Origin of the sequence: Kribbella qitaiheensis (assembly GCF_042657745.1) — a bacterium.
Lineage (GTDB): Bacteria > Actinomycetota > Actinomycetes > Propionibacteriales > Kribbellaceae > Kribbella > Kribbella qitaiheensis.
Genome location: NZ_JBHSKE010000048.1, coordinates 279,172 through 335,074 on the forward strand (window position 1 = coordinate 279,172; position 55,903 = coordinate 335,074).

Consider the following 55,903-nt stretch of genomic DNA (forward strand, 5'->3'; position numbering starts at 1 on the left):
AAGTCGACGCTGCTGCGCGACTCGACCCCCGCGAAGGCCGGTCTCGACCCGGCTCCGATCGACGCGGCGCTCGCCCAGGTTGCGGGCTGGACCCAGCCGAGCGGCACTGTCAAACCCCTGTACGCCGGGGCCGTGACGCTGCTCGGTCATGACGGCAAGGTCGTCACGAAGACGGCGACCGGGCTGGCGTTGAAGTATTCCGACGGCAGCGGCACCGAACTGCCCGCGGAGCAGCAGATCCCGATGCGCACGGACACCATCTTCGACATGGCGTCGGTGTCGAAGCTGTTCACCTCGATCGTGGTGATGCAGCAGGTGGAGAAGGGCAAGATCGGGCTGGACACGCCGATCGCGACCTACGTGCCGGAGTTCGCGGAGAACGGCAAGGGCGCGATCACGGTCCGGCAGGCGCTCACCCACACCACCGGCCTGCCCGCGTGGTTGCCGTTGTGGAGTGCGCAGCCCGATCCGGCCTCCCGGATGCACATGGCGCTGACCGCGAAACCGACCAGCACGCCTGGTACGACGTACCTGTACAGCGACCTGAACCTGATCTCCCTGGGCGAGGTCGCGGCCCGGGTGTCTGGCAAGTCGCTCGACAAACTGGTCGCGGACGGGATCACCAAGCCGCTGCAGATGCGCGACACCGGCTACAACCCGGATGAGAAGAAGAAGCCGCGGATCGCCGCCACGGAGTACCAGACGGCGCCGCCGCGCGGCATGGTCTGGGGTTCGGTGCACGACGAGAACGCGTGGTCCCTGGGCGGCGTGGCCGGCCACGCGGGCGTGTTCTCGACCGCGGACGACCTGGCCGTGCTGGCCCAGACGTTCCTGAACGGCGGCAGCTACCGCGGGGCGCGGATCCTCAAGGAGAACTCCGTCACCGCGATGATCACGAACTTCAACCAGGCCTTCCCGGGCAACGACCACGGGCTCGGCTTCGAGTTGAACCAGCGCTGGTACATGGGTGGCCTGTCCGCTCCCCGGACGGCCGGGCACACCGGGTACACGGGCACCTCGATCGTGATCGACTTCGACTCGCGCTCGTTCGCGATCCTGCTGACCAACCGGGTCCACCCGAGCCGCAACTGGGGCAGCAACAACCCGGCCCGGCGCGCCGTCGTACAGGGCCTGGCGCTCTCGCTGGGGGTCGGACCGCGGCACGGCAAGGACGCGTGGTTCTCCGGCACCACCGACGCCAGTACGACGACGCTCGCGGCGAAGGTCGCCGTACCGGCCGACGGCGCGAAGTTGTCGTTCGACCTGTTCGTGGACACCGAAGAAACCGATCTCCTGTACTTGGAGAGCTCCACGGACGGGACTACCTGGACCAAGGTGCCCTTCACCGTCATGGACAGGGGCACCGTGATCGACCGGGACGGCTCCATCAGCGGGTCCGGGGACCGGCACTGGCATCAGGTGTCGGCCGACCTCGGAGCAGGCGATCAGACGCTGCGCTGGCGCTACACCTCCGACCCGCTGTACCAGGGCCGGGGAGTCTATGTGGACGGCGTCAAGGTCTCATCGGGCGACCAGGTGCTGTTCGACGGAGAACGAACGCCTGAATCATTTATCGCCTCTGGTTGGAGACTTTCGCGTCGGTGACCCCGCTCGGTGCTTAATCGCCGTACGGTGGCGTCATGACTTCAGTTACCTCTCCAGGACCCACGGGGCCGCTGCTGGTCCGGGTCCGTGCGGTGATGCCCGCGCTGGCCCCGGCCGAGCAGCGGGTGGCGAACGCGGTCCTCGCGGACCCGGGCGGAGTGGCGGCGATGACGATCTCCGAACTGGCCGAGGTGGCGTCCACCTCGGAGACCACGGTCATCCGGTTCTGCAAGCAGATCGGCGTCCCCGGCTATCCGCAGCTCCGCCTGCAGTTGGCGGCCCAGTCGGCGCAGGAGAACATCCGGCCAGAGGTCGGCGGCGACATCGAGCCGGGGGACTCCCTGGCCGATGTCGTCGGCAAGGTCGCGTTCGCGGACGAAAGGGCGGTCCGCGAGACCGCTCAGCAGCTGGACGTCGACGCGCTGAGCAAGGTCGTCGCCGCGGTCGCGAAGGCGCCGCGGGTGGACCTGTACGGCGCCGCCGCGAGCTCGTTCGTGGCGCTCGACCTGCAGCAGAAGCTGCACCGGATCCGCCGGGTCGCGTTCGCCTGGTCGGACGTGCACGTGATGCTGACCAGCGCCGCCCTGCTCGGTGAGGAGGATGTGGCGATCGGCATCTCGCACACCGGGACCACGGTCGAGGTGGTCGAGGCGCTCGAGGAGGCCGCCAAGCACGGTGCCACCACGGTCGCGGTGACGAACTTCCCGCGCTCGCCGCTGGCCCGGACCGCGGATCTTGTGCTGACCACGGCCGCTCGCGAGACGACGTACCGGTCCGGCGCGATGTCCAGCCGGATCGCGCAGCTGATGGTGGTCGACTGTCTGTTCATCGGGGTCGCACAGTCCGTGCTGCCCGACGCCCGGAAGGCGCTCGAGGAGACGGCGACCGCGGTCCGGGGTCACCGGCTGAAGAGCTCTGTCAATGATCAACAGAATTGAAAAACCTTCAGTAGAAAACTAACATCGTCTCTGTGATCACACCCACGGAGCAGCGCAACCCCAGGACGCTCGCGATCGATGCGGTGGGCACCACCGAGATCCTCCAGATGGTGAACGCGGAGGACGCCAGAGTCGCCGGCGCGGTCGGTGCGGTGATTCCCGAACTCGCCCAGGCCGTCGATGCCGGGGTTGAGGCCGTCCGGAACGGCGGACGGGTGCACTACTTCGGCGCCGGCACCTCCGGTCGGCTGGCGGTGCTCGACGCGGCCGAACTGCTGCCGACCTTCCACGCCCCGGACGACCTGGTGGTCGCCCACCATGCCGGTGGCATGGAGGCATTGCTCCGCGCGGTCGAGAACGTCGAGGACTCCGAGGAGGGCGGCGCCGCCGACGCGGCCTCCGTGACCGGGCACGACCTCGTCATCGGACTGGCCGCCTCCGGCAGTACGCCGTACGTCGCGGGCGCGCTGCGGGCGGCTCGGGCGGTCGGCGCGACCACGGTCCTGGTGACCTCGAACCCGGCGGCGCCGCTGGCTCCGCTGGCCGACATCGTGATCGCCGCGGACACCGGGCCCGAGGTGATCGCCGGTTCCACCCGGCTGAAGGCCGGCACCGCGCAGAAACTGATCCTGAACAGCTTCTCCACCACGCTGATGATCAAGCTCGGCCGGACCTGGTCGAACCTGATGGTCGACATGGTCGCCACCAACCAGAAACTCCGCGGCCGGATGCTCCGGATCCTGGCCGAGGCCACCGGCGCCGACGAGGCCGCCTGCTCCGCGGCGCTGGCCCAGGCCGACGGTGAGCTCAAACCGGCCCTGGTCCACCTTCTGACGGGCTCTCCCGTCGCCCAGGCTCGCGAGGCCCTGGAAGAGGCCGGCGGCCGCGTAGCCATCGCCCTGGGCCGCCTCGGCGCCCCTGCCTGACCTGCCACACCCTCGCCGAGGGGGCCATCCCCGACCCCGGTCGGGGCGCTTTGCCGCGGCCGGCCCGCAGAAATTCAAAAAAATTCTGCCGGTATTTTCTGGAATAGCCCGCAAAACGCCGATTTGAGCTCCGCGCGGGGAACCCTGCGTGCCCCTCGGATGCTCCGAAATTCCTAACCGGTGGCAGCTCGCCGACTGGTTTGATGGGGCGGTGTTTGTTTGAGTGGCGGCCTTTGCGGAACGGAGCAGCATCGCTCATTTGCCGCCAAATGTTAAGCGATCCGGAGCACATTGCGAAGGGTAGTCGAGCCGTCACTTTCGGTCCGTAGCGGGACTGTCTGATCGTGTCGTATCGTCACGTCATCGCCACGCCTTGGTGGGGGTGCTGGTGCTCTGAATCCTTTGTGTTCAAGGCGAACTTCGGAGCTCGGATGACCATGGACGGTGCTGTCGTGGTGCCCGGAACCACTATGGGTGCCCAGTGGGTCGACGACGTTCTGCTGGCCGGACCGGCGAGCGACGTCTGCTTCCATCTCCCTACTCCCATTGATCGTGGAATGCTGCGCCGGCTGGTCCGGGACCGGCAATCCGAACTGGCGGAATCAGGCTTCCGGCCGGGCGGTGCCGCCGCATTGCGGTTACCTCCGTCAATGGCATTCATCACGCATTTGCTGGCGGTATGGCGCAGCGGTGGCCAGGCGATCCTGCTGGATCACCGGCTGACCGACTACGAGGTCCGCCGCGCGATCGAGCGGCTGGTTCCGCAGGTCGTGGTGTCGCCCGAGCGGCCGGTCGGTTCAGGGCTGCGCACGTTCGTCGAGATCGACACCGACGTGGCCAGCTACTCCGGCCACCCGGCGAACACCTCGCACGCGGTGGTCCAGCTCAGCTCGGGCTCGACCGGGCCGTCGAAGGTGATCGGCCGGACTGCCGAGGACCTGGTCGAGGAGGTACTGCGATACACCCGGATCGACGGGGTTCCGCAGCGCGGCGAGCGGGTCATCCTGCTGCCCTCGATGGTGCACGTGCTGGGTCTGGTCGGCGGTCTGCTGTACGGCCTGCACGCCGGCGTGACGCTGGTCCCGCCCGTGCGGTTGACCGGCGACGCGATCATCCAGGCGATCGCGAGCGACGACAGCCCCGCCACCGTGCTGGGCGTGCCGTTCCACATCGGGCTGCTTGCCTCGGTCAACGAGCCGCCGCCGCTGCCGCAGTTCAAGCGGATGACGACCGGTGGTGAACTCGTGCCCGCCGCGATCTCGCGGGCGTTCGAGGAGAAGTTCCAGGTCCCGCTCGGCAACATGTACGGGATGACCGAGGTCGGGGTCATCGGCACCGACCTGTTCGGCCGGCACCGCCCGGCGATCATGCCCGCGCCCGGCATCGAAGTACGGGCTGTCGACGGGGAACTGCACATCCGCCGGCCGGAGTCGCCGTACCTCGGGTTGTCGGATCCGGCGCGCTGGGCCGACGGGTGGCTGCGGACCAAGGACGCGGGGGTGGTCGACCCGGAGACCGGGCTCGTCAGTATCAAGGGGCGGCTCGACTCGCAGGTGTCCGTCGGCGGGCTGAAGGTGGACCTGACCGAGGTGGAGTACACGCTCGGCACGCTGCGCGGAGTGCAGGCGGCGGTCGTCGTCTTCGACGGCGGAATCACCGCCTACCTGCAGCTCAACGAGCCGCGCACCGTCGCCTGGATCGAGGCCGACCTGGCCCAGCAGCTCGCGTCGTACAAGCGGCCGCGGAGCGTGCGGCTGGTCGATCAGTTGCCGCGGACAACCACCGGGAAGCTGGTCCGCGACGTCACCGTACTGCGCAAGGCAGCGCCGTGATGCTCGCAGACCTCCACCGACCGGACACCAGCCGGTACTGCGAGCGCGAGCACGGCGTTCGCCCGCAGGGACAGGTGGAGCAGCGCCAGGGTGGGCTCGGACGGCACCAGCCCACCGGTCAGCGGGCCGCCGGTCAGGGTGCCACCGGTCAGCGAGCCACCGGTCCGGGGGCCGGTATCGGGGGGCGGCGAGTCGAGGTGTTCCTGTGGGTGGAGGGGTTCCGGCGGGGGCAGGGGACCCGGCGGGGCGAGGAGTTCTGGCGGGAGGGGCATCAGCCGGCGAAGACCCGAGCCGCGCAGACCGCGGCCGAGTGCCTTGCCGACGGCCTCCTTCGCCGTCCACAACCACAGGAACGCCTCGACTTCGTCGGGTTGAGCGGCCATCCAGGCCAGCTCGGCCGGGTCGAACCAGCGCTTGGCCAGCCCGGTGACCTCGAAGGACCGGCGGTTCTCGACGTCGATGCCGACCCGTCCGGCGGCGCTCGCGGCGACCGCGACGAGATCGTGCCCGTGGCTGACGCTCACCCACAGACCGTCCACGTGCGGGCGGCCGGCTTCGTCGTGCCGCAACACCGGCTCGCCGCCCACGACGGTGGCAGCCAGCGCGAGCAGCAGAGCGTGTGCGGCCGACCGCTGGTCACTGTCGACAGGTTTCACCCAGACGTGCACGGGCTCCGGACCGGATCCCGGACGTTCTTCCACAGAAAGAAGGTATCCCGATGAGGGAAGAGGTTCGCGAGTTCGTCCTCGCGCAGTTGCAGGACATGAACTACGACACCGAGGGCATCGACGACGCCACCACCCTCGGCCCCGCCGGGGTGGATCTGGAGTCGCTGGCGCTGGCGGACCTGTCGGTGCGGGTGGAGGACCGGTTCGGGGTGCGCTTCTCCGACGACGAGTCCGAGGAGCTGGCCCTGATGACGGTCGGCGAGTTCACCACCGCGGTGGCCGGCCGGGTCGCGCAGCAGGTCTGATGAACTCGTCCGCCCCGCCCCCCGTCACCCCGCCGCCCGCGGTTCCCGCGCCGCCTGGACGGGCGGAGATCGTGGGCTGGCTGGCGGCGTTGGGAGACCGGCCCGCGGGGGAGATCCGGGAACGGATCGACTCGATGGAGCTGGCCTGGTTGGTACATCAGGTCGAGCAGCGCTACGCGGTCGAGCTCGACGACGACCAACTGGACCGGATCAGGACCATCGGCGACGCCGTGGCCGTGCTCGCGGAGGTGATCCCTGGCCATGACTGACCCGCGACCGGTGTCGATCACCGGGCTCTCGGTACTGAGCGCTCTCGGCCGGGGTGCCGAGGCCCAACTGGCGGCGGCGCTGCCCGGTGCGGCCGCCTTCACCGAGGTCCAGCGCTTCGACACCACAAACCGCCGGGTGCACCGCGCAGCGACGGCGGCGGACGTCCGTTCGCTGGAGGAGGAGATGCTCGACGCGATCACTGGCGCCTGCGCGGAGGCCGGCCTGAACGCGGTTCAACGAGCCACAACCCCCTTGTTCCTCGCGGTTCACGGCCGCGCAGGCGTTCGCGGCCTGGCGTCGAGAGCCACCCGCATCTACACCAGCGCCTGCGTCTCAGCCAGTACTGCGGTCGCCGACGCGGCCGCGCTGATCCGCAAGGGTTACGCGAACCGGATCGTGGTCGCGGCCGGCTATCTGGTCGAGTCGGACCAGTACGCCTTGTTCGACGCGGGCCGGGCGCTCTCGGACGACGGGGTGGTCCGCCCGTTCAGCCTTGACCGCAAGGGTTTGCTCCTCGGCGACGGTGTGGCCGCAGTGGTTCTCCAAGCGGGCGAGGGCCAGGCGGAGATCGTCGGTTGGGGCCGTGCGGGCGACGCTTATCACCCGTGTCAGCCGGCTCCCGACGGCCGTGGGCTGGCGGCCGCGATGACCGCCGCACTCCGCAAGGCGGATCTCCCGCCCGAGGTTGTCGGCTACATCAACGCCAACGCCACCGGAACCAGCTTCAGCGATGCCTCGGAGGCGGCCGCGATCCGCCGGGTGTTCGAGGCGGAGGTCCCCGTCAGCTCGACGAAGGCCGTGCACGGTCACGCCCTGGAAGCCTCCGGACTGCTCGAACTCGTGCTGACCGTGCTGGCTCTGCGCGCCGGCAAGTTGCCGGTGAACGCCGGCTTCACCACGGCGGATCCGGACTGCCCGTTGGATCTGATCCTGGATGCCCCCAGGCCGGCCACAGCGCAGTACGGGATGACTTTGAACGCCGCGTTCGGCGGCGCCGACACGGCCCTGCTGGTGCGTGCTGGATGAACCGCCTCGCCGGAATTCCCGAACCCCGTCTGGTCACGGACAGTCACTGGCCGCAGTCGGCTGACGACGCGCTGGCAGGTCCTCCGTCACTGCCCGGTTTCGTGGGGTCATCATTCAGCCCGCTCGTTGCCACCGTCGCCGATAGTTGCCTGCGGCCCATGTATGGCGAACCGCCTTTGCGGCAAGGCGAACGGACCGGGATCGTGCTCGTCAGCCGGAGCGGCGATCGGGCCAGCGCGGAGCACGTCCATGCTGCGGTTGCCGACGGCAAACGAGTCGGCCCGCTCTACTTCTTCCAGTCCGTGCCGAACAGCGTGGCCGGCTATGTCGCCGCCCGCTGGGGGTTGCGCGGACCGGTCGTCTGCCTGAGTCCGACCACCGATGCCCGGCGTACCGGGCTCGACCAGGCAGCACTCCTGATCGCGGACGGCGACGCGGACCAGGTCCTCGTCGTCCTCGTCGAACAAGCGACCGCCGGCGACACCGCTGTGGCCCTGTTGGTAAGTGAGGGAGATCCGTCATGAAAAGTCTCAGAGCCCAACTGGCCGCGGACCCGGCGATCGGTGCAGGCAACGTGCTGGCGACCGTGATCGCCCACGGTGCCGACCTGCAGGGACCGGGGTTGACCTTCGACACCGCAGTCGACCACTTCCCAGCCGGGCACCCGCTCACCCTGGGTGAGCTCGACGAACGCGTCCAGGCCCGGACGGCGTGGTTGCGGGCCCACGACATCGGTCGCCGGGACGTCGTGGCGATCTGGGCGACGGAGGCCGCCGACATCGTGCTGAGCTTCCTCGCGCTCACCCGGGTCGGCGCGATCCCCGCGCTGATGAACGGCAAGATGGCCCCGAACATCGCGGAGGAGTACATCCGCCGCCTGCGCGTCACCGGCGTACTGGCTGATGCCGCGCATCGCGAGAAGCTCAGCGAGGCACCGATCCTGGCCGAGCCGAAGGAGCTCGGCACCGGCGATCCAGCCGAGGCCCCCGAGCACTATCGGCACCACCGGGACGACCCGGTCGTCATCACCCACACCTCGGGGACGACCGGCGTACCGAAGGCTGTCCTGCACACGCACACCACTTTGTACGCCGCGCTGAAGCACCTGCTCACGATGCCGCAAGCCCAGGGCACCGACAGGATCCTCAACGCGCTGCCGATCCCGCACACCGCGACGATCCTGATGGTCAACCAGGTGCTCGGCAACCGCGCCGAGATGCTGCTGCTGTCCAGCCAGGACGCGCCGAACGTGCTGCGGCAGATCGAGCGGTGGAAGCCGCGCGGGGTCTACGGGTTCGCGGTCACCTGGGCCGGTCTGGCTCGCGAGGACCTGAGCAAGCACGACCTCGCCTCGGTCCGGATGTGGTTCAACACCGGCGACTGCGCGCACGAGCCGCACATCCGCAAGCTGGTCGCGGTCGGCTCCCGCGAAACCGTCACCAGACAAGGCCGTACGACGGTGCCGGGTTCGCACTTCATCGACGGGCTCGGCTCTAGCGAGATGGGGCACAACGGGTTCCACGTCACCCATACGAGCGACAGCGAGCACTACGGCCGGTGCATCGGCAAGCCGTACCAGTTCGCCGAGGCGACCGTGCTCGACAGCCGCGGCGGGGAACTCTCGCCGGGCAAGCCGGGCCTGCTGGGCTTCCGGTCGCCCTCGGTGTCGCCGGGCTACTGGAACGACTCGGTCAACACCTACAGGTTCCGGCTGAACGGCTGGTTCCTCACCGGTGATCTGGTCTACCGCGACGAGACCGGCCACTACTTCCATCTAGACCGGGTGCCCGACGCGGTCGCTGGGTTCGAGGGTCCCCAGCTCTACACGTCGATGTCGGAGGAGCGCATCCTCGCGGCCCTGCCGGAGGTGCTCGACTGCACGGTGATCATCGTCCAGGAGGACGGCCGCTTCCTCACCGACGTCCTGCTCGAACTCTCGCCCGACGTCGACCCCGCCACAGACCGCACCGAGCCGGTACGACGGGCGGTGGGCGAGGAGGTCGCGGCGACGATCCGGCGGATCGCGGTCATCGGCGAGGACGACGTACCGGTGACGGTGACGGGCAAGGTCCGCAAGGTCGCGCTCCGCCAAGAACGCCTGGATGGCGTGGCGGCCGGAGCCGGGGTGGGTCGATGACCGCGGCAACCGTCACCGGGATGGGTCTGCTCACCCCGGTCGGCCGAGGTGTGGAGAACGTCTTCGACGCGTTGTTGCACGGCAAGTCCGGCATCAGCCGCCCGCCGGAAGGCCATCCCGTCGCGAACTCGGTCGAGCTGGCCGGCTTCCTGCCGCCGTTCGACGCGGGCACGATCGCGAGTGGGCCGGACGGCAAGGTGATGGACCGCACGGTGATCCTCGCCCAACTCACCGCCGAGGACGCGCTGGCCGACGCCGGACTGGTCGTCGGCGCGAACGTCGACCCCGCACGCATCGGTGTGATCGTCGGTGGGGTCGGCGGCATGGCCACGCTCGAGAACCAGGTCCTGGCCCGAGCCGAACGCGGTCGCGCGGCCGTCAGCCCGTACCTACTGACCGGGATCCTGCCGAACATGCCCGCGGCAAGGATCGCGATCCGCTTCGGCCTCCGCGGCTACACCTCGTCAGTCGGTACGGCGTGTGCGTCCGGCGCGCAGGCGATCGCCGACGGCGTACGGCTGATCCGCACCGGCGAGGTGGATGTGGTGATCTGCGGCGCGAGCGAGGCGCCGCTCTTCCCGACCTTCGCGGAGACCTTCTCCAACGCACGGGCGCTCGCGCGGAACTGGGACGACCCGACCCAGGCGAGCAGGCCGTTCGACCTGCGCAGGAACGGGTTCGTGCTGTCGGAAGGAGCCGCGCTGCTGGTTCTGGAGAGCGCCGAGCACGCCACCGCCCGGGGCGCGGCTGGGTACGCCGATGTCGCGGGCTACGGGGTGAACGCCGACGCGCATCACCCGACCGCGCCACGACCGGACGGGACCGGCGCCGCCGACTGCATGCGCAGGGCGTTCGCCAGTGCCCGGGTGAGGCCCGAACAGGTCGGTTACGTCAACGCGCACGGCACCAGCACGAAGCTCGGCGATGTCGCGGAGTCCGTCGCGATCGGTCTGGCCTTCGACGGATCCAGCCCGGCGGTGAGCTCCACCAAGGCCCTGACGGGTCACATGCTCGGCACCTCCGGCGTGGTCGAGGCGGCCGCCAGTGCCCTGGCGGTGAACGCCGGCCTGCTGCCGCCGACGTACAACCTCGAGGACCCGGATCCGGCCTGCCCGCTGGACCACGTCCGCAAGGAGCCGCGTGAGGTGCGCGTGGACTACGCGCTGTCGAACTCGTTCGGGTTCGGCGGCCAGAACGTCAGCCTGCTGTTCGGACCACCGAGCACAGAGATCAAGAGTGAGGGGAAGGCCCGGTGAAGTCATCGTGATGGAGATCTACGGGATCGACCACGTGGAGATGTACGTGGGCGACGCGAAGCAGGCGGCGTTCTACCTGGGACACGCCTTCGGCCTGCAGGTCCACGGCCAGGGCGGTCCGGAAACGGGCCTGGCCGACCAGCGATCGCTGCTGCTGCGGGAGAGCGCCGTACAGATCGTGCTGACCTCAGGGCTGGCCGCTGACCACCCCGCGGCGGAGTACGTACAGCGGCACGGTGACGGGGTCGCCGTGGTGGGCCTGGAGGTGGACAACGCGTCCGTGGCCTACACCGAGTTGCTGGCCCGGGGCGCCGAGTCCGTGGCCGAGCCGGTGACGTACACGGACGAGCAGGAGACCACCGTGGTGATCGCGGAGGTGGCCGGCTTCGGCGACGTGGTCCACCGGCTGGTCGAGCGGCACGGGCCGCGGCGGGAGTTCCTGCCAGGCGCGTTCCAGATCACCGAGCCGGCGGGTGGTCCGGACGAGAAGCTGTTCAGCGAGATCGACCACCTGGCCATCTGCGTCCCGTCGGGTCAGCTGAAGCCGACGGTCGAGTTCTATCAGAACGTCTTCGGGTTCCTGCCGATCTTCGACGAGTACATCGAGGTGGCCGGGCAGGGGATGGAGTCGACGGTGGTGCAGAGCCCGTCGAAGCACGTCACCTTCACCCTGATCGAACCGGACCCGAACCGCCGGCCGGGCCAGATCAACGACTTCCTCACCTGGCACGCGGGGGCCGGAGTACAGCACATCGCCTTGCGTACCAGCGACATCGTCGAGGCGGTCAGCACGCTGTCCGAGCGCGGCGTGAACTTCCTCGCCTCGCCGTCGGCGTACTACAAGGCGCTGCCCGACCGCGTCGGCGAGGTGGAGACGCCGCTGGAGTCCCTGGAGGAGCTGGGCATTCTCGTCGACAAGGACCACTGGGGTCAGCTGCTGCAGATCTTCACCGAGTCGATGCACGTCCGCCGAACGCTGTTCCTCGAGATCATCGAGCGGCGCGGCGCGATGACGTTCGGCAGCGGCAACATCAAGGCGCTGTACGAGGCGAAGGAGCGCGAGCTGCAGGGGGTCGAGGTATGACGGCCCTGGAGTTCACGCTGTCCGAGGACGAGATCGCGCTGCTGCCGTCGGACGAGGACGTCGCGTTCTACCAGCAGCACGGCTGGTACCTGTCGAAGAAGCTCCTCACCGACGACGAGACCGACGAACTCGTCAACGCCAGCGAGCGGTACTACGCCGGAGAGCGGGACCGCACGCTGCCGGCCAGGCCGCCGAAGCTCGCCTACTGGGACCCCTCCAAGGGCGATGTGCAGCGGCACAACGACTACGTGCACTACGAGCACGACGGACTGGCGAAGATCCTGCGCAAGCCGTTGATCGGCGCGGTCGCGGCCCGGCTGGCCCAGGCCGAGGAGATCCGGATCTTCCAGTCCACCCTGATCTACAAGCCGCCGGTGCCGGGGGAGCCGTCGAACATCGTGCCCTGGCACTTCGACAAGCACTACTGGTCGTCCTCCTCGTCGGACCGGATGCTGACCGCGTTCATCCCGTTCCACGACTGCCCGCCGGAGATGGGCACCATCACGATGGTCGACGGCAGCCACCGGTGGCAGGAGATCGGCTCGGACGACACCGTGGTCCGGCACTTCGCCGAACGGGACCGGTCCCAGCTCGACCAGATGCTGACCGAGAACGCGCAGTACAACGGCGTCGAGGTGGTCAAGGTGCCGATCACCATCCCCCGCGGGCACCTGAACTTCCACCACTGCCGGACGTACCACGGGTCCGGCGCGAACGTGAGCGACCGGCCGCGCCGGGCGATCTCGCTGCACCTGCAGGACGGCGGCAACTCCTACCGCGAGTTCCCGCTCTCCGACGGCACCCTCGCGGCGTACAACCACGACGCCGTGGTCCGTCGGACCCCGGACGGCCGACCCGACTACGCCGACCCGGACTTCTGCCCCACTCTCTGGGCCGATCGCTAACAAGGAGAACGACATGTCACGTTACGACTGGGGTCAGACCCACCCGGGCATCGAGCAGCTCGAGAAGGCGGTCGGCGACGCCCGCGACAAGGTCGTCCAGCACCCGCTCTACGCCAACCTGGACACGCACGAGTCCCTCGTCACCTTCATGGAGCACCACGTCTTCGCGGTCTGGGACTTCATGTCCCTGCTGAAGTCGCTGCAGCGCGAGCTCACCTGCGTCACGGTGCCGTGGATCCCGACCGCGCACACCGGCAGCCGCCGGCTGATCAACGACATCGTGATGGTCGAGGAGAGCGACGAGCTGGGGGACGGCTTCATCAGCCACTTCGAGCTCTACGTGAACGGCATGAAGGAGGCCGGCGCCGACACGACCGCGATCGAGAAGCTGGTCCACCTGCTGCGCGACGGCGGCTCGGTCGTCGACTCGTTGAAGGAGTCCGGCGTCCCGCAGGCCTCGATCGACTTCGCCGCCACCACCTGGGACATCATCGAGAACCAGCCGGTGCACTGCCAGGCGGCCGCCTTCGCCTTCGGGCGCGAGGACCTGATCCCGGACATGTTCACCCAGGTGGTCGCGGTGAACGAGCGGTCGAACAGGCTGAACACCTTCGTCGACTACCTGGAACGCCACATCGAGGTGGACGGCGAGCAGCACACCCCGATGGCGATGCAGATGGTCACCGACCTGTGCGGTGACGACGACGCCAAGTGGGAGGCGTGCGCGGACACCATCAACACCGCGCTTGCCGCCCGGGCTCGGCTCTGGGACTCGATCCTTGCCGCCGTGAAGGGCTGAGGGGCACGACCATGACGACCGTCGATCTCTACCGGACCGTGCGGCTGATCCGCCGCTTCGAGGAGCGTGCGATCGAGTTCGTCCGGTCCGGTGAGATCGTCGGCGGCATCCACCCGTACGTCGGTCAGGAGGCCGTGGCCGCGGGGGTCTGCGCGGCGCTCCGGCCGGACGACCTGATCACCAGCACGCACCGGGGACACGGCCATGTGCTGGCCAAGGGGGTGAACCCGGCCCGGATGTTCGCCGAGCTGATGGGCCGAGAGTCCGGCCTGAACAAGGGGCGCGGCGGCTCCATGCACGCGGCCGACTTCAGCCTGGGCATCCTCGGCGCCAACGCCATCGTCGGCGCCGCCGGTGCGATCGCCACCGGCGCCGCCTGGGCACAGCGCCGGCGGGGCCGGTCGACCGTCGCGGTCAGCTTCTTCGGCGACGGCGCGGTCAACGAGGGGATGTTGCTGGAGGCGTTCAACCTGGCGGCGCTCTGGCACGTCCCGGTGCTGTTCGTCTGCGAGAACAACGGCTACGCCACCACGATGCCGGTGCACTCCGCGGTGGCGGGCAGCATCACCGGCCGGGCCAAGGCGTTCGGCATCCCGGCCTTCAGCATCGACGGGCAGGACCCGGAGAAGGTGCTCGCGGCAACCACTGCCGCGGTGGACCGGGCTCGGGCAGGCAAGGGGCCGACGTTCCTGGAGTGCCGGACCTATCGCTTCGACGCGCACCACACGTTCGAGCACCGGGCGCGTCTGAACTATCGCTCGACCGAGGAACTCTCCACTGGGCGGTCGCGGGACCCAGTGGAGATACAGGGCGCACGGCTGGCTGCCGAGGATCGGACAGCCGTCGATGCCGAGGTCGAGGCCCTGCTGGACGCGGCGGCCAGGATCGCGCTGGGCAGTGCCCATCCCGATCCGGCCGCCGCGCTCGAGTACCTCTACGCCACGCCGATGCCGGGACGACGGAAGTGATGCGCTGATGCCCAAACTGTCCTATCTGAAGGCGTTGAACCGGGCACTGGGCGATGAGCTGGACCGGGACCCGGACGTCTTCCTGCTCGGCGAGGACATCCGGGCGGCCGCTTCGAACCTGACCGCCGGTCTGTTCACCCGGTTCGGCCCGGACCGGGTGCTGGACACCCCGCTGTCCGAGCAGGCGTTCACCAACTTCGCCACCGGCGCGGCACTTGCCGGGCTGCGGCCGGTGATCGAGTTCCAGATCCCGTCGCTGCTGTTCCTGGTGTTCGAGCAGATCGCGAACCAGGCGCACAAGTTCTCGCTGATGACCGGCGGTCAGTGCAAGGTGCCTGTCACGTACGTCGTACCGGGGTCGGGGTCGCGGACCGGGTGGGCCGGGCAGCACTCGGACCACCCGTACAACCTCTTCGCGCATGTGGGGGTGAAGACGGTCGTACCGGCCACTCCGGCCGACGCGTACGGCCTGCTGCTGTCGGCGATCCGGGACGACGATCCGGTGGTGGTCTTCGCTCCGTCCGGCGCGCTCGGGGTCAGGGACGATATCGACTTCGCGACATTGCAGCCGGTGCCGTTGGGGGTCGGCCGCATCGCCCGGACCGGCAGCGACGTGACGGTCGTTGCTCTGGGCCACCTGGTGCAGGACGCCCTGGCCGTGGCCGACGAGCTCGCGGGCGAAGCCTCGGTGGAGGTGTTCGACCCGCGCACGGTCTATCCGCTGGACGTCGACGGCCTGGCTGCGTCGGTGGCCCGGACCCGGCGGCTGGTGGTGATCGACGACTCCAACCGGACCAGCGGATTCGGCGCGGAAGTCCTTGCGGTGGCAGCTGAGCGGTTCGACCTGGACGCCCCGCCCCGGCGGGTTACCAGGCCCGACGGTGCGGTGCTGCCCTTCGCGCTCGCGTTGGACCGGGCCGTCCAGCCGGGCCGGGATGACCTGCTCAAGGCGATCCGCGGAGTACTGACCGAAGGGGGACGGTAGTGACCGAACGACCATCCGCGGCCGAGCTGTGGCCGGTGCTGTCGGAAGGCGTCCGCGACAAGTTGCTTGCCTACGGCCACAAGCATTGGCAGCAGGTCTACGAGGACGTCGCGCTGCAGAACCAGAACTGGATCCCGCTCCGCTCACCGGTCGCGACGCGGGCCGGGTACGACGAGATGAGCCGCATCACCCAGCGGGTCTCGCAGCTCGTCCTGGACGCCTGCCGCCGCCGGGCCCGGACCGCCGGTGAGTTGCGGCAGGTCCTGCAGGTGCCGGCCGACCGGATCCAACTGCTGGACGACACCGAGCCGTTGACCGGCCGGCTGATCAACGCGATCCGCTCGGATCTCCTGCTGGAGCAGGGCGTTCCGCGGATGGTCGAGTGCAACGTGGAGAGCGCGCTGGGCGGCGTACTGGATGCCGACGGCGTGATCAAGCGGTGGATGGACGTGTACGCCGGGGAGCCGCTGTTCCGGGCGATCGGCGCGGCGGCGCCACCGTCGGCCGTCGACGCCCGCTACGACGCGATCCGGTCCGACGTCGGGCCGGGCAAGGTGACGGCGATGCTGTTCACCGCGGGCGGCGGCTACCCGGGCGCGGATCGGCCGAACTACATGATCAACCGGCTGAAGCCGTTCGCCGACCGCGGTCGCGAGCTAGGCGTCGACCTGGTCGTCTACCCGGTCGAGTGGGTCGAGCAGGACGCCGACGGCCGGCTGAAGGCGGGGGAGCAGACGATCGACGCCGTCTGGCGGATGTTCGTGCCGCCGTTCGTGAACGACAGCCCCGGCCTGCAGGCGCTGCGGCTGGCGAACCAGGCGGGCACCTTCCGGATGTACCTGCCGACCGCGGTCTGGCTGCTCAGCAACAAGACGATCTTCGCCTGGCTCTGGGACGACCTGCACGAGCTGCCCGAGGAGGACGCCGAGATCGTCCGGGCGCAGATCCCGCGCACCTGGATCTACGGACCGGAGCTGCGGCAGCGGACGATCAACGAGCGCGAGCACCTCGTCTTCAAGCCGACCGACGACTACGGCGGCCACGGCGTCTTCATCGGCCCGCAGACCAGCCCGGAGGCCTGGGCCGAGGCGCTCGACGCCGCCGAAGGCCCGCACATCATCCAGGAGCTGATCGAGGCCGACCCGCTGACGATGCAGTTCCTCAAGCCGGAGACCGGGGAGGTGGTCGAGGCCGACGTCTCGTACTGCGTGTCCACCTACCTCTTCGACCGGATCCCGGCGGGGGTCTTCACCCGCTTCTCACCACCCGGCGCGGGCGGCGTCGTCAACCTGACCCAGGGCGCCCTGACCGGCGGCCTGCTGCTCGTGAACGGAGAGCTGACATGACCTTCGACTGGCAGCGGACCTCGTCAACGGCCCGCTGCTGGTCGGAAGTGCCTGATCAGGGCCGGGGGTACTGCTGATGCATCAGGGTGATGTCCTTCAGTTCCGCATCGCGCGGGGTGTCCAGCACGGAGCGGATGGTCCGGGCCATGGTCTCGGGCTGTACCCACTCGTCCGGCACGTACTCCTTGCCCTCCTGGGCGTGCACCTTGGCCTGCAGCGGCGTCGCCACCCGGCTCGCGTAGATGCTGGTCACCCGGACGCCGCGGTCGAACTCCTCCAGCCGGAGCGTCTCGGCGAACGCGCGGAGGCCGTACTTGCTCATCGCGTAGCCGATCCAGCCGGGCCACGGGTAGAGACCGACCAGCGAGTTCACCAGGACGACGCTGCCGCGGGCGGCCCGGAGCGCGGGGAGCGCCAGGCGGGTCAGCTCGGACGGGCCGACCAGGTTCACCTCGAGGTGCTCGCGGATCAGCGCCGGGTCGCTCTCGCTGAACGGTCTGCCCTCGCAGATGCCGGCCGCGTGCACCACCGCGCCGAGCCGCTCGGGGAACGTCACGCTGTCCGCGAGGGTGTCCGCCCGGCCGATGTCTCCGACCAGCACCTGAGCGCCGGGCAGTTCCACGGCGAGCTTGTCCAGGCTCTCGGCGTTGCGCCCGAACAGCACCAGCGGCTGTCCGTCGGCGTGCAGGGACCGGGCCAGCGTGCTGCCGATGCAGCCGGTGGCGCCGGAGATCAGGATCGCGTCGTTGTCGGCCATGCCGGGACTGTAGACGAAGTGATGCCATTTCGGCAGTGTTCGGAAATCACCATCCGAGGATCACCACGATGAAGGAGCAGCCGGTGTCGAGTGCGCCCAACCCAAATGTCATCTACCCGTTCAGTGACCGTCGGCGCACTGTTTTCTTGAAACCCCTCATTACGGTCCCCTACGTCCAAATAGGGGAATTCACCTATTACGACGATCCGGACGATGCGGCGGGTTTCGAGCGGAACAATGTGCTGTATCCGTTCGGGCCGGAGAAGCTGATCATCGGCCGGTACTGCCCGATCGCGGCCAAGGCCACCTTCCTGCTGTCCTCGGCGAACCACCCGCTGGTCGGCGTCTCGGCGTACCCGTTCTTCATCTTCGGCGGGGACTGGGCGGAGCGGACGCTGGAGCCTGCGCTGGGGGCGCCGCGCAAGGGGGACACGGTGGTCGGCAACGACGTCTGGATCGGGTACGGCGTGACCGTGATGCCCGGGGTGACGATCGGCGACGGGTCGATCATCGCGACCGGGGCGGTGGTGACGTCCGACGTGCCGCCCTACTCGGTCGTCGGCGGCAATCCGGGCCGGGTGCTCAAGCGCCGGTACGACGAGGAGGACGTGGACCGCCTGCTCCGCGCGGCCTGGTGGAACTGGCCCGTCGACCTGGTCACCGAACACGCCCACACGATCTTCACCGGCACTCCGAAGGACGTCGAGGAGATCGCCCTCGAGCATGGGCTAGTGGCCGAGGAAGACGCCTAGGCGGCGGAGGGTTTCGGCGGTGGCGACGGCGTCGCTGCGGGCGTTGCCGTGGCGGCCGTCGGCACTGTAGAGGCCGGGGTCGGTGGAGAGGGGGTGGTCGGTCAGGTGGACGTGGATGGTGCCCAGGCGCTCGGCCATCGCCCGGGTGCGCTCGGCCAGGGTCCTCATCCGGGTGCGGAGGCCAGGGCGGAGCCACTCGACGACGGCAGGCGAGTAGGAGACGTCGAACATCCCGAGGGTGATCACGTCCGCCCCGGCGGTCTGCAGCGCCGTCACCATCGCGCCCAGTTCGGCGTCCACCTGGTCGGCGTCGTACCGGGCGCTGAAGGCGTCGTTCCCGCCTCCGACCACGAGCGCGAGATCCGGCTCGAGGGCCAGTGCGGGGGCCAGTTGGCGAGCGCGGATCTCGTGCGCCCGGAGTCCGCTCATGCCGAGGTTCAGATACGCCAGAGCAGGTGCGGAGGCCCGCAGTTCGGCCGCCAACCGGTCGGCCCACTGCAGCTCGGAGTACCCCTCGACCGGCTCGCACAAGCCCTCGGCCACGCTGTCACCCAGTACTGCGAACCGCCGCCAGGGGTGGCCCGCCAGCAGCTTGGCGGACTCGCCGTCGGCCAGGCAGTACTCGTCGGTGGCCTCGGTGATCATGCCGCCTCCTCGGACGCCGGGTAGCGGGCGAGCTCGACCGGGTGCCGCCACCAGCGGTAGACCGGCACCAGGGTGACCACCAGCAGGATCACCCCGGACGCGATGAGGGCGGGCCGCAGGCCGAACGTGGCGGCCGACCAGCCGGCCAGGACACCGCCGATCGGGATGCCGATGAAGGCGATCGCGCCGGTCACGCCGAAGACCCGGGTCTGCAGCGCGGCGGGCACCCGTTCGTACAGGGTCACGCCCATCACCGGGTTCACGGCGGCGTTCGCGATGCCGCAGCAGAAGCTGACCGAGACGACCACCCAGAGCTGATGGGACAGGCCCAGCGCGAACAGCCGCGGAGCACCACCGATCGCCGCGCCGATCACGAACGACGCGTACTGCGGCAGGCGCGGGCCGAGCACGATGAAGATCACGTTGCCCAGCAGCGCGCCCGCGGCGAACGCGCCGAACAGCAACCCGAGGGCGGCCGGCGACTGGAGCACCTCCTCGACCCAGAGCGGTACGAAGACCGCAGTACCGGCCTGGTTGAAGACGTTCAGGAAGAAGACCATCACGATCATGCCGAGCAGCAACTGGTCCTTGCGCAGGTAGCTGAAGCCGCCCCGCAGCGCCTGGAAGTAGGGCTCCTTCGGCGGCGCGGGCGCGTCCGCCACGGCGGGCGGCAGCCGGACCAGGCAGGCGACCAGCGCGGCGCAGACCAGGAACGAGATCGCGTCCACCCAGATCGCCTTGTTCGGCCCGATCCAGCTGATCAGCAGGCCACCGATCGGTGCGCCGACGAGCGTCGCGGTCCGGGTGAACCCCTCGTAGGACGAGGTGACCCGGATCATCTTCACCCCGGCGGCGTCGGCCATCGGCTTCAGCATCACGTGCTTGACCCGGTCGCCGAGCCCGCGCAGCGTCCCCGCGATCGCGACCAGCAGGCAGAGCCAGGCGAACGACGAGCCCGGTGTCATCACGATCGCCGCCATCGCGACCGCGCTGCCGAGGTCCGTCACGATCGACGTCCGACGCAGCCCGAACCGGTCTGCCAGCGGAGCCGCCAGCACGCCGGACACGACGTACGGGAGCATCTCGGCGCCGGCGATCAGGCCCATCTTGGCGGGGCTGCCGGTGGTGGTCAGGACCAGCCAGGGGATCGCCACCATCGACACGCGGTTGCCGAGGACGGATACCACGTCCGCGGTGAAGAGGGCGATCAGGCCCGACCGGCGGCTCATCGCGACGCGTACCCGGACCGCAGGGCGACCTTGTCCACCTTGTGCGCCGAGGTCAGCGGCAGCTCGGCGAGGAACTCGATCCCGCGCGGCATCCACATCTCGTTGAACTCGTCGCGGACCAGGTCCTGCAGCTCCGCCGCGGTCACCTCGGCGTCGTCGTACCGGACCACGTAGGCGTGTGGGACCTCGCCGTACGCCTCGTCCGGTACGCCGATCACGGCGGCCGCCCGGACCCCGGGATGCGCCTGGAGCAGGTCCTCGATCGGGCGGCAGTAGACGTTCCAGTTGCTCGAGCCGGTGACGATCGTGTCCTGCACCCGGTCCACCACGTACAGGTAGCCGTCGGCGTCGAGGTAGCCCAGGTCGCCGGTCAGGACCCAGCCGTCGACGATCGCGCGCTCGGTCAGGTCGGGTCGGCCCCAGTACCCGGCGAAGCGGAGCTTGCTGGTCGCGTAGATCTCCCCGGTCTCACCCGGCGGGAGCGAGTTCCCCTCGCCGTCGCGGATCTCCACCCGCACGTCGCCGTACGGCGTACCGGAGGAGCGGAGGCGCTCGGGATGGCCCGGGTCCTCGGTCAGCCCCGGCTGGGCGGTGACCACGATGACCTCGCTCAGGCCGTACACGATCCGCAGTACCGGGCCGAACCGCTGGATCGCCTGCCGCAGCCGCGACGGGGCGGCGGGTCCGGCGCCGACGTTGAGCATGAACAGGCTGCTCACGTCGGTGGCCGGCAGGTCGGGGTGGTCCAGCAGTTGGTAGAGCAGCGGCGGCGAGACGTAGGTGGAGTTGATCCGCTCGCGCTCGATCGTCGCCAGCGCGCGGCCGGCGTCCCACTCGTCCTCGAGGAACAGCACTCCGCCCATGAACAGGTTGAAGAAGCTGGTGATCTGCCCGCTCGCGAAGGCCATCGGCGAGTGCGACAGGTGCCGCAGCACGGGCAGCCCGGCGGCCAGGTAGTCGGCGGCCAGCGTCAGGATCTGCTCGTAGAACGCCTGCCGGTGATGCACCAGCTTCGGCTCGCCCGTCGTGCCGCTGGTCTGGAGGCAGGTGGCCGGCTCGACGTCTTGCAGTTCCGGCTCGAACTGGGTTGTCGCCGGGACCAGTAGGTTCCGTCCGAGACCGCCCTCGCCGAGGCAGTGCACCGGTACGCCGAGGCCGACCGCGAGGCGCTCGCCGAGCACGGCCTTGGTGGTCGCGTCGTAGACGAAGACGTCCGCGTCCGACAGCCGGGCGAACGCCTCGATCTCCCGGCGGCCCGCGATCGGCGCGATCCACATCGTCCGGGCCCCGACCAGGTGCAGGGCGAGCTGGAGCGCGGGCAGTTCGAGGGTGTTGCCGGCCAGCACGAGCACGCCGGTGCCCGGGCCGATGCCCCGGTCCTGCAGGGTGGCGGCCAGGTCGAGCACCTGCGCCCGCAACCCGGCGAAGCTGATCCGGCGGTCGCCGGCCACGATCGCCTCGGCGTCGCCGTAGCGCTCGAACAAACGCAGCGCGGCCACCACATAAGAACCGGACTGCGCCAGGTTCTTGTCCAGCACGACATCGACCGACATGGCTGCCTCACCCTTCGGAGATCCGGAAGGACTGTACTTCGAGAATTACTCCGCGGCCAGGTTCCGGAAGAATTCAATCGGCCAATTCAAAACCGCCGTTGACGTGTCAGGAATCCGGAACTAGGTTTCCGTCACCGCCACTCGCGCCGGGTATTTCTTGCCCGTCGCGCGCCAACCCATTTGGGGGGTTGCTCCATGCGCATTCCCAGTACCGTCAGATCCGCCGCTCTCGCGGCCGCCGTGTCGCTGGCCGGGTCCGCTCTGGTCTTCACCGGCTCCGTCGCCGACCAGTCCTCGAACCAGTCGTCCGGCCGGTCGGAGTGGGTCGGCAGCTGGTCGGCCGGCACCTCGAAGGCCGAGGCGACCGGCTTCACCGCCACCGGGCTCAACAACCAGAGCGCCCGCTACGTGGTCCGGCCGTCCGTGGGGGGCGACAAGGTCCGGATCCGGTTCTCGAACGTCTACGGCGACCGGCCGATCCAGATCGGCGCCGCGACCGTGGCCAAGGCCAACACCGCGACGCCGGCGCAGTCCGACCTCGACCCGGCCTCCCAGCGCACGCTGACCTTCGGCGGATCGCCGACGGCCGTGATGAACAAGGGCGCCGAGCTGCTCAGCGACCCGGTGAACCTGCGGGTCGCCGATCTGACCACGCTGGTGATCAGCGTCTACTACCCGACCGCGACCGGGCCGACCACCTGGCACGCCTCGTCGACGCAGGAGAACTTCTTCGGCCCCGGCGACCTGACCGGCGCGACCGACGGCACGCCGTACATCACCACGCGGGCCTGCTGCTGGACGTTCCTGTCCGGCGTCGACGTGCAGACCGACGAGACCGACGGTGCGATCGTCGTCCTCGGTGACTCCATCGCCGACGGCCTGCTCAGCACCCTGAACGGCAACAACCGCTGGCCCGACCAGCTCGCCGAGCGGCTGGCCGCCGACCGGCGCAACGACGTACCGGGCGTGCTGAACGTCGGCATGGCCGGCAACCGGCTGCTGCACGACAGCCCGGACCCGATCCTCGGAGCCCCCAACGGCATCGAGCAGCTCGGCGTGAACGCGCTGGCCCGACTGAACGAGGACGTCTTCAGCCAGACCCGGCCGAGTGTCGTGATCACTCATCTGGGCGTGAACGACATCTGGATGGACAACGCCGGCACAGACCAGGTCGTCGCGGCGCTGAAGCAGCTCAACGCGCAGCTGCACGAACGGGGCATCCGCAGCGTGGGCGCCACCATCACGCCGTTCGAGGGCCTGTCCAACCCGGGCGGCTGGACGCCGGAGAAGGAGGCGACCCGGCAGGCGGTCAACTCCTGGATCCGCAGTAATCACGAGTTCGACGGGATGATCGACTTCGACAAGGCGGTCCGCGACCCGCAGGCGCCGAGCAAGCTGCGGGCCGACTTCGACGGTGGCGACCACATCCACCTGAACGACGCCGGCTACCAGGCGATGGCCAACGCGGTCCCGCTGCAGTTGGTCCGGTGAGGTCGAAGTGACCACCGCCGCCGATCAGGTGCTCGAGGGACTCTTCAGCCAAGCCGGCCTGGACGATCCGTACCGGTACTACGCGGAGCTCCACCGGTTGGGTCCTGTGTCGCTCCTCGCCGGCACCGGCTCCTACGCGGCGGTGGTCACTGGTTATGAGGCCGCGGACCAGGTCCTGCGCGACCCGCGGTTCCGCGTCACCGACGACGTATATACCGACGAGCGGAGTGGGCCGGCCTGGCGGGACCACCCGCTGCTGACGGTGCTCAACAACTCGATGATGTACAGCAACGGCAGCCGCCACGCGCAGGCCCGGCGGCTCTTCCACCAGGTGTTCACGCCGCGCCGGGTGGCGCAGCTCGAACCGGATGTCAGCCGGCTGGTCGACGGCCTGATGGACGGCCTGGCGGACCGGCTCGCGACCGACGGGCAGGCGGACTTCATGACGGAGTTCGCCTACCCGCTGCCGAGCAGCGTGGTCGCCGCGCTGCTCGGCATCCCGCAGGCGGATCTGGCCTGGTTCCGGCCCAGGGTCGAACGGATCAACGACTTCCTCGACGTGACCGGCAAGTCCGGCGAGATCCTCGCGGCCGCGGACCAGGCGACCGTCGAGTTGTCGGAGTACTACCAGTCGCTGATCGCCGAGCGGCGGACCATACCGCGGGACGACCTGATCAGCCAACTGGTCGAGGCCATCGACGCGGGCGAGCACGCCGTCTCCGACCACGACCTGATCTGCAACCTGCTGGTGCTCTTCAACGCCAGCTTCGTGACCACGATCCACCTGATCGGCAACGGCATGCGGCTGCTGCTCGGCGACCCCACGCTGCGCCAGACGGACACGGACAACTTCGTCGAAGAGGTACTGCGGTACGAGGCGCCCGTGCAGTTCGTCGCGCGCTTCGCCGCCGAGGAGGCCGAGGTGGCCGGCACGGTGATCCCGCCGAAGCAACTGGTGCTGGTGATGCTCGGCGCCGCCAACCGGGACCCGCGCCGCTACGAGGAGCCGCAGGTATTCGATGCCGGGCGACCGGAGATCAGGCCGTTGAGCTTCGGCGCCGGACCGCACTTCTGCCTCGGCGCCGCGCTGGCCCGGGCCGAGGGACGGCTCGCCTTTCCGCAACTGCTCGAGCGGTTCCCGTCGCTACACGCCGCGGGTGAACCCGTGCGCAACCCGCAGCAGTTCCTGCGCGGCTACAAGTCGATGCCGGTGGCAACATGACGGCCGACGAGGTCCTCGCCGAACTGCAGACCGACGACGGCCGCCGAGCGCCATATCCCTTGTATGCAAGGCTGCATGAGCTCGGGCCGGTCAACCTGACACCCGCGAGCCCGGCGTACGCCGCGGTGGCGAACGGGTATGCGGCGGTCGATCAGATCCTGCGGGACCCGCGCTTCGTGAAGGGTGGTCCACCGCCCGCGGCCGACGCCGACCCGATCACGACCGCGCTGAGCAACTCGATGATGTTCCGGACCGAGCCGGACCACGGGCGGATGCGCAAGGCCTTCCACCAAGCCTTCACCCCGCGTCGCGTCGCCGCGCTCGAACCGCAGATCACCGCCTTGACCGACTCGTTGCTGGACCGGCTCGCGTCGCTCGGCGCGGATGGTCCGGTCGACTTCATCGCCGAGTTCGGCTACCTGCTGCCGGCTGGGGTGATGAGTGCGTTGCTCGGCATCCCCTCGCCCGATCTCGACTGGTTCCGGACCCGGGTGCAACGGGTCGAGGACTACCTGGACTTCGGCGGCCGAACCCCCGAGAAGGTTGCCGCCGCCAACGAAGCGGCCACCGAGATGAGCGCGTACTACGCGGCGCTGATCGCCGAGCGGCGGGTGTCACCGGGGGACGACCTGATCAGCGGACTGGTCCAGGTGATCGATGCCGGTGAAGGGCAACTGACCGACGAGGAGCTGATCGGGAACCTGCTGGTGCTGTTCAACGCCAGCTTCGTCACCACCATCAACCTGCTCGGCAACGCGCTGCCCCCACTGCTCGAACGCCCTGAGCTGGTGAAGTCGCTGGCCACCGACCCCGCCGTCGCCGAGGCTTGTGTGGAAGAGGTCCTCCGGTACGACGGGACCGCGCAACTGGTGGTCCGGACGGCGTCGGAGGATCTCGAGGTCGGTGGCGTGGTGATCCCGCGCGGCGGCCTGGTGCTGGTCATCCTCGGCGCGGCGAACCGCGATCCGGCCCGCTTCCCGTCGCCCGAAGTGTTCGATCCCGAGAGGCCCGACAAGCGGCACATCACCTTCGGCGCCGGCGCCTACTTCTGCATCGGGGCAGTGCTGGCCCGGGCGGAGGGTCGCCTCGCGCTGCCGCGGTTGTTCCAGCGGTTCCCGGATCTCGCTCTCGCCGAGCCGCCCGTGCAGAGTGCCGGACTCGCGCTGCGCGGCTTCGCCACCATGCCTGTTTCACTGGGCCTTTGACCGTCGCTGGATGAGGGGGACTCGTCGTGCCGTTGGATCCAGAGGTCGAGGCGATGCGCGCGAAGCGTGAGGCCGATGACGTGCCGCAGTTGTACACCCAGACACTTGCCGAGGCCCGGGCAGCTGATCTGGCATCTATCCGTGCCGCGGGCGGTGAGGTCGAGCACGTTCACCACGTCGAGGACGTCGTGCTGGCCGAATCAGGGCTGCCGCTCCGGATCTATCGGCCCGAGGGCGAGGGGCCGCTGCCGACGTTGGTCTACTTCTTCGGTGGGGGCTGGACTCTGGGCAGCATCGACACGGCTGACGGGATCTGTCGTCAGCTGGCGAACTCCGTGCCCTGTCAGGTGATCACCGTCGGCTATCGCCTGGCGCCGGAGAACCCGTTCCCCGCCGCTGTCCACGACTGCCACCAGGCGACCCAGTCCATCGCGGCCCGTGCTGCGGAGTTCCAGGTCGACGCAGAGCGGATCGCGGTCGGCGGAGACAGTGCCGGAGGCAACCTTGCGGCTGCTATCACCTTGCTGGCCAGGGAGTCCGGGCCATCGCTGGTCGGGCAGTTGCTGGTCTACCCGAACACCTTGTACGGCTCGGACACCGCCTCGATGCGTGCGGGCGATGACCCGTTCCTCTTCAACAAGACCTCGGTCGGCTGGTACTGGGAGCACTACCTCTCCGACTCGGCCGACGGCCTCAACCCGCTCGCCTCGCCACTGCTGGCCACGTCGCACGCCGGGTTGCCGCCTGCGCTGGTGATCACGGCTGAGTACGACCCCCTGCGCGACGAGGGCGAGTTCTACGCCGAGAAGTTGTACGCCGCGGACGTCCCGACCGAGCTCTCCCGGTACGACGGAATGGTGCACGGGTTCTTCGCCATGTCCGGCGTCCTCGACGGCGGTCGCAAAGCCATCACCGAAGCCGCCACCTGGCTCCGCAGGACCTTCGATGGCTGACTCTTTCACCGAGTATGAGGAGATGGCTGCCGCAGTACTCCCGTCGGCTGTTCGGGATTTTGTTGCCGGGGGCAGCGGGTCCGAGACGACCCTCCAGATGAACCGCGCAGCATTCGACTCCGTGACCCTGACGCCGCGCGTGCTGGGCGGCATCTCATCCGTCAACACCACCTGGCCGTACTTCGGTGGGGCGTCGATGCCCGTGGTGGTGGCTCCGATGGCTTACCAGCGGTTGTTGCATCCCGAGGGGGAGTTGCTGCTGGCAAAAGCAGCCGCCGACGCCGGCATCCCCTACACGATCAGCACGTTGAGCAGCTATCCGCTGGAGAAGATCGCCGGGACAGAACCGTCGTGGTTCCAGCTGTACTGGTTGAGAGATCGCACCCTGGTGGAGTCGCTGATCGACCGCGCCGAGGCGTCCGGCTGTACGGCGCTGATGGTGACCGTCGACGTTCCGGTGATGGGCAGACGGCTGCGCGACGTGCGCAACGCGTTCGCCCTGCCTCCGCACGTCGTCGCCGCCAACCTTGTCGATGCCGTCACCGAGGCCCACGTCGGAGTACCAGGACTGTCCGCCGTCGCAGCCCACACCGCCTCCGCCTTCGAGCCGGCCGTGTCGTGGCAAGACCTGGAGTGGCTGCGATCCAGGATCCAGTTACCGCTTCTGATCAAGGGGATTCTCGATCCACGCGACGCCGTACGAGCTGTCGAGGTCGGTGCCGCGGGCATCGTCGTGTCGAATCACGGTGGCCGGCAGCTCGACGGAGCCGTTGCCTCGATCGACGCTTTGCCCGCTGTGGTGGATGCCGTAGGCAAGCATTGCAAGGTGCTCCTGGACAGCGGCGTGCGCAGTGGCACCGATGTACTGCGAGCACTCGCGCTCGGAGCGTCCGCAGTACTGGTCGGGCGGCCGTTGCTCTGGGCGCTGGCGGTTGATGCGTGTGCGGAGGCTTTGGGGTTGCTCCGCAAGGAGTTGGAAGACGCGATGCTGCTGGCCGGGTGTGCGGATCTCGCCGCCGCCGGTCGGCTGACAACCGGGAGGACCTGATGGCCGACCTGCGGTTGGCGGACCTGCACGGCTCGCTCACCGACCGGGCGCTGAACTCGATGAACTTCCTCAACGAGGTGGCGAACCACTACCCCAACGCGATCTCGCTCGCGGCCGGCCGGCCGTACGAGGAGTTCTACGCGCTGGAGGACCTGCACTCCTACGTGGACACCTTCAGCCGGTACCTCCGCGAAGAACTCGGGTACGACGAGGCCGCCGTCCGGCGGACCGTCTTCCAGTACGGGCGGACCAAGGGCATCGTGCACCGCCTGGTGGCGCGCAATCTCACGATCGACGAGGGGATCGAGGTCGACCCCGAGGCGATCGTGGTGACGGTGGGCTGCCAGGAGGCGATGGTCCTGGTGCTTCGCGCCCTCCGGGCCGATCCGTCGGACGTGCTGCTCGTCGTCTCGCCCGCGTACGTCGGGATCACGGGTGCGGCGCGGCTGCTCGATCTCCCGGTGCTGCCTGTCGCCGGCGGCAGCGACGGGGTGGACCTGGAGGATCTGGCCGCGGTGGTGAAGTCCGCCCGGGCTGATGGGCTGCGGCCGCGGGCTTGTTACGTGATGCCGGACTTCGCCAACCCGTCCGGGCTCAGCCTGGACCTGGAGACCCGGCGGCGACTGCTCGAGGTGGCCGCGGAACAGGACCTCCTGCTGCTCGAGGACAACCCGTACGGGCTGTTCCCGGCGGCTGGCGTGGACCGCGTGCCCACCCTGAAGGCTCTGGACACCGACAGGCGGGTCATCTACCTGGGCTCCTTCGCCAAGACCGCACTGCCCGGAGCCAGGGTCGGCTACGTGGTGGCCGATCAGACCGTGGCATCTCCGGACGGAACCACGGGCCTGCTGGCCGATGAGTTGTCGAAGATCAAGAGCATGGTGACGGTGAACACCTCGGCCGTCGCGCAGGCGGTGATCGGCGGCAAACTGCTGGAGAACGGGTGCAGCCTGGTCTCCGCGAACGAGCGCGAGCGGGCTGTCTACGCGGCCAACCTGCGCGCTATCACCGACGGCCTGGCCGCGCGGTTCCCCGGGGGTGAGGTGACCTGGACCGTGCCGTCCGGCGGGTTCTTCGTCGTCGTCACCGTGCCGTTTGCGGTCGACGACGCGCTGCTGGAGAAGTCCGCCCAGGAGCACGGCGTGCTCTGGACCCCGATGAGCCACTTCTACGACGGCGACGCCCCGGTGAACGCCCTCCGGCTGTCCTGCAGCGTGGTCACCCCGGCCCAGATCGACGCCGGCCTGAACCGCCTGGCCGCGCTGATCCACGACCAGCTCTGAAATTGGTCCTCTCGCGGGGCTCAGAACTGGATCTGTAGGGAAGACCGGTCTGTTCCTACGGTGAAGTCATGACTGACATCGCCTGTGAGATCCAGACCCTCGGTACCCCGGTCCGCCGTACCGCCGACCGGCTTGTCACGCCGCAGTTCGCGCGGCTGCTGGTGATGGTGTTCGGCTCCGGGCTGAGCATGTACCTGCTGACCTCGGTGGTTCCGCTCTACCTGGCGGCCAGTGGGTCCGGCGGGATCGGCGCGGGCCTGTCCACCGGCGCGATGATGCTCTCGGCCGTGGCGATGGAACTGCTGGTCCCGGCGATGCTGGTCCGCTTCGGATACCGCGGCACTCTCGGCCTCGGGCTGGTCCTGCTCGGCGCACCTTCGCTGGTCCTGGTGGCCACCTCGTCGCTGCCGCTGGTCCTCGCGGTCTGCGTGGTGCGAGGAGCCGGCCTGGCGATCCTGGTCGTCGGCGCGGTCGCCCTGGTCGCCGAGATCACCCCGGCTCATCGTCGCGGCGAGGGCCTCGGCGTCTACGGCATCGTGGTCGGGCTGCCGGCAGGGATCGGCCTGCCGCTCGGGGTCTACCTGACCAACGTGGTCGGCTTCGAGGTTCTGTTCGTGCTGGCCGCGGTCGCGTCGCTGGCGGGACTGGCCGCGCTGCCGGGGATGCCTCAGCGGAGTACCGGAGCTGGCGAGGAGCAGCACGTGAAGGTGCTGGGCGGATTGCGGGGGAGCGGGCTGTTGATGCCGACCTTCGTGTTCGCGGCCGTGACCGTTGCCGCGGGCATCAGTGTCACCTTCCTGCCGCTGGCCGCGCACAGTCACGCCGTGGTCGCCGTCGCGCTGCTGATCCAGTCCGTCACCGCCCCTGCCACTCGTTGGCTGGCGGGCCGGTTGGGCGACCGGATCGGCCCGGTGAAGCTGCTGGCGCCGGCTCTGGTGCTCGCCGCTCTGGGTGCCGCTTCGCTGATCTTCATCGGCAGCCCGGTGGCCGTCATCGCCGGCTCGGCCTTCTTCGGCATCGGCTTCGGCGCCGCCCAGAATCTGACGCTGGCGACGATGTACGACCGCTCGCCCAAGTCGCGGTACGGCCAGGTGAGCGCGCTGTGGAATCTCGCGTACGACGGTGGCTGGGGCATCGGCGCCATCCTCTTCGGCCTGGTGGTCGCCGGCATCGGCTACCCCGTGGCCTTCGCCATCACCGCCGCCATCGTGGCCGTCGCGATCGTCCCGGCCGTGAAGGCGTCCCTCTCCGCCTGAAGGCAGCCCTGCGGCGAGACTTCAGCCCGGACTCAGAGCTTGCGCAGCCGGACCCAGCGGACGGCGTGGTCGGCGCCCTTGCGGAGGACCAGGGTGGCCCGGGAGCGGGTGGGGAGGATGTTCTCCCGCAGGTTCGGGCCGTTGATGCCGTCCCAGAGGGACTCGGCCTTGGCGATCGCCTGTTGCCGGCTGAGCTCGCCGTACCGGACGAAGTACGACTCGGGGTTGCGGAAGGCCGTCTCCCAGAGCTTGAGGAAGCGGTGCACGTACCAGGACCGGATGTCGTCGGCGGCGGCATCGACGTACACGGAGAAGTCGAAGAAGTCGCTGACCGCCAGGCCGCTCTTGCCGTCCGCGTGCCGGGGCGCGGGCTGGAGCACGTTCAGGCCTTCGAGCAGCAGGATGTCGGGTTGCTCGACGGTGGTCCGGACGCCCGGCATCCGGTCGTAGTGCAGGTGCGAGTAGACCGGCGCCTCGACGTTGTCCATCCCGGACTTCACCTCGACCACGAAGCGCAGCAGCGACTTGCGGTCATAGGACTCCGGGAATCCCTTGCGCAGCATCAGGCCGCGGCGTTCCAGCTCGGCGTTCGGCCAGAGGAACCCGTCGGTGGTGACGAGCGCGACCCGGGGGTGCTCCGGCCAGCGGGCCAGCAGTTCGCGCAGCAAACGGGCGGTGGTGGACTTGCCGACGGCAACGGACCCGCCGATGCCGATCACGAACGGAGTGCGGGCGACGGTCGGCTTGCCCAGGAACGCCTCGGTGTCGGAGTGCAGCGCGCGGGCGTGCCTCACATAGAGTGACAGGATCCGTGACAGCGGCAGATAGACCTCGCGGACCTCGTCGATGTCGATCTCGTCGCCGAGACCGCGCAGCCGCTCGATCTCCTCGGCCGTCAGCGGTGACTCGGTCGTCTCCGCGAGCTGTGCCCAGGCGGCGCGATCGAGCTCGGTGTACGGGGTCACCTCCCGCGACGGCTGCAGCATGGCACCCATTCTTCCCACAGATGCCCCGGCTACGCTGACCGGCATGTGCGACTACCAGACTGCGGGTGTGTCAGTTGTCACATCAGGTACCCCATGATCGTCGGCGTCGGAATCGATGTGGTGGACGTCGAGCGGTTCATCAAGACCCTCGAGCGGACCCCGGGGCTGCGGGACCGGGTCTTCACCGAGACCGAAGCCAGGAAGCCACCGGCCTCGCTGGCGGCGCGGTTCGCCGCGAAGGAGGCGCTCGCCAAGGCACTCGGCGCTCCCGCCGGGATGCAGTGGCACGACGCTGAGGTCCGCACCGACGACACCGGCCGGCCCTGGCTGGAGATCACCGGCACGGTCGCATCGCGGGCATCCCAGCTGGGTGTCCAGAGCCTGCACCTGTCCCTGAGCCATGACGCCGGCATCGCGTCGGCGGTCGTCGTCCTGGAGGGCTGAGATGCGCCACGCCCACACCGTCGAACAGGTCCGCGCGGCCGAGGCCGACCTGATGGCGCGGCTCCCCGAAGGCACCCTGATGCAACGTGCCGCCACCGGTCTGGCCGTTGCCATCGGCAACTTCATCGGCCACGTGTACGGCGCTCGCGTGGTGCTGCTGGTCGGTTCGGGCGACAACGGCGGCGACGCTCTCTACGCGGGCGAGAAGCTGGCTCGTCGCGGCGCCGGCGTGACCGCTGTACTCCTGTCCGACAAGGCCCACCCGGCAGGGCTCGCGGCACTTCTCGTCGCGGGCGGCCGCGTCGGGTCCACCGAGGACATCGCCACGGCGGACGTGGTCGTCGACGGGATCGTGGGCATCGGCGGCCGCCCCGGTCTCAAGCCCGAAGCCCTCGCCGCTGTGCAGGCCGCCGAGGAGCACGGGGTGCCGATCGTCGCCGTCGACATGCCGTCCGGCGTCGATGTCGACACCGGCGAGACACCGGCCGAGCATGTGAAGGCCGCGCTCACCGTCACCTTCGGCACCCACAAGATCTGCCACTTCGTCGATCCCGCGGCAGCAGCCTGCGGCCCGGTCCACCTGGTCGAGATCGGCCTCGACCTGCCACCGGCCGAGGTCCAGTCGCTCCAGACCGCCGACGTCCGCGCCCTCTACCCGGTACCGCGTGGCGAGTCCGACAAGTACTCCCGCGGACTCCTCGGCCTGATCGCCGGCTCCGCCCAGTACCCCGGCGCCGCGGTGATCGCCGCCACCGGAGCCCTCGCCGGCCCGATCGGCATGCTCCGCTACGTCGGCCCCGACCCCGTCGCAGAAGCAGTCCGCACCGCCCACCCGGAAGTAGTAGCCGGCGAAGGCAGAGTTCAGGCCTGGGCGGTCGGATCCGGACTCGGCGACGAGTTGGACGTCGCGAAGGTGCGCGAGCTGCTCGACGCCGACGAGCCCGTCCTGCTCGATGCGGACGGGCTGAAAGCCCTCGACGAGTCTGGCGACCACGACGACGTCCTGATCACGCCGCATGCGGGCGAGCTCGCGCGTCTGCTGGGCGTAGAGCGGGCGGTCGTCGAGGCGAAGCGGCTGAAGCATGCACGGCTGGCGGCGGAGCAGTTCGACGTGACGGTCCTGCTGAAGGGCTCCACCACGGTGATCGCCCGGCCCGACGGCGAGGTCCGTGTCAACACGAACGCGACCGCCTGGCTCGCCACCGCCGGAGCCGGCGACGTACTGGCAGGCCTCTGCGGCTCCCTCCTTGCCGGCGGGCTGAATCCCCTGGACGCGGCGAGTGTCGGTGCCTATCTGCATGCGGCCGCAGCCAACCTCGCGTCGGGTGGCGGACCGGCGACGGCGATGCAGGTTGCGGGGAAGGTTGCGGAAGCCACGCGGCTGGTGGTGCTTGAAAAGGATTCGGGCGGGTAGGACGGATGAGGGCGGGTCTGCGCGGGACGAGCAGCCACGCCCGGCCAGTGCCTCCACCGCCCGAGGAGTCCGCACATGAAGCGTCTGCTCAGTCTGCTTGCCGCGACGATCCTGCTCAGTGGTCTGGCGGTCAGTGTTCCCGCCAAGGCCGGCCCACCACCGCAGTACGGGTCCGGTGGCAACTATGTCGCCGATCGGGACACCAAGATCGACGTGATGGGGGAGTGGGCCCACCCCGATGACGACACCAGCATCATCGGGCCATGCGGCGTCTGGCATCAGCTGTACGGCGTGAAGTGCGGCGTGATCATGGTGACCCGCGGCGAGGGCGGCGGGAACGCCGTCGGCACCGAGCTTGGCCCCGACCTCGGTTTGCGCCGGGAGAACGAGGACCGGGTGGCGCACTACCGGTCCGGCACGCTCGACATCTTCAACCTGGACCGAGTGGACTTCTTCTACAACCAGAGCGCGCCGCTGACGCAGTACTTCTGGGACGAGGAGGAGACGCTGCGCCGCGTCACCCGGGTGATCCGGACGACGCAGCCGGAGATCTACATCGGATTCACCCCGACCCTGGCGGCCGGGCACGGCAACCACCAGCAGGCGGGCCGGCTGATCTGGGAAGGCGTGCTGGCCGCGGCCGACCCGACGAAGTTCCCCGAGCAATTGCGCGGACCGGATGCGTTGAGCACCTGGCAGGTCAAGAAGGTGTTCTCCGGCGGCACCACCGCCGGGACCGGCGGAACGACCACGGCCGCCAACTGCACCACCGGGTTCGTCCCGACGCCCGGCACCAACCTGGACACGGTGGCAGGCGTCTGGACCGGTTACGACTCGCCGTACAAGTGGCCGGCGGGCAACCTGCAGGGGAAGCCGGTGGGGTCGGCGAAGAGCTGGCAGCAGGTCGCGGACGAGGGGCGCGCGGCGTACCCGACGCAGAGCCGGGTGATGTTCAAGGGCGCCTCGGAGCCGGCCTGTTCGCGGTTCGGCATGACCCAGTCGTTCGTCCCGTTCCAGCCGAACACCGCAGCAGACGGTACGGCGAACCCGGCGGCCGGGCGCGATGACGCGATCCTGTTCGGGGCGACCAAAGCGGATCCGGGTGGGCTGCCGAACGGGACGCTGGAGTATCTGACGTTCTCGCGGTTCCTCAACGTGGCTGGTGAACCCTTCCAGGCAACGCTGCACCTCAAGTCCGGCTCCGGGCAGTTGAAGCCCGGCAAGGTCGCGCTGACGGTTCCGGCCGGCTGGACGGTCGACGGGCCGAAGGAGGTCGGCATCGTCTCGGACCGCCAGGAGGCCACGGTGACCTTCACCGTCACCCCGAGCGCGACGGCGCAGGTCAACCAGAATGCGAGGATCTCGGCGCTCTACATGAGCCAGGCGAAGAAGGGGTACACGGACAATGTGGTCCGAATCGTCTCGCCCACGGAGGGCCGGTTCGAGCGCTGGGGCAACTGGGCGGAGTACGACGAGTGGCTCGCCGACACGGCCCCGCAGGCGATCCGGCTCGGCCGGTCGGCGGCGATCCAGTCGATGAGCATCGGCAGCGCGCTCGCCGTGCCGGTGGTCGTGCACAACTGGTCCAACCAGCCGCAGAGCGGCACAGTCGGCCTCACCCTGCCCGCGAACTTCACCGCCGACGCAACCTCGAAGCCGTACTCCGCGTTGGCGCCGGGCGCCGAAACCACGGTGACCTTCCAGGTCACGAACACCGATACGGCCTTGCCTGCAACGCAGAACGTGTCGATTCCGATCACCACGACGTACAGCGCACCGGCGGGGACGGGCAACGAATCGCTCACCCTGACGCTGGTCCCGTCGACTGCGATCGCCCAGTCCACGACCACGCCGGTCGTCGACGGCACAGCAGCGCCCGGTGAGTACTCCGGTCCGACGCTCGACCTCGGGCGGATCTGGCAGGGCGCCGCGACGTGCACCGGTGTCGACGACTGTGGTGTCTCGCCGACCGGTGAAGGCAGCACGGCCAAGGTCAGCTGGTCCGAGGACGCGCTGTACTTCTTCATCCACATCCGCGACGACTACCAGTCGTACGCCGTCACCCCGCAGGAGTGCGTCGGCCACTGGCAGGCCGACTCCGTCGAGATCCTGCTCGACCCGCGCGGTACCGCGTCGCAGGTGCTCAAAGACACCGCGAACACCTTCAAGCTCGGCATCTTCCCGTTCACGAACGACCCGAGCGCGAGCAACGGGAACGGCGCGAACGGGCCGTGCTGGTCGCGCGATGCCGACAACCACCAGGGGTACTCGACGGGTCCGTTGGCCGGCACCGTCAGCGATGCGCCGAACGCCCCCGGAGTACAGGTGGCGTCGACGGCGACGTGGGTCGGCACCAACGAGACCACGACTCCGCACGCGTATGCCGGTGGCGGGTACGACCTCGAGGTGAAGATCCCGTTGGCCGACCTACCCGCGGCGGTGGACCCGGCGAAGCTGGGGCTGAACATCACGCCGTACGACAACGACGACACCTCGGCGGCCGGGACGACGACGCTGCGGCACATCGACATGAGCACGCGGCTCGGGTGGTCCGCGCTCGGCTCCGTCCAGTCGGATCCGTATCGCTGGGGACGGGCGACGATGCCCGGCTACACCCCGCCGGCGGATCGGCCGACCACGCCGTCCGCGCCGAACGTGTCGAGTCCGAACCTGAACGGTGCTCTCTCGCCGCAGACGATCGCGCAGTCGGCGAGGAACGACGTACCGATCTCGGGGCGCGTCCCGACCTCGGGACTCAAGGTGCTGTCGGGCCGGTTGGGGAGCAGTTCGGTGGAACTCCTTACGTTGTCAAGAGTTTCCGGAACTGCTCGGATGTTCCTGACCAGTGGTGAGCTCGGTGCGATTCCCGTCTACACGACGAGTTGCTCACCGGCGGCGGATCCGGCGCCGGACTACGGGCTGACGCCGTGTGCTGTCACCGATGGTGGGATTCCTGCCTGGTCGCCGGACATGAGCGGTCACCTGGTGAAGCAGGACAGCAAGCAGATCACCCAGGGAGTGCAGCGGTTCTCGATCCCGTTGACCGCGGCCCAGCGCGCGAAACTGGCGGCGGACGGGCACCTGCTCATCTCGTTCGAGACACCCCAGAACGAGGTCCAGGCGTTCGACCTGAAGCTCAGCCGCTGACCTCAGCCTGCAGCCGACGGCCTTCCGTCGGCTGCAGGCCTGAATCAGCCGCTGGTGAGGTCGATGCCGTTGCCGTCGGGGGTGCGGAGTTCGAGGCGGTTCGCTTCGATGCTGTAGGTCACTTCGCCTTTCAATGCGGCAAGCATCGCCTTCTCCAAGGCGTCGACGTTTCCTGTGCACGCCTTGAGGGTGACGCTCAGTTCGCCGAAGGTCAGTTTGTTGCCGGTCCGCGCCACGATGCCCTGCAGGTCGTTGCACCCGGTCGATCCGGTCACGCGTTCGCCGCTGATGGTGAGGTGCGCCCTCTCCGAACCCACCGTGTGCGAGGCCATCTCCCCGGCGATGACCGTTTCAAGCGTCCACCTGGTGCCGTCCAGCGGTTTGTCGGGCTCCGCGGTCTCCCGGTCCTGGAGGACCAGTTCGGTACCGCCCTTGGTCACGCTGAGCTTGTCCGCCTCGAGCTTCCAGGCCGGGTCGTCCTGCAGGAGCTTGGCCAGCCAGTCGTCCTGGGCATGCCGTGGCGCGTCGCACCCCATATCGGTGATCGCGAGATCCTGGACCGACAACTTCCCGCCGTCGGTCGAGACCTTGCCGCCCATGGAGTTGCACCCGGCGTCGGCCATCAGCCGCCCGTAGTCCATGAACTGCAGCCGGATCCGGGTATTCGGCGCCAGTTGCCTGGCCTTGCCGTCCTCGGTCACCGTCACGGACAGGTACGACCTTCCGTCCAGCGACCCGCCCGCGCTCGACTCGTCCCCGCATCCGGCCAGCGTCAGCAGCAACCCGGCCCCAGCGACGGCGATCATCCGCATCCTCACACCCTACGGACGCTCCGGCCCCTCCAGACGTTGCAGCCGACCGACGGCGGGGTGAGCGTGCTCCTGCGCTTCGAGAATGCGTTCGGATCCGGCCGTCGCGGCTGCGATTGACGGGTTGGACGTCGGTACAGCGCCAGGCCCGAGACGGCCCGGATACGCTGCGTGAAAGGGGTACCCCAGGTTGCCTTTTCGGATCACGGTTGGATAACGTCGGCCGCCGTACGCGCGAGAGCAAACGAGAACGACATGGCCGGCAAGCCTTCATCGCCGGTCTGCCGGGACCGGATCGGCGCTTCGGGGGCGTCGACTGACCTGGCCATTCTGGGGATCCAACAGAAGAGTTTTTGTGGGCCATCGCTGGAGTGCTGGGGCAGTCAGTGGTGGCCCGTCGAGCAGAGGAATGTTTCGCATGCCCCCCATCCGAACTGCCCGAAGCCGCGTCGTCATCCCAGCGGTGTTCCTTGCCCTCGGTGCGCTGGTAGCCGCACCGATCGCCGTTCAGGCGGCCAAGGATTCTCCCGTCGCTGCGACCGCGACCGCCGCGGACAGCACGGTTTCGACCCTCCCGAGCGTCGGCCGCGTGGAGACCTGCGTCCTGGACGCGTCCTCCAGCTGTACCGTCGTGCACGGCTTCGGCGTGAAGCCGGCCGCGATCACGGCGACCGCGGCCGGACCGGCGATCATCTCGATCGACCCGAACCAAACCAACGACAAGACCTACCGCCTCCGGGCGTTGAGCCGCAACGGTGAGAACTACCGCGCCGGGGCCAAGGTGCGCTACACCGCGCACTACGACTTCGCCGCGGCTCCAGCGCAGCCGACCACCCCGACGCCGACGACCACGACGACCCCGACCCAGCCGCCGGCGAGCACCCCGACCCCGACCACCACCACGACGACGCCGACCAAGCCGCCGACGTCGACCCCGACGACTCCGACCGCCAGCCCCACCACGTCGACCCCCACGACGACGACCAGCCCGGTGGGGAACTGCACCAACCCGGTGTGGACCACCACCTCGAGCAACAACTCGGGCGAGGGCCGGACGTTCGGCGCGTACTACGTCCACAACAACATGTGGAACAACGACAACGGCACCTACTCGCTGGGCGCCTGCAACTACAACAACTGGTACGTCGACGTCACTCAGCCGCTGCCGGGTGACAAGGGCGTCCAGGCGTACCCGAACGTGCACAAGGACTACAACGACGTCGCGCTGTCCAAGATCCAGTCGGCCAAGTTCGCCGCGACGACCCCCGCCAACTGCGCGGCCTGCATCTACAACGTCGCGTTCGACGCGTGGATCGGCGATGGTCTGAACAACGAGCTGATGATCTGGACCGACAACAAGGGCCAGGTCCCGGCTGGCCGGAAGGTCGGCACCGTGGCGTTCGGTGGCTTCACCTACGACGTCTGGCACCAGAACGGCTACACCGCCTACGTGTCCCAGGTGACGCAGAAGTCCGGCACGATGCCGCTGGCCAGCTTCTTCAACGACATGGTCTCCCGGGGCTGGGCCCCGAAGGCCACGACCTGGCAGGTCGACTTCGGCGTCGAGGTCGTGTCCACCGGCAACACCAAGCAGCGCTTCAACTTCAACGACTTCTCCATCCAGGAGAACTGACCCCCCACGCTCTCGCGCACCCCGCGGCCGCCGTGACGCTCGACGTCACGGCGGTCGCGTTGCATAGGGTGCAGCTGTGACCGAACTGGTGATCTTCGACAACGACGGCGTGCTGGTGGACTCGGAACGGTTGGCCAACACGATCCTGGCCGAACTGCTCACCGAGGCGGGGTTGCCGTACACATTCGAGGAAACGGTCCGGGACTTCATGGGTGGCAGCATGGTGTCGATGCGGCAGAAGGCCGAGGCGCAGCTGGGTTCGCCGCTGCCCGCCGATCTGGAGGACCGCTACCACCAGCGGCTCTTCGACGGCTTCGCCCACCTCCAGCCGGTCCCCGGAGTCCGCGAGGTGCTCGACCAGCTGGATGCGGACGGCATTACCTACTGCCTGGCGTCGTCCGGCACTCATCGGCGGATCCACACCGCACTGACGGCGGTCGGCTTCTGGGAGCGGTTCGAGGGCCGGATCTTCAGCTCGGAGGATGTCCGGCACGGCAAGCCCGCGCCCGATCTCTTCCTGCACGCTGCGACCATGATGGGCGTGAAGCCGACCGACTGTGTTGTCGTCGAGGACAGCCCGCTCGGAGTAGCCGCGGCCAACTCCGCCGGCATGAAGGTCTTCGGCTTCGCCGCCATGACCGCCCCCGAGAAGCTGTCCGCCGCAACCGCGACGTTCCACGAAATGACCGCCCTACCCAAGCTCATTCGAACCGCCTGAGAGACTGGAGGGGCTATGTCTGAGCCCCAAGAGTCCTCCAACGTTCGTGCTGAGGCGGTTGTCGACCTCGGTGCGATCCGCCACAACGTGGCCACGCTGCGTGCGCGCGTCGGTACTGCCCAGCTGATGACGGTCGTCAAGGCCGACGGTTACGGGCACGGAATGGTCCCGGTCGCCCGCGCTGCCCGAGAAGCCGGTGCGGACTGGATCGGGGCTGCCGTGCTCGAGGAGGCGCTGGCGCTGCGTGCGGCCGGCGACACCGGTCCGATCTTCTGCTGGCTGACCACCCCTGGTGAGCCGCTGGCGCAGGCCATTGCCGCCGGCATCGACCTGTCCGCCTCGGCGCCCTGGGAGATCGACGAGCTCGCGGCCGGGGTGACGGACCGGCCCGCCAGAGTGCACCTCAAGATCGACACCGGCATGAGCCGGGGCGGCGCAGTACCGGAGGAGTGGCCGGCGTTGATCCGCGCTGCCCTGCGCGAAGTGAAGACCGGCCGGCTGGAGATCACCGGGATCTGGTCCCACCTGTCCTCGTCGGACGAGCCGAAGAGTGCGGCGAACGAGGCGCAGGTCGCGACGTTCGAGTCGGCGGTGGAGATCGCGGCCTCCCTCGGGGTCGAGCCGAAGCTCCGTCACCTCGCCAACTCCGGCGGCACGCTGGCGCTTCCCGAAACCCATTTCGACCTGGTCCGGCCCGGCATCGCGACGTACGGGCTGTCGCCGTTCGGGCATGTGCTGCCGTCGTCCGAGCTGGGGCTGCGGCCGGCGATGACGTTGCGGGCGCGGCTCGCGATGGTGAAGCGGGTCCCGGCCGGCGCCGGGGTGTCGTACGGGCTGACCTGGACCGCGCCCCGTCCGTCGACGCTCGGGCTGATCCCGCTCGGGTACGGCGACGGGCTGCCGCGGCACGCGTCGAACGGTGCGCCGGTCCAGGCCGGCGGCGCGCGTCGTACCATCGTCGGCCGGATCTGCATGGATCAGTGTGTGGTCAATCTCGAGGACGCCGAGGCCGCGGCAGGCGACGAGGTGGTGCTTTTCGGGCCGGGTACCGGTGGCGAGCCGACCGCGGACGACTGGGCGGATGCGGCAGGAACCATCAACTACGAGATCGTCACCCGACTGGGCGCCCGGATCCCCCGTCGGTACGTCGACAGCGGGAGGTGACCGGCGTGGCCAAAGTAGGTCGCATCGCCGGCCTGATCGGCGCCGCGGTCGGCGTGATCGCCGCCGGGGCCGCGGCGGGTGTCGCCGTCGAGCGCCAGGTGATCGGCCGTCGCTCGGGCCAGCGCGCCCAGCTCGAGGCCGAGCCGTTCGGATCGCTGCGCGGTACTCCGCACGTCTTCACCGCCGACGACGGCGTCGAGCTGTACGTCGAGGTCGACGAGCTGAAGCGGTCCCGGCGTCCGGCGCCTCCGGCCAAGCGCCGGCTGCGGCGCAAGGTGGAGGTGAACGCGCCGGAGGACCTGACGCTGATCTTCGCGCACGGCTACGGGCTGAACATGGACTGCTGGCACTTCGAGCGCCGCGACCTGGCCGGGATCGGCACGATGGTGTTCTACGACCAGCGCTCGCACGGACGCTCCGGCCGGTCGCCGAAGGAGCACGTCAGCATCGAGCAACTCGGCCGGGACCTGTTCGGGATCATGGAGGAGTTCGCGCCGACCGGCCCGGTGATCCTGATCGGGCACTCGATGGGCGGCATGTCGATCATGGCGCTGGCCGAGCAGCACCCGGAGATCTTCGGCGACCGGGTGATCGGCGTCGGGCTGTGCTCCACCAGCGCCGGCGGGCTGGACCGGGTCCCGATCGCGCTGCCGGGCAAGGCCGGGATGCTGATCCGGGCGCTGGCGACGCCGACCGTCTCGGCGCTGGCCCGGGTCCCCGACGTGGTCGAGCGCAGCCGCAAGGCCGGCACGGACATCAGCTACCTGCTGACCCGGAAGTACTCGTTCGGCTCCGAGGTGCCGCCGGCCTTCACCGAGTTCGTCAACGAGATGATCGCCGCGACGCCGATCTCGGTGATCGCGGAGTTCTACCCGATCTTCGCGATGCACCAGCGATACGACCATCTGGAACCGTTGCAGAAGGTGGAGTGCGTGGTCATCGGTGGCGACTCCGACCATCTGACCCCGTTCGAGCACTCGGAGGACATCGTCCGGCACGTACCGGGGGCGGAGCTGGTCGAGGTGAAGAACTGCGGGCACCTCGGCCTGATCGAGCACCACCGCGAGTTCACCGCAGCCCTGCTCGGCATGATCGAGCGGGCCGAGACATCCCTGGGACAGACATGACCGACCTGCACGTGGTGGACGCCACCGCGGAGCACGTGGAAGAGATCGTCGACGTCATCCACCACGCCTTCTCCGCCCGGCGCGTGCTCGACCCGCCGTCGACCGCGCTGTCGGAGAACGCCACCACCGTCGCCGCCGCTGTCGCCGCGCACGGCGGACTGCTCGTGCTCATCGACGGCGTACCGGCCGGCGCGATGCTCTTCGAGGTCGACGGCGACGTGCTCGGCCTGCGCCGGGTCTCGGTGAACCCGCGCTTCCAGGGCCGCGGGGTCGCCTCCGCGATGGTCGGCTGCGCCGAGGACACCGCCCGCGAGCGCGGTCTTCGCCGGGTTCGGTTGATCGCCCGGGTCGAACTACCCGACACCGTGGAGTTCTGGCGGCGTCGTGGGTACTCCGTGGTCGAGCGTGAGGGGCAGAACCTGATCTACGCGAAGGCGATGCCGATCGAGCTGACCATCCCCACCGCGGACGACATGCGCGCGGCCGCGGAAGAACTCGCCGGCCAGTTGCGAGCGGGTGACGTACTCGTGCTGTCGGGTGATCTCGGCGCCGGCAAGACGACGTTCACCCAGGGTCTGGGGGCCGGGCTGAAGGTGCGCGGCGACATCACCTCGCCGACGTTCGTGATCTCGCGAGTGCATCCGTCGCTCGCAGGCGGTCCCGCGCTGGTGCACGTGGACGCCTATCGGCTGGGCGGTATCGCCGAGCTGGACGACCTCGACCTGGACGCCAGCCTCGACGACGCGGTCACCGTGGTCGAGTGGGGCCACGGACTCGCCGAGTCCCTCGCCCCGGACCGCCTCGACATCGTGATCACCCGCGGCGACGACGACGTCGACGAGACCCGGGACCTCCGCATCACTCCAGCCGGCCCCCGCTGGGCCGAAACCGGTGTCTCGCTCACCCCGCCGGTTCTGTCCGCGGCGGAGAGGGACTGACCATGTTGCTTGCGTTCGATACGTCCAGTGCCGCGGTGACCGTGGCCGTCGCCGATCCGGTCACCGGGGCCATCCTCGCTTCCTCGTCGACCGTGGATGCGCTGCGGCACGGCGAGTTGCTGGCGCCCGCGATCGCTGCGGCCCTGGCAACCGCCGGCTGTACTCCGCGCGACCTGACCAAGATCGCCGTCGGTGTCGGACCAGGTCCGTTCACCGGCCTGCGGGTCGGCCTGGTGACTGCGCGGACCATGGCGGACGTGCTCGAGATCGAGGTCGCCGGTGTCTGCAGCCTCGACATCCTCGCGCGGCAGTCCTCCCTGACCCTGCCCGTCGCCGTCGCGACGGATGCCCGCCGCAAGGAGATCTACTGGGCCCTGTACGACGGACCCGCCGCTGACGGGAGTCGCCGGCGCCTGGAGGGGCCGGCGGTGGATCGCCCTGCCGATGTCGCCCACGTTCTCGCCGGGCTGCCGGTGATCGGCCGCGGTGCCTTTCTCTACGCGGAGGCACTCGGGCTCGACACCAACGACGTGCCCGAGTACCCGTCGGCCGAAATACTCGCTCTGGGGGTGGCGACCGGGACTCTGCCTGTGGTCGCGCCGGACCCGCTGTATTTGCGACGCCCTGACGTGACGATGTCCGGTGGGCCCAAGAGCGTGCTGCCGAAGTGAGACCTCGCATCCGCCCGGCCGCAGCCGCCGACCTGGCCGCGCTCGTCGCGCTCGACCAGGTCTGCTTCGGCGCGTCCGCGTGGAGTGCCGACTCCTGGGCGGAGGAGTTCGCCCGGCTGGATGGGGATCGGGTGGTGCTCGTCGCCGACGAAGGCGCCGTGGTCGGATACGTAGTACTGCTGGTTCCTGCCGTTGTGGAGGACCCGGTGGATCTGCTGCGGATCGCGGTCGCGCCGGACGAGCGGCGTACCGGCATCGGCGGGCAGTTGCTGACCAAGGCGCTGGAGCGATGCGCGGGCCGGACCGTCCTGCTGGAAGTTGCTGCGGGCAATGAGTCGGCGGAGGCGTTGTACCGGGGCTTCGGCTTCGGGGAGATGAGCCGGCGGCGCGGGTACTACGCCGGTGGCGAGGACGCGGTCATCATGCGGTGGCCGGGAGATGTGGCGGCAGCAGACGTGGTGGCTGGAGATGCGGTGGCGGGAGATGTCGGATGAGTGAGAACGAGCCCTTGATCCTGGGTATCGAGACGTCGTGCGACGAGACCGGGGTCGGCATCGTCCGCGGGCAGACGCTGCTCGCCGACGCGATCGCCTCCAGCGTCGAGGAGCACGCCCGGTTCGGCGGAGTCGTCCCGGAGGTCGCCAGTCGCGCGCACCTCGAGGCGATGGTGCCGACGATCCGCCGCGCCTGTGAGACCGCGGGGATCAAGCCGTCCGATGTCGACGCGGTCGCCGTCACCAGCGGACCCGGCCTGGCCGGCGCCCTGCTCGTCGGCGTCGCCGCCGCCAAGGGCCTCGCGCTCTCGCTCGACAAGCCCTTGTACGGCGTGAACCACCTCGCCGCACACGTCGCGGTCGACACGCTCGAGCACGGGGACCTCCCGAAGGGCGCGATCGCGATGCTCGTCTCCGGCGGTCACTCGTCGCTGCTCGCGGTCGAGGACATCACCGTCGGCGTCGAGCCGATGGGCGCCACCATCGACGACGCGGCGGGGGAGGCCTTCGACAAGGTCGCCCGGGTGCTGGGGCTGCCGTTCCCCGGAGGTCCATATGTCGACAAGGCGGCACGAGACGGCGGTGACGCGCTCTACGTGCGGTTCCCGCGCGGGCTGACCAGTCAGCGGGATCTGGAGCGGCACCGGTTCGACTTCTCCTTCTCCGGTTTGAAGACCGCCGTCGCGCGGTGGGTCGAGGCGAAGCGTCGTGACGGCGAGGACGTGCCGGTGAACCACGTGGCCGCCGCGTTCCAGGAGGCCGTCTGCGATGTGCTGACCCGCAAGGCGATCGATGCCTGCAGGGACCGCGGCTACGAGCACCTGCTGATCGGTGGCGGCGTCGCGGCGAACTCCCGGTTGCGGGCGATGGCCGAGGAGCGTTGCGCCGCGGCCGGCATCGCAGTACGGGTTCCGCGGCCGGGGCTGTGCACGGACAACGGAGCGATGGTGGCGGCGCTCGGCTCGGAACTCGTGCGGGCCGGGAAGTCGCCGTCGCCGTTGGGCTTGCCGGCGGATTCTTCGATGCCGATCACGACGGTGCTGAACTCATGAGGTGGGAGCACCCGGACGGGTTCGTCGCCGACGACGACTCCGCACGGGTCGATCTGGATGTCGTGCACGGGTTCCTGCGTACGTCGTACTGGTCGCCGGGAGTGCCGCGGGATGTGGTGGAGAAGGCGGTTGCGAACAGCCTGAACGTCGGGGTTTATGCGCCGGACGGAGCTCAGGTCGCGTTCGCACGGGCGGTGACGGATCGGGCGACCTTCGCGTGGATCGCGGACGTCTTCGTGCTGCCTTCGTCGCGTGGCCATGGGCTCGGGCGCTTCGTGGTCTCGACCTTGCTCGAGCATCCGGACCTCCAGTCGCTGCGCCGTACGATGCTGGCGACGGCCGACGCCCACGGGCTCTATCGTTCCTACGGTTTTGAAGATCTCCCTGACCCGAATCTGTTCCTGGGCGTCGCTCGCAGTCCCGCCGAGATCTACGGCCAACCGTGACGAGCCTTCCCGGGATCGATCTGCTCGCGGCGCCGGAGAAGGCGACGGACCTGGTGCTGCTCGCGCATGGCGGGGTGGTGGACTCGCTGGATCCGGCCGGTGGCTGGCGAGCGGCGATCCTGCGGATGTGGCCGTTGGCCTTGGCCGCGCACTCGGCTGCTCCCGGCGCCGCTGTCGGCCTGATGCGCTACCGGTATCGCGGCTGGAACGGTACTGAGGCTCATCCGGCGAACGACCTTCGCACGGTGCTCGACGGACTCCCGTCGTCCATCCGCCGGGTGGTCCTGATCGGCCACTCGATGGGCGGTCGCGCAGTGGTTGCCGCTGGCAATCACCCGTCGGTCTCGGGTGTTCTGGGTCTGGCTCCGTGGCTGCCCGACGGTGAACCACTCGTCGCGTTGCGCGGGCCCGTAGTACTGGCGCATGGAACGTTGGACCGGATCACGGATCCCGCGGCGACGGCTGCTTATGCCAGGCGCCTGCGGGCCACCGGAGTACCGGTTGCCCTGGTGTCCGTGGAAGGTGAGAAGCACGCGATGCTCCACCGCTCCGGCGACTGGAACGAACTCGTACGCCGCTTCGTCGCCACCGCTCTAGGTGATCCCACGGACTGCCCGGCACTGACCACCGAGTCCGATCGGGTGGATCCACTTCCGCTGTGGAACCGCCCGGGTGGGAATGCGGCCGGAGTACGAGACATCGCCGCGGCCCGTCTCCGCCTGCGAGTCCTGGGCTCCCAAGCACTGGAGCAGGTCTGACTACCGCGGCCTCAGGTGTTCTGCAGTTGCAGGTGCTCCTGCAGCGCGGGGAAGGGCGCGGCAGGCAAGAGCCCGTGGACCTGAACTCACCGCTAGGTCCGCAGGAAACGGCCAGCGGCAGACCGGTTCCCGCCAACCCTGACGCAGCGAGGTGAACATCCAGCGACACCGGCGTGATGCTTAGTGGCGGGCTCCTGGTCGGGTGCGGCAACAGACGCAGCACCTCGTCCGTCGGCTGGCCGGCCAGGAGCCCGCTCGTGGGATCGATCATATGTTCGAGTATGCCGTGAAAGCAAATCGATGATTCGCCGTCAGTCAGTGCCGGCGGCGACCCGGCGGCAAGAGTAGGCGACCGCGTCCCGGCCGATCCGGGTCACGATGAGCGTCGCGCTCGCGGAGCCCTTCGGGGCCAGCTTCTTGCGGAGCTGTGCCGGGTCGAAGTCGACGCCGCGCTTCTTGATCTCCAGCGTGCCGATGCCGTTCGACCGAACCCAAGACCGCAGTGCCTTCTCGCGGTACGGCAGTTCCTCGATCACCTCATAGGCAGAGGCCAGGGGAGTCGCGGCCAAGGAGGAGCCGGTCACATAGGCGATCCGCGGATCCAGCAGCCAGCCATCGACCGCCGCTGCGACGGCAGTAACCAGTCCGGCCCTGACTACAGCCCCATCCGGCTCGTAGATGTACTGCCCGACTGGACCGCTGTCTACCTCCGGTGCCGACGTCACTGTCGCGCCGCCGGGCAGTAGTGTCGCGCGGCGGCTAGTACCGGCGTAGAGCTTGCCGGACCACAGTGCGGCCTCCTTGACCTCGCCCGCGTCGCTGACCCACTCCGCCTCGACGCCTTCAGGCACAGCGTCGTGCGGAATGCCCGGAGCCACCTTGACGCACGCAGTACCCGCCAGCAGGTCGGTGATGAAGGACCACGGCGGCGAGTAGGCGTTGTGGTCGAACACCCGCCTCCCATCGGCCCGCCGTGCCGGATCCGCGAAGACCACCTCGTACTGCGTGACGTCCTGCGCCTCGGCGTCTCCCACCAGGACCTCGCCGGGCAGACCCAGTGCCGCGAGGTTCGCCTGTGCTGCAGCTGCTGTCGCGGGGTCTCGCTCCACACCCGTGACGCGCAAGCCGGCGCGGGCGGCGCTGATGAGGTCGCCACCGATCCCGCAACCGAGGTCGACCACAGTGGCGCCAGGAAGAGTGCCCGCGATGCGTGCGGCCCGATGGACTCCCACTGTGGTCCGCGTGGCCTGCTCGAGCCCATCCGGCGTGAAGAACATCCGTGCCGCGTCCTCTGCGCCGAACTTGGCGGCCGCCCGGTACCGCAGCGACGCCTGCGTGACCGCGGCGGTCACCACGGCAGCGTCGTACCGGCGTCTGAGCTGTTCGACCAGCTTGAGCTCACCGCCGGGACTGAACTCGGCACAGGCCTCGGCCAGTACTGCGTCCCCGGGTGCGGTGAGCAGCGAGGTGATCGACGAAGGGTCCACCCGCCCAAGTCTGCCCGGGGGCTACAGCGGGCTGGAGCAGGCCTTGCTCCAGGTGTTCGTCTTCGATGAGAACAGCCGCCAGTTCATGGCCGAGCGGGTCTTCGGGCCGTAGATGCCGTCGGCTGTGAGCTTGTGCCGCTTCTGCACCGCCTTGACCACTCCACGGGTGTTGCTGCCGTACACGCCGTCCACTGTGAGGCGGTACCCGTAGCAGTAGTTCAGGTTGCGCTGCAGGGTCCGGATCGCCGTGTCCGGGTCCCCGGTGCGCGCGAAGCCGCGGTACGGGTCGTCGCCGTACAGGAGGTTGCAGGTCGTACTGGCGCTGTTCCACAGCGACGGCATCGGGACACCCCAGCCGGTCTTGCCGACCGGTACCAGCCGCGCGGACCGGCACTGGGTCAGTGCAGCCGCTGCCCTGGTCTCCGCCTGCGCGTCCGTCTTCGCTTCCCCTGAGTCAGCCTTCGGCGGCTGTACTGCGGGGGCGGTGCCACCCGAGGCGGCGGAGCCTTCCTGGGGCGAGTTGTTCCCGTTGGCGGCGACGGCTGCCACGGCGATGGGGCTGATGAGGATCGCGACGACGGCGACGGCCTTGCGCGGGGTGAGCTTGAAGAGCGACAGGTTCCGGAGCGACGGGATGCGGACGGCCATGGTTCTCTCCTGGTGGGTCGATCCCGGGGCGGCCGGGAATGCCTCCACGCAAGACGGTCCCACGCCGGTGGTCCCGCCGCCTAGGGCTCGGTGGCGGAAAGCGCACGGGCGATCACTTCCGGTGCGGTTGTCCGCCGTGGGCGAGAATCTGGCACTCGAGTTGACCGAGTGCTAATCGCCGCCTAGATTCGGTGTTGGCACTCTCCACTCGAGGGTGCCAGCGGCCCGGCCTCTGATCCCCGCGACGGCAGAGGTGAACGGCCGCTCGCAGCACCTGCAGAACACACCAAGAACTCGACCGTGGAGGTCAGCAAGTGTCGGTCACGATCAAGCCGCTCGAGGACCGTGTCCTCGTTGCGCCGCTCGAAGCCGAGCAGACCACGAAGTCCGGCCTGGTCATCCCGGACACCGCCAAGGAGAAGCCCCAGGAGGGCGAGATCCTCGCCGTCGGCCCCGGCCGCATCGACGACAACGGCAACCGCGTCCCGCTGGACGTCAGCGTCGGCGACAAGGTCATCTACTCGAAGTACGGCGGCACCGAGGTCAAGTACGACGGCCAGGACTACCTGATCCTGGGCGCCCGCGACATCCTCGCAGTCGTCACCAAGTGATGGCAGTCATCACCAAGTGATGTTAGGGCGTGCCTCCTCGTCCAGTGCGTGCCGCGTGGCTCTGCCCGCTACCGCGCGGAACGAGGGGACACACCCTCGCTCGCTGTTCTGACTGACACCGCTCCGGTGCCGGATGCCGGCGCCGGAGCGGAGTCGATTCCGGACCCGCGAGCCCCATGTTGAAACTCAGAGAGGGACTAGTTTTCCATGCCGAAGATCCTCGAGTTCGACGAGAACGCGCGGCGCGCGCTGGAGCGCGGCGTCGACAAGCTCGCGAACACGGTGAAGGTGACGCTGGGGCCCAAGGGCCGCTACGTCGTGCTGGACAAGAAGTGGGGCGCCCCGACCATCACCAACGACGGTGTCACCGTCGCGCGTGAGGTCGAGCTGGACGACCCGTTCGAGAACCTGGGTGCGCAGCTGGCCAAGGAGGTTGCCACCAAGACCAACGACATCGCCGGTGACGGTACGACCACCGCGACCGTGCTCGCCCAGGCGCTGGTGCACGAGGGCCTGCGGGCCGTCGCGGCCGGGGTCAACCCGATGGGCCTGAAGAAGGGCATCGAGGCGGCCGTCGAGGCCGTGTCGGCGAAGCTGATGGAGACCGCGCGGCCGGTCGACGACAAGGGCGACATGGCCCACGTCGCCACCATCTCCGCCCGGGACTCCGAGATCGGCAACCTGATCGCGGAGGCCTTCGACAAGGTCGGCAAGGACGGCGTCATCACCGTCGAGGAGTCGAACACGTTCGGCACCGAGCTCGACTTCACCGAGGGCATGCAGTTCGACAAGGGCTACATCTCGCCGTACTTCATCACCGACGCCGAGGCCGGCGAAGCGGTGCTGGACGACCCGTACATCCTGATCAACCAGGGCAAGATCTCCGCGGTCGCGGACCTGCTGCCGCTGCTGGAGAAGGTCGTGCAGTCCGGCAAGGCGCTGCTCATCATCGCCGAGGACATCGAGGGCGAGGCCCTGTCCACGCTCGTCGTGAACAAGATCCGCGGCAACTTCACCTCCGTCGCCGTCAAGGCGCCGGGCTTCGGCGACCGCCGCAAGGCGATGCTGGAGGACCTGGCCGTCCTGACCGGTGCCCAGGTGGTGGCCCCCGAGGTCGGCCTCAAGCTGGACCAGGTCGGTCTGGAGGTGCTCGGCACCGCTCGCCGGATCGTCGTCACCAAGGACAACACCACCGTCGTCGAGGGTGGCGGCAAGGGTGACGAGATCGACGCCCGGGTCAACCAGATCAAGGCCGAGATCGAGCGCACCGACTCCGACTGGGACCGCGAGAAGCTGCAGGAGCGGCTGGCCAAGCTGGCCGGCGGCGTCTGCGTGATCAAGGTCGGCGCGGCCACCGAGGTCGAGCTGAAGGAGAAGAAGCACCGGATCGAGGACGCCGTCTCGGCGACCCGTGCGGCCATCGAGGAGGGCATCGTCGCCGGTGGCGGCTCCGCTCTCATCCACGCCGGCGCGGTGCTGGAGAACGGCCTGGACCTCGAGGGTGACGAGCTCGCCGGTGTCCGGATCGTCCGCAAGGCCATCGTCGAGCCGCTGCGCTGGATCGCGGAGAACGGTGGCTACGAGGGCTACGTCGTCACCGCCAAGGTGGCCGAGCTCGAGGTCGGCAGCGGCTTCAACGCCGCCACCGGCGAGTACGGCGACCTGCTGGCCCAGGGCGTCCTGGACCCGGTCAAGGTGACCCGGTCCGCCCTCGCCAACGCCGGCTCCATCGCGGCCCTCCTCCTCACCACGGAGACCCTGGTCGTCGACAAGCCCGAAGACGAAGAGCCCGCCGGAGCCGGTCACGGCCACGGCCACGGCCACTGATTCCTCGGCACCTGCTCCACCCGAACTGCCCGGCCGGTCCCCACGGACCAGCCGGGCAGTTTGTCTTCCCCAGCCCGAGTAGCGCAGTACGGGGGACGACGTACGGACCGACAGGTAGTACTCGGGGAACTGCGGCGCCGTACGCGAGCCGGTGTACGGACCGACAGGGAGTACCAGGGAAACCGCGGCGCCGCTGGGTCGTGCAGGCGTGGGCGCGGACGGGAACCGCAACATCTTCCTGTCACTCCGTACGCGGCGCCTCACCAACCGCAGCGTGGGACGGGCTGTTGAGCGGCGACGGAGGAGCGGGGTGGGGTTGCTCGGCGTGTTTGCTCACCGGTTGTAGTGAAAAAAGCTCAGCGATTACGGGTTGCCACTATGCAAGCCGTGGTGGCCGCCGTACTATCTTGCAGGCTGACCGGTCTGAACGAGGGGGGCGAGGGGTGACCGAGGTCCAAGTACCGCACACCCACGATCGGGTCGAGCTCCGTGACCTGGCCGCAGCTGCGGCTGAAGGTGATCGGAATGCTCTGAACGACCTGCTCACGAGGGTGCGGGCAGTTGCCCACCGCTACGTGCGGTCGAGGCTCTGGACTTACCCCGGCGGCGCCGACATGGTCGACGACGTCGCGCAAGAGGTCTGTGTCGCGGTATTCGGCGCTCTGGGCCGGTACCGGGACGAGGGGAGGCCGTTCGAGGCCTTCGTCTACGGCATCGCGGCCCGCAAGGTCGCCGATGCCCAGCGTGCGTTCGCGGTCGCGGACTTGTCGACGCCGGATCTTCCGGACGGGGCGGACGAGTCACCGACGCCGGAGGAGCACGCCGTACGCCATTCAGAGGTCCAGCACATCGTGGGGCTGCTGGACAGGTTGCCGGAGAAGCTGCGGGAGATCCTGCGGCTCCGGGTGGTAGCGGGGATGTCAGCCGAGGAGACCGGCCGGGCACTGGGGATGACACCGGGGGCGGTGAGGGTCGCACAACATCGGGCGTTGAACACGCTCAGGGGGTTTGTGGGGCATGAGGCAAAGATGGAACGAGGGGCAGGGGAGGAGCGACATGGCTGACCGTTTTGATCTCGACGCGATCGAAGCAGATGACGCGTTGCTCGACCTGCTCGCATCCGGTGGGGAGTCCGCCTGGGAGGCGGGCGAGCACGACCCGGCCCTGAAGCTGCTGGCCGATCTGCGGCTCGCGGTGGAGGTCGAGGACGAGCTCCCGGTGGAGAGGATCGACGACCCGGAGAACTTCCTGGCGCGCTGTGCCGCGTTGAACCCGGTCACGGATCCGTTCGCGCGCAAGATGGCCGCCCGGGGTCTGGCCCTGGGTGTCGCCGCGGTGGCCGCCCTTTCGGTCTCCGGCGTGGCCGCTGCCGTGACCGGCGATCCGCTGTCGCCGTACGAGAAGGTCATCGAGAAGGTCGTCGACGGGCTGCGTCCGCAGACGAGCTTCCCGCAGGAGCAGCTCGACGGCATGCCGGTGGTCGACAAGACGAAGATCGTCAAGGTCGCGAAGGACTTCCAGAAGAAGGTCGAAGAGCAGAAGGCCGCCGCCGAAGCGGAGGTGGCGCAGGGCGAGGATCCGCTGACCTTCCCGCCGGCCTCCGTCGTCGCTCAGACACCACCGCTGCTGGCCCGGGTGCAACCGACGCAGGCGGAGAAGCCGACCACGGTCCAGGCGCCGGTCGAAGAGCAGCCGGTCGAGCCGGAGCAGCCGGCTGACCAGCCGACCACGCAGCCCACCGACGGCCCGACTGACCCGCCGGTCACGACGCCCCCGACCACCACCGAGCCGACGGACCCGCCGCCGACCGAGACCACCGAGCCGACCACGCCCCCGACCACCACCGAGCCGACCACGCCGCCGGTCGAGCCCGGCAGCGGTTCGAACGGCGACTCGGGGACTCAGCCGACCCCGCCGGCCACCGGCGAGACCGGTATCGGCGAGACGGGCACCGGTGGCAATGGCGACACCAACCCTGGTGACACGAACACCGGCGACACCACGATCGGTGGTGACCAGACCGGCGACACCGCTCCGCAGTCGGGCGGCGGTGGCGAGCAGTCCGAGTCGACCGACGGAGCCGGTGACCAGGCGACCGACCTGCCCGTAGGCGAGCCGCCCGCGGAGCAGCCGACCGACCAGGGCAACAAGAGCGACGAGCCGGCAGCCGACGAGAAGCCGGCGGTCGAGGTCCCGCCAGTGCTGTCGGTCGTACCGGTTGTGCCGGTCGAGGAGCCGACCCGCCTGGAGCAGTACATCGGCAAGTCGGCCGCGTCCGGCGCCAAGCACTCCAACGGCAAGCCGTCGGTGGGCTACGTCAGGGCGAACTACGCCACGGGCAAGCACTCCAGCGGCCTGTACGCCGAGGGCAAGCACGCCGCGATCGCCCGGGCGCACGGATCCATGAAGCCGGTCACTCTCCGTCAGATCCTGGGAGTTCTGAACACCCCGATGACCGGTCGCTGACCGAACCACCCACCGCCCGCCCACCGCAAGGTGACCGGGCCGGCGGGTGGCTGCCGGGCGGACCGATTCGGGGCAGCGGGTGAGCGCGGCATACGATGGGGTCCCGTTCTCGCCGTGCAAAGGTGCTTGCCTTCCTCATGGACATCACACCCACTGGAGTTCCCGACAAGTTCGCCGTCCTCGGCCTGACGTTCGACGATGTGCTGCTGCAGCCCAACGAGTCCGACGTCGTTCCCTCCGAGGTCATCACCAAGTCCCGGGTCAGCCGGAACATCGAGGTCAACATCCCGTTGCTGTCCAGCGCGATGGACACCGTCACCGAGGCGCGGATGGCGATCGCGATGGCGCGCCAGGGCGGCCTCGGCGTACTGCACCGCAACCTCTCGATCGAGGACCAGGCCCAGCAGGTGGATCTGGTCAAGCGCTCCGAGTCAGGCATGATCGCCCAGCCGATCACCATCGGCCCGGACGCCACCATCGGCGAGGCCGACGCGCTTTGCGGCCAGTACCGGATCTCCGGCGTGCCGGTGGTCGACAACGCCGGCGTGCTGGTCGGCATCGTGACGAACCGGGACATGCGGTTCGAGAACCACCCGTCCCGGCCCATCCACGAGGTGATGACCCGGCAGCCCCTGGTCACCGGCCCGCAGGGCATCTCCGGCGACGACGCGATCAAGCTGCTGAGCCAGCACAAGATCGAGAAGCTGCCGCTGGTCGACGAGGCCGGCAAGCTGACCGGCCTGATCACGCTGAAGGACTTCGTCAAGCGCGACCAGTTCCCGCTCGCCACCAAGGACTCCGCCGGCCGGCTCGTCGTCGGTGCCGCGATCGGCTTCTTCGGCGAGGCGTGGAAGCGCGCGATGACGCTGATCGAGGCGGGCGTGGACGTGCTCGTGGTCGACACGGCGCACGGTCACTCGCAGGCCCAGCTGGAGATCATCCGCAAGCTCAAGGCCGACCCGGCCACTCAGGGCGTGGACATCGTCGGCGGCAACGTGGGCACCCGCGCGGGTGCCCAGGCGCTGGTCGATGCGGGCGCCGACGGCGTCAAGGTCGGCGTCGGCCCGGGCTCGATCTGTACTACGCGCGTCGTGTCCGGCGTCGGGGTCCCGCAAGTCACCGCGATCTACGAGGCGTCGCTGGCCTGCAAGCCGGCCGGCGTACCCGTGATCGGCGACGGCGGCCTGCAGTACTCCGGTGACATCGCCAAGGCCCTCGTGGCCGGCGCGGACACCGTGATGCTCGGCTCGCTGCTCGCCGGGTGCGAGGAGTCCCCGGGCGACCTGGTCTTCATCAACGGCAAGCAGTTCAAGGCCTACCGCGGTATGGGCTCGCTCGGCGCGATGCAGTCCGGTGGTCTGCGCAAGTCCTACTCCAAGGACCGCTACTTCCAGAGCGACGTCGGCAGCGACGAGAAGCTGATCGCCGAGGGCGTCGAGGGCCAGGTGCCGTACCGCGGCCCGCTGTCCGCCGTCGCGCACCAGCTGATCGGCGGCCTGCGCCAGTCGATGTGGTACTGCGGGTCGCGGACGGTGCCGGAGCTGCAGGACAAGGGCACGTTCGTGCGGATCACCTCCGCCGGGCTGCAGGAGTCGCACCCGCACGACATCCAGATGACGGTCGAGGCGCCGAACTACTCCGGCCGCTGACCCGCCACCACCCAGAAGGAACCAGATGACCGAGATCGAGATCGGCCGCGCCAAGCGGGGCCGGCAGGCCTACGCGTTCGACCACATCGCGATCGTGCCGTCGCGGCGGACCCGGGACCCCGAGGAGGTCTCGGTCGCCTGGCAGATCGACGCGTACCGGTTCGAGCTGCCGATCCTGGCCGCGCCGATGGACTCGGTGATGTCGCCGGCCACCGCGATCGCGATCGGCAAGGCCGGCGGTCTCGGCGTCCTGAACCTCGAGGGCCTCTGGACCCGGTACGACGACCCGACCTCCTTGCTGGAGGAGATCACCACCATCAGCAAGGAAGCCGCCACCACCCGGCTGCAGGAGATCTACTCCGCGCCGATCAAGCCCGAGCTGATCTCCCAGCGGGTGCAGGAGATCCGCGACTCCGGTGTCACCGTCGCCGGCGCGCTCTCGCCGCAGCGGACCAAGCAGTTCGCCAAGCACGTGGTGGACGCCGGGGTCGACCTGTTCGTCATCCGCGGTACGACGGTGTCGGCTGAGCACGTCTCCGGCCAGGCCGAGCCCCTCAACCTGAAGCAGTTCATCTACGACCTCGACGTACCGGTCATCGTCGGCGGGTGCGCCACCCACCAGGCCGCGCTGCACCTGATGCGGACGGGCGCGGCCGGAGTGCTGGTCGGGTTCGGCGGCGGCGCGGCGCACACGACGCGCAAGGTGCTCGGTGTGGCTGTGCCGATGGCTTCGGCCGTCGCGGACGTGGCTGCGGCGCGCAGGGACTACATGGACGAGTCCGGCGGCCGGTATGTGCACGTCATCGCCGACGGGTCGGTCGGCCGGTCCGGCGACGTGGCCAAGGCGATCGCCTGTGGCGCGGACGCGGTCATGGTCGGCTCGCCGTTGGCGCGGGCGAGCGACGCTCCCGGTGGCGGTTTCCACTGGGGAGCGGAGGCCTGGCACCAGGACCTCCCGCGCGGTGAGCGG

At 69.3% G+C, this 55,903-nt stretch carries 52 protein-coding genes (2 of these 52 running past the window's edge); 43 read left to right on the plus strand and 9 right to left on the minus strand.

The window, feature by feature from the left end:
• The 4 genes from ACFPJ1_RS30280 to ACFPJ1_RS30295 form a co-directional block, all read left to right on the plus strand.
• Positions 1 to 1,605 carry the 3' portion of a serine hydrolase gene (locus ACFPJ1_RS30280; RefSeq protein WP_380109036.1) on the plus strand. Its footprint begins 120 nt before the window's first position, so only the last 1,605 of its 1,725 coding nucleotides appear in the window; the start codon falls outside the window, past its left edge; its stop codon occupies positions 1,603 to 1,605.
• A gap of 35 nt (positions 1,606 to 1,640) precedes the next feature.
• Positions 1,641 to 2,543, plus strand: a complete 903-nt coding sequence (locus tag ACFPJ1_RS30285) for a MurR/RpiR family transcriptional regulator (protein WP_380109038.1) — start codon at positions 1,641 to 1,643, stop codon at positions 2,541 to 2,543.
• Between the two features lie 32 nt (positions 2,544 to 2,575).
• Positions 2,576 to 3,469, plus strand: coding sequence for an N-acetylmuramic acid 6-phosphate etherase (gene murQ / locus ACFPJ1_RS30290; RefSeq protein ID WP_380109040.1), 894 nt, complete (start codon positions 2,576 to 2,578; stop codon positions 3,467 to 3,469).
• Positions 3,470 to 3,900: 431 nt separating this feature from the next.
• On the plus strand, positions 3,901 to 5,301 hold the full coding sequence (locus ACFPJ1_RS30295; protein ID WP_380109042.1) for a class I adenylate-forming enzyme family protein: 1,401 nt from the start codon (positions 3,901 to 3,903) through the stop codon (positions 5,299 to 5,301).
• On the opposite strand, the gene ACFPJ1_RS30300 is transcribed toward ACFPJ1_RS30295, so the two are convergent.
• Positions 5,232 to 6,002, minus strand: coding sequence for a 4'-phosphopantetheinyl transferase family protein (locus ACFPJ1_RS30300; protein ID WP_380109044.1), 771 nt, complete (start codon positions 6,000 to 6,002; stop codon positions 5,232 to 5,234). The genes ACFPJ1_RS30295 and ACFPJ1_RS30300 overlap by 70 nt on opposite strands.
• 17 nt (positions 6,003 to 6,019) lie before the next feature.
• Here ACFPJ1_RS30300 and ACFPJ1_RS30305 point away from each other — a divergent pair, with 17 nt between their 5' ends.
• From ACFPJ1_RS30305 to ACFPJ1_RS30360, 12 genes are all read left to right on the plus strand, one after another.
• The gene (locus ACFPJ1_RS30305) at positions 6,020 to 6,274 is read left to right on the plus strand and encodes an acyl carrier protein (protein ID WP_380109046.1); all 255 of its coding nucleotides are present in this window, start codon (positions 6,020 to 6,022) and stop codon (positions 6,272 to 6,274) included.
• Positions 6,274 to 6,543: a phosphopantetheine-binding protein gene (locus tag ACFPJ1_RS30310; RefSeq protein ID WP_380109048.1), complete on the plus strand. Its 270-nt coding sequence runs from the start codon at positions 6,274 to 6,276 to the stop codon at positions 6,541 to 6,543. The genes ACFPJ1_RS30305 and ACFPJ1_RS30310 overlap by 1 nt, the downstream gene beginning before the upstream one ends.
• Positions 6,536 to 7,570 (plus strand): beta-ketoacyl synthase N-terminal-like domain-containing protein, encoded by a 1,035-nt coding sequence (locus ACFPJ1_RS30315; RefSeq protein ID WP_380109049.1) that lies wholly within the window; start codon positions 6,536 to 6,538, stop codon positions 7,568 to 7,570. Before ACFPJ1_RS30310 ends, ACFPJ1_RS30315 begins: the two co-directional genes overlap by 8 nt.
• Before the next feature lie 158 nt (positions 7,571 to 7,728).
• Entirely contained in the window at positions 7,729 to 8,094 is a 366-nt protein-coding gene (locus tag ACFPJ1_RS30320) for a beta-ketoacyl synthase chain length factor (RefSeq protein WP_380109051.1), read from the plus strand.
• On the plus strand, positions 8,091 to 9,707 hold the full coding sequence (locus ACFPJ1_RS30325) for a class I adenylate-forming enzyme family protein (RefSeq protein ID WP_380109053.1): 1,617 nt from the start codon (positions 8,091 to 8,093) through the stop codon (positions 9,705 to 9,707). Before ACFPJ1_RS30320 ends, ACFPJ1_RS30325 begins: the two co-directional genes overlap by 4 nt.
• Entirely contained in the window at positions 9,704 to 10,963 is a 1,260-nt protein-coding gene (locus tag ACFPJ1_RS30330) for a beta-ketoacyl-[acyl-carrier-protein] synthase family protein (protein ID WP_380109055.1), read from the plus strand. The genes ACFPJ1_RS30325 and ACFPJ1_RS30330 overlap by 4 nt, the downstream gene beginning before the upstream one ends.
• Before the next feature lie 10 nt (positions 10,964 to 10,973).
• Positions 10,974 to 12,047, plus strand: a complete 1,074-nt coding sequence (gene hppD, locus ACFPJ1_RS30335; protein ID WP_380109057.1) for a 4-hydroxyphenylpyruvate dioxygenase — start codon at positions 10,974 to 10,976, stop codon at positions 12,045 to 12,047.
• Positions 12,044 to 12,952 (plus strand): phytanoyl-CoA dioxygenase family protein, encoded by a 909-nt coding sequence (locus tag ACFPJ1_RS30340; RefSeq protein WP_380109059.1) that lies wholly within the window; start codon positions 12,044 to 12,046, stop codon positions 12,950 to 12,952. Before hppD ends, ACFPJ1_RS30340 begins: the two co-directional genes overlap by 4 nt.
• A gap of 13 nt (positions 12,953 to 12,965) precedes the next feature.
• Positions 12,966 to 13,751, plus strand: a complete 786-nt coding sequence (locus ACFPJ1_RS30345) for a DUF3050 domain-containing protein (RefSeq protein ID WP_380109061.1) — start codon at positions 12,966 to 12,968, stop codon at positions 13,749 to 13,751.
• Positions 13,752 to 13,762: 11 nt separating this feature from the next.
• Positions 13,763 to 14,719: a thiamine pyrophosphate-dependent dehydrogenase E1 component subunit alpha gene (locus ACFPJ1_RS30350; RefSeq protein ID WP_380109063.1), complete on the plus strand. Its 957-nt coding sequence runs from the start codon at positions 13,763 to 13,765 to the stop codon at positions 14,717 to 14,719.
• A 7-nt stretch (positions 14,720 to 14,726) separates the two neighbouring features.
• Positions 14,727 to 15,704, plus strand: coding sequence for an alpha-ketoacid dehydrogenase subunit beta (locus ACFPJ1_RS30355; protein ID WP_380109065.1), 978 nt, complete (start codon positions 14,727 to 14,729; stop codon positions 15,702 to 15,704).
• Entirely contained in the window at positions 15,704 to 17,050 is a 1,347-nt protein-coding gene (locus ACFPJ1_RS30360; protein WP_380109067.1) for an ATP-grasp domain-containing protein, read from the plus strand. Before ACFPJ1_RS30355 ends, ACFPJ1_RS30360 begins: the two co-directional genes overlap by 1 nt.
• Before the next feature lie 55 nt (positions 17,051 to 17,105).
• Here the strand turns inward: ACFPJ1_RS30360 and ACFPJ1_RS30365 are convergent, their stop codons facing one another.
• Positions 17,106 to 17,807, minus strand: a complete 702-nt coding sequence (locus tag ACFPJ1_RS30365; RefSeq protein WP_380109069.1) for an SDR family oxidoreductase — start codon at positions 17,805 to 17,807, stop codon at positions 17,106 to 17,108.
• A 146-nt stretch (positions 17,808 to 17,953) separates the two neighbouring features.
• Here ACFPJ1_RS30365 and ACFPJ1_RS30370 point away from each other — a divergent pair, with 146 nt between their 5' ends.
• Positions 17,954 to 18,559 (plus strand): CatB-related O-acetyltransferase, encoded by a 606-nt coding sequence (locus tag ACFPJ1_RS30370; protein ID WP_380109071.1) that lies wholly within the window; start codon positions 17,954 to 17,956, stop codon positions 18,557 to 18,559.
• Here ACFPJ1_RS30370 and ACFPJ1_RS30375 read toward each other — a convergent pair.
• Genes ACFPJ1_RS30375 through ACFPJ1_RS30385 form a run of 3 tightly spaced genes read right to left on the minus strand, consistent with a single transcriptional unit; the run spans position 18,536 to position 21,986 of the window.
• Complete coding sequence (locus ACFPJ1_RS30375; RefSeq protein ID WP_380109073.1) at positions 18,536 to 19,204, minus strand: SGNH/GDSL hydrolase family protein; 669 nt, start codon at positions 19,202 to 19,204, stop codon at positions 18,536 to 18,538. The genes ACFPJ1_RS30370 and ACFPJ1_RS30375 overlap by 24 nt on opposite strands.
• Positions 19,201 to 20,433, minus strand: coding sequence for an MFS transporter (locus ACFPJ1_RS30380; protein ID WP_380109075.1), 1,233 nt, complete (start codon positions 20,431 to 20,433; stop codon positions 19,201 to 19,203). Before ACFPJ1_RS30380 ends, ACFPJ1_RS30375 begins: the two co-directional genes overlap by 4 nt.
• Positions 20,430 to 21,986: a class I adenylate-forming enzyme family protein gene (locus ACFPJ1_RS30385; RefSeq protein ID WP_380109077.1), complete on the minus strand. Its 1,557-nt coding sequence runs from the start codon at positions 21,984 to 21,986 to the stop codon at positions 20,430 to 20,432. Before ACFPJ1_RS30385 ends, ACFPJ1_RS30380 begins: the two co-directional genes overlap by 4 nt.
• 195 nt (positions 21,987 to 22,181) lie before the next feature.
• On the opposite strand from ACFPJ1_RS30385, the gene ACFPJ1_RS30390 reads away from it, so the two are divergent.
• The 7 genes from ACFPJ1_RS30390 to ACFPJ1_RS30420 all read left to right on the plus strand — a co-directional run bounded on the left by ACFPJ1_RS30390 (position 22,182) and on the right by ACFPJ1_RS30420 (position 30,444).
• On the plus strand, positions 22,182 to 23,477 hold the full coding sequence (locus ACFPJ1_RS30390; protein ID WP_380109079.1) for an SGNH/GDSL hydrolase family protein: 1,296 nt from the start codon (positions 22,182 to 22,184) through the stop codon (positions 23,475 to 23,477).
• A 7-nt stretch (positions 23,478 to 23,484) separates the two neighbouring features.
• Positions 23,485 to 24,699: a cytochrome P450 gene (locus ACFPJ1_RS30395; protein ID WP_380109081.1), complete on the plus strand. Its 1,215-nt coding sequence runs from the start codon at positions 23,485 to 23,487 to the stop codon at positions 24,697 to 24,699.
• Positions 24,696 to 25,904: a cytochrome P450 gene (locus ACFPJ1_RS30400; RefSeq protein ID WP_380109083.1), complete on the plus strand. Its 1,209-nt coding sequence runs from the start codon at positions 24,696 to 24,698 to the stop codon at positions 25,902 to 25,904. The genes ACFPJ1_RS30395 and ACFPJ1_RS30400 overlap by 4 nt, the downstream gene beginning before the upstream one ends.
• Positions 25,905 to 25,930: 26 nt before the next feature.
• On the plus strand, positions 25,931 to 26,857 hold the full coding sequence (locus ACFPJ1_RS30405) for an alpha/beta hydrolase (RefSeq protein ID WP_380109085.1): 927 nt from the start codon (positions 25,931 to 25,933) through the stop codon (positions 26,855 to 26,857).
• Positions 26,850 to 27,905, plus strand: coding sequence for an alpha-hydroxy acid oxidase (locus ACFPJ1_RS30410; protein WP_380109087.1), 1,056 nt, complete (start codon positions 26,850 to 26,852; stop codon positions 27,903 to 27,905). The genes ACFPJ1_RS30405 and ACFPJ1_RS30410 overlap by 8 nt, the downstream gene beginning before the upstream one ends.
• Complete coding sequence (locus ACFPJ1_RS30415) at positions 27,905 to 29,188, plus strand: aminotransferase-like domain-containing protein (RefSeq protein WP_380109089.1); 1,284 nt, start codon at positions 27,905 to 27,907, stop codon at positions 29,186 to 29,188. Before ACFPJ1_RS30410 ends, ACFPJ1_RS30415 begins: the two co-directional genes overlap by 1 nt.
• Positions 29,189 to 29,256: 68 nt before the next feature.
• Positions 29,257 to 30,444: an MFS transporter gene (locus tag ACFPJ1_RS30420; RefSeq protein ID WP_380109091.1), complete on the plus strand. Its 1,188-nt coding sequence runs from the start codon at positions 29,257 to 29,259 to the stop codon at positions 30,442 to 30,444.
• 32 nt (positions 30,445 to 30,476) lie between these two features.
• Here the strand turns inward: ACFPJ1_RS30420 and coaA are convergent, their stop codons facing one another.
• The gene (coaA, locus tag ACFPJ1_RS30425) at positions 30,477 to 31,430 is read right to left on the minus strand and encodes a type I pantothenate kinase (RefSeq protein WP_380109093.1); all 954 of its coding nucleotides are present in this window, start codon (positions 31,428 to 31,430) and stop codon (positions 30,477 to 30,479) included.
• A gap of 93 nt (positions 31,431 to 31,523) precedes the next feature.
• Between coaA and ACFPJ1_RS30430 the strand changes: the two genes are divergently transcribed.
• From ACFPJ1_RS30430 to ACFPJ1_RS30440, 3 genes are all read left to right on the plus strand, one after another.
• Positions 31,524 to 31,874 carry a holo-ACP synthase gene (locus ACFPJ1_RS30430; RefSeq protein WP_380109095.1) on the plus strand — a complete coding sequence of 117 codons (351 nt, stop codon included), beginning with the start codon at positions 31,524 to 31,526 and terminating at the stop codon, positions 31,872 to 31,874.
• A gap of 1 nt (position 31,875) precedes the next feature.
• On the plus strand, positions 31,876 to 33,288 hold the full coding sequence (locus ACFPJ1_RS30435) for an NAD(P)H-hydrate dehydratase (protein ID WP_380109097.1): 1,413 nt from the start codon (positions 31,876 to 31,878) through the stop codon (positions 33,286 to 33,288).
• A 75-nt stretch (positions 33,289 to 33,363) separates the two neighbouring features.
• Positions 33,364 to 36,435 carry a PIG-L family deacetylase gene (locus ACFPJ1_RS30440; protein ID WP_380109099.1) on the plus strand — a complete coding sequence of 1,024 codons (3,072 nt, stop codon included), beginning with the start codon at positions 33,364 to 33,366 and terminating at the stop codon, positions 36,433 to 36,435.
• 44 nt (positions 36,436 to 36,479) lie between these two features.
• Here the strand turns inward: ACFPJ1_RS30440 and ACFPJ1_RS30445 are convergent, their stop codons facing one another.
• Positions 36,480 to 37,247: an META domain-containing protein gene (locus ACFPJ1_RS30445; protein WP_380109100.1), complete on the minus strand. Its 768-nt coding sequence runs from the start codon at positions 37,245 to 37,247 to the stop codon at positions 36,480 to 36,482.
• A gap of 415 nt (positions 37,248 to 37,662) precedes the next feature.
• Here ACFPJ1_RS30445 and ACFPJ1_RS30450 point away from each other — a divergent pair, with 415 nt between their 5' ends.
• From ACFPJ1_RS30450 to ACFPJ1_RS30495, 10 genes are all read left to right on the plus strand, one after another.
• Complete coding sequence (locus ACFPJ1_RS30450) at positions 37,663 to 38,877, plus strand: glycoside hydrolase family 12 protein (RefSeq protein ID WP_380109102.1); 1,215 nt, start codon at positions 37,663 to 37,665, stop codon at positions 38,875 to 38,877.
• A gap of 76 nt (positions 38,878 to 38,953) precedes the next feature.
• Positions 38,954 to 39,595, plus strand: a complete 642-nt coding sequence (locus ACFPJ1_RS30455) for an HAD family hydrolase (protein ID WP_380109104.1) — start codon at positions 38,954 to 38,956, stop codon at positions 39,593 to 39,595.
• A gap of 15 nt (positions 39,596 to 39,610) precedes the next feature.
• On the plus strand, positions 39,611 to 40,759 hold the full coding sequence (gene alr, locus ACFPJ1_RS30460; RefSeq protein WP_380109106.1) for an alanine racemase: 1,149 nt from the start codon (positions 39,611 to 39,613) through the stop codon (positions 40,757 to 40,759).
• A 5-nt stretch (positions 40,760 to 40,764) separates the two neighbouring features.
• Entirely contained in the window at positions 40,765 to 41,886 is a 1,122-nt protein-coding gene (locus ACFPJ1_RS30465) for an alpha/beta fold hydrolase (protein ID WP_380109108.1), read from the plus strand.
• Complete coding sequence (gene tsaE, locus ACFPJ1_RS30470; RefSeq protein WP_380109110.1) at positions 41,883 to 42,824, plus strand: tRNA (adenosine(37)-N6)-threonylcarbamoyltransferase complex ATPase subunit type 1 TsaE; 942 nt, start codon at positions 41,883 to 41,885, stop codon at positions 42,822 to 42,824. The genes ACFPJ1_RS30465 and tsaE overlap by 4 nt, the downstream gene beginning before the upstream one ends.
• A gap of 2 nt (positions 42,825 to 42,826) precedes the next feature.
• Positions 42,827 to 43,495 (plus strand): tRNA (adenosine(37)-N6)-threonylcarbamoyltransferase complex dimerization subunit type 1 TsaB, encoded by a 669-nt coding sequence (gene tsaB, locus ACFPJ1_RS30475; RefSeq protein ID WP_380109112.1) that lies wholly within the window; start codon positions 42,827 to 42,829, stop codon positions 43,493 to 43,495.
• Positions 43,492 to 43,989, plus strand: coding sequence for a GNAT family N-acetyltransferase (locus ACFPJ1_RS30480; RefSeq protein WP_380109114.1), 498 nt, complete (start codon positions 43,492 to 43,494; stop codon positions 43,987 to 43,989). The genes tsaB and ACFPJ1_RS30480 overlap by 4 nt, the downstream gene beginning before the upstream one ends.
• Entirely contained in the window at positions 43,986 to 45,041 is a 1,056-nt protein-coding gene (gene tsaD / locus ACFPJ1_RS30485) for a tRNA (adenosine(37)-N6)-threonylcarbamoyltransferase complex transferase subunit TsaD (protein ID WP_380109116.1), read from the plus strand. Before ACFPJ1_RS30480 ends, tsaD begins: the two co-directional genes overlap by 4 nt.
• Positions 45,038 to 45,487, plus strand: coding sequence for a GNAT family N-acetyltransferase (locus tag ACFPJ1_RS30490; RefSeq protein ID WP_380109118.1), 450 nt, complete (start codon positions 45,038 to 45,040; stop codon positions 45,485 to 45,487). Before tsaD ends, ACFPJ1_RS30490 begins: the two co-directional genes overlap by 4 nt.
• Positions 45,484 to 46,245: a dienelactone hydrolase family protein gene (locus ACFPJ1_RS30495; protein ID WP_380109120.1), complete on the plus strand. Its 762-nt coding sequence runs from the start codon at positions 45,484 to 45,486 to the stop codon at positions 46,243 to 46,245. Before ACFPJ1_RS30490 ends, ACFPJ1_RS30495 begins: the two co-directional genes overlap by 4 nt.
• Before the next feature lie 311 nt (positions 46,246 to 46,556).
• On the opposite strand, the gene ACFPJ1_RS30500 is transcribed toward ACFPJ1_RS30495, so the two are convergent.
• On the minus strand, positions 46,557 to 47,732 hold the full coding sequence (locus tag ACFPJ1_RS30500) for a class I SAM-dependent methyltransferase (RefSeq protein WP_380109122.1): 1,176 nt from the start codon (positions 47,730 to 47,732) through the stop codon (positions 46,557 to 46,559).
• A 21-nt stretch (positions 47,733 to 47,753) separates the two neighbouring features.
• Positions 47,754 to 48,380, minus strand: coding sequence for a peptidoglycan-binding domain-containing protein (locus ACFPJ1_RS30505; RefSeq protein WP_380109124.1), 627 nt, complete (start codon positions 48,378 to 48,380; stop codon positions 47,754 to 47,756).
• Between the two features lie 314 nt (positions 48,381 to 48,694).
• Between ACFPJ1_RS30505 and groES the strand changes: the two genes are divergently transcribed.
• The 6 genes from groES to ACFPJ1_RS30535 form a co-directional block, all read left to right on the plus strand.
• Positions 48,695 to 48,991 (plus strand): co-chaperone GroES, encoded by a 297-nt coding sequence (gene groES / locus ACFPJ1_RS30510; protein WP_132190703.1) that lies wholly within the window; start codon positions 48,695 to 48,697, stop codon positions 48,989 to 48,991.
• A gap of 207 nt (positions 48,992 to 49,198) precedes the next feature.
• Positions 49,199 to 50,818 (plus strand): chaperonin GroEL, encoded by a 1,620-nt coding sequence (groL, locus tag ACFPJ1_RS30515; RefSeq protein ID WP_380109127.1) that lies wholly within the window; start codon positions 49,199 to 49,201, stop codon positions 50,816 to 50,818.
• 443 nt (positions 50,819 to 51,261) lie between these two features.
• On the plus strand, positions 51,262 to 51,882 hold the full coding sequence (gene shbA, locus ACFPJ1_RS30520) for an RNA polymerase sigma factor ShbA (RefSeq protein ID WP_380109129.1): 621 nt from the start codon (positions 51,262 to 51,264) through the stop codon (positions 51,880 to 51,882).
• A complete protein-coding gene (locus tag ACFPJ1_RS30525; protein ID WP_380109130.1) occupies positions 51,875 to 53,284 on the plus strand; it encodes a hypothetical protein in 1,410 nt (469 codons plus the stop codon). Before shbA ends, ACFPJ1_RS30525 begins: the two co-directional genes overlap by 8 nt.
• A 137-nt stretch (positions 53,285 to 53,421) precedes the next feature.
• Positions 53,422 to 54,933 carry an IMP dehydrogenase gene (gene guaB, locus ACFPJ1_RS30530; RefSeq protein WP_380109133.1) on the plus strand — a complete coding sequence of 504 codons (1,512 nt, stop codon included), beginning with the start codon at positions 53,422 to 53,424 and terminating at the stop codon, positions 54,931 to 54,933.
• A gap of 25 nt (positions 54,934 to 54,958) precedes the next feature.
• Positions 54,959 to 55,903 carry the 5' portion of a GuaB3 family IMP dehydrogenase-related protein gene (locus tag ACFPJ1_RS30535; RefSeq protein ID WP_132190709.1) on the plus strand. It continues 162 nt past the right edge of the window, so the window shows 945 of its 1,107 coding nt (coding positions 1–945); its start codon is at positions 54,959 to 54,961; its stop codon lies beyond the right edge, outside the window.

What these genes read in the sequence shown, in the direction of transcription:
- ACFPJ1_RS30420 (WP_380109091.1), top strand. Translation starts at nt 29,257, where the DNA reads ATGACTGACATCGCCTGTGAGATCCAGACCCTCGGTACCCCGGTCCGC.
- ACFPJ1_RS30380 (WP_380109075.1), bottom strand. Translation starts at nt 20,433, where the DNA reads ATGAGCCGCCGGTCGGGCCTGATCGCCCTCTTCACCGCGGACGTGGTA.
- ACFPJ1_RS30315 (WP_380109049.1), top strand. Translation starts at nt 6,536, where the DNA reads ATGACTGACCCGCGACCGGTGTCGATCACCGGGCTCTCGGTACTGAGC.
- ACFPJ1_RS30345 (WP_380109061.1), top strand. Translation starts at nt 12,966, where the DNA reads ATGTCACGTTACGACTGGGGTCAGACCCACCCGGGCATCGAGCAGCTC.
- ACFPJ1_RS30295 (WP_380109042.1), top strand. Translation starts at nt 3,901, where the DNA reads ATGACCATGGACGGTGCTGTCGTGGTGCCCGGAACCACTATGGGTGCC.
- ACFPJ1_RS30525 (WP_380109130.1), top strand. Translation starts at nt 51,875, where the DNA reads ATGGCTGACCGTTTTGATCTCGACGCGATCGAAGCAGATGACGCGTTG.
- groL (WP_380109127.1), top strand. Translation starts at nt 49,199, where the DNA reads ATGCCGAAGATCCTCGAGTTCGACGAGAACGCGCGGCGCGCGCTGGAG.
- ACFPJ1_RS30505 (WP_380109124.1), bottom strand. Translation starts at nt 48,380, where the DNA reads ATGGCCGTCCGCATCCCGTCGCTCCGGAACCTGTCGCTCTTCAAGCTC.
- ACFPJ1_RS30390 (WP_380109079.1), top strand. Translation starts at nt 22,182, where the DNA reads ATGCGCATTCCCAGTACCGTCAGATCCGCCGCTCTCGCGGCCGCCGTG.
- ACFPJ1_RS30400 (WP_380109083.1), top strand. Translation starts at nt 24,696, where the DNA reads ATGACGGCCGACGAGGTCCTCGCCGAACTGCAGACCGACGACGGCCGC.
- ACFPJ1_RS30430 (WP_380109095.1), top strand. Translation starts at nt 31,524, where the DNA reads ATGATCGTCGGCGTCGGAATCGATGTGGTGGACGTCGAGCGGTTCATC.
- ACFPJ1_RS30330 (WP_380109055.1), top strand. Translation starts at nt 9,704, where the DNA reads ATGACCGCGGCAACCGTCACCGGGATGGGTCTGCTCACCCCGGTCGGC.
- ACFPJ1_RS30410 (WP_380109087.1), top strand. Translation starts at nt 26,850, where the DNA reads ATGGCTGACTCTTTCACCGAGTATGAGGAGATGGCTGCCGCAGTACTC.
- guaB (WP_380109133.1), top strand. Translation starts at nt 53,422, where the DNA reads ATGGACATCACACCCACTGGAGTTCCCGACAAGTTCGCCGTCCTCGGC.
- ACFPJ1_RS30355 (WP_380109065.1), top strand. Translation starts at nt 14,727, where the DNA reads ATGCCCAAACTGTCCTATCTGAAGGCGTTGAACCGGGCACTGGGCGAT.
- ACFPJ1_RS30450 (WP_380109102.1), top strand. Translation starts at nt 37,663, where the DNA reads ATGCCCCCCATCCGAACTGCCCGAAGCCGCGTCGTCATCCCAGCGGTG.
- ACFPJ1_RS30285 (WP_380109038.1), top strand. Translation starts at nt 1,641, where the DNA reads ATGACTTCAGTTACCTCTCCAGGACCCACGGGGCCGCTGCTGGTCCGG.
- ACFPJ1_RS30310 (WP_380109048.1), top strand. Translation starts at nt 6,274, where the DNA reads ATGAACTCGTCCGCCCCGCCCCCCGTCACCCCGCCGCCCGCGGTTCCC.
- ACFPJ1_RS30440 (WP_380109099.1), top strand. Translation starts at nt 33,364, where the DNA reads ATGAAGCGTCTGCTCAGTCTGCTTGCCGCGACGATCCTGCTCAGTGGT.
- ACFPJ1_RS30350 (WP_380109063.1), top strand. Translation starts at nt 13,763, where the DNA reads ATGACGACCGTCGATCTCTACCGGACCGTGCGGCTGATCCGCCGCTTC.
- ACFPJ1_RS30365 (WP_380109069.1), bottom strand. Translation starts at nt 17,807, where the DNA reads ATGGCCGACAACGACGCGATCCTGATCTCCGGCGCCACCGGCTGCATC.
- ACFPJ1_RS30325 (WP_380109053.1), top strand. Translation starts at nt 8,091, where the DNA reads ATGAAAAGTCTCAGAGCCCAACTGGCCGCGGACCCGGCGATCGGTGCA.
- coaA (WP_380109093.1), bottom strand. Translation starts at nt 31,430, where the DNA reads ATGCTGCAGCCGTCGCGGGAGGTGACCCCGTACACCGAGCTCGATCGC.
- tsaB (WP_380109112.1), top strand. Translation starts at nt 42,827, where the DNA reads ATGTTGCTTGCGTTCGATACGTCCAGTGCCGCGGTGACCGTGGCCGTC.
- ACFPJ1_RS30445 (WP_380109100.1), bottom strand. Translation starts at nt 37,247, where the DNA reads ATGCGGATGATCGCCGTCGCTGGGGCCGGGTTGCTGCTGACGCTGGCC.
- ACFPJ1_RS30340 (WP_380109059.1), top strand. Translation starts at nt 12,044, where the DNA reads ATGACGGCCCTGGAGTTCACGCTGTCCGAGGACGAGATCGCGCTGCTG.
- ACFPJ1_RS30375 (WP_380109073.1), bottom strand. Translation starts at nt 19,204, where the DNA reads ATGATCACCGAGGCCACCGACGAGTACTGCCTGGCCGACGGCGAGTCC.
- ACFPJ1_RS30385 (WP_380109077.1), bottom strand. Translation starts at nt 21,986, where the DNA reads ATGTCGGTCGATGTCGTGCTGGACAAGAACCTGGCGCAGTCCGGTTCT.
- ACFPJ1_RS30490 (WP_380109118.1), top strand. Translation starts at nt 45,038, where the DNA reads ATGAGGTGGGAGCACCCGGACGGGTTCGTCGCCGACGACGACTCCGCA.
- tsaE (WP_380109110.1), top strand. Translation starts at nt 41,883, where the DNA reads ATGACCGACCTGCACGTGGTGGACGCCACCGCGGAGCACGTGGAAGAG.
- ACFPJ1_RS30415 (WP_380109089.1), top strand. Translation starts at nt 27,905, where the DNA reads ATGGCCGACCTGCGGTTGGCGGACCTGCACGGCTCGCTCACCGACCGG.
- tsaD (WP_380109116.1), top strand. Translation starts at nt 43,986, where the DNA reads ATGAGTGAGAACGAGCCCTTGATCCTGGGTATCGAGACGTCGTGCGAC.
- alr (WP_380109106.1), top strand. Translation starts at nt 39,611, where the DNA reads ATGTCTGAGCCCCAAGAGTCCTCCAACGTTCGTGCTGAGGCGGTTGTC.
- ACFPJ1_RS30320 (WP_380109051.1), top strand. Translation starts at nt 7,729, where the DNA reads ATGTATGGCGAACCGCCTTTGCGGCAAGGCGAACGGACCGGGATCGTG.
- hppD (WP_380109057.1), top strand. Translation starts at nt 10,974, where the DNA reads ATGGAGATCTACGGGATCGACCACGTGGAGATGTACGTGGGCGACGCG.
- ACFPJ1_RS30305 (WP_380109046.1), top strand. Translation starts at nt 6,020, where the DNA reads ATGAGGGAAGAGGTTCGCGAGTTCGTCCTCGCGCAGTTGCAGGACATG.
- ACFPJ1_RS30435 (WP_380109097.1), top strand. Translation starts at nt 31,876, where the DNA reads ATGCGCCACGCCCACACCGTCGAACAGGTCCGCGCGGCCGAGGCCGAC.